The organism is Actinomadura atramentaria DSM 43919, from assembly GCF_000381885.1.
GTDB lineage: Bacteria > Actinomycetota > Actinomycetes > Streptosporangiales > Streptosporangiaceae > Spirillospora > Spirillospora atramentaria.
In genome coordinates this window covers 143,955-200,575 of record NZ_KB907220.1, presented here as the reverse complement: position 1 = coordinate 200,575, position 56,621 = coordinate 143,955, and the positions used below count along the sequence as shown (strand labels likewise).

Below are 56,621 nucleotides of genomic sequence, written 5' to 3'. Positions count from 1 at the left end.
CCGAGGTCGCCGCCGACGTACCAGCCGTCGCGCAGCACCTCGGCGGTCTTCTCCGGCAGCCCGTCGTACCCGGCCATGACGTTCGGGCCGGTCAGGTTGATCTCGCCGACCTCGCCGGTGAGCCGCGTCCCGTCCGGCCCGGTGACCCGCACCGCGCACGACATCCGCGCGCGGCCGACCGACGCGATGTCCTGGCTTCCGTCGTCCTGGCGGCCGATGCACGTGTACGGCGCCTCGGTCTGCCCGTAGTAGCTGTAGATCGCCGCGCCGGGCAGCCGCTTCATGATGCGCTCGCGCAGTCCCGGCAGCAGCGGTTCGCCGCCGAGGACGATCGCCGTCAGCGACGACAGGTCGGCGGCGGCGTGGTCGTCGGACGCCAGCAGCGCCGAGAAGAAGCTCGGGATCAGGCTGACGTGCGTGACGCGTTCGCGCGGCACGACTTTCAGGAAGTTCTCCGGTCCCCAGTCCTGTTCGAGGACCAGCGTCATGCCCGCGTAGAAGGCCGGGCCTACCAGTGCGGGGAACCCGATGCCCCAGATGATCGCACCGGTGCCCATGACGGAGTTCTCGTCGCGCTCCACGTCCAGCCAGATCTGCGCGGACGCGAGCGCGCTCGCGTGCGTGTGCGTCACCGGCTTCGGCAGGCCCGTCGTCCCGGACGTGTAGAACAGCGCGAGCGCGTCCTCGCCGCCCGCGCCGAGCGGCGGTTCGTCCTCGGCGGCGTCGGCGGCGAGCGCGTCGAGATCCACGGTGTCGGCCGCAGGTCCGCCGACGCGCAGCCACAGTTCGACGCCGGGCAGCTCCGGGCGGACGGCCGCCACCAGCTCGTCCACGCTCGCGTCGTACACGAACGCCGTGCAGCCCGACCGCGCCACGACCCGCCGCAGCGTGTCGGCCGGCCAGTACGGGTTCAGCGCCGCCACCACCGACCCGATCTTCATCTGGGCGAGGTACACCTCGGCGACGTTCAGCGTCTCGTTGAGCAGGGACGCGACGCGCGCGCCCGGCGCGACTCCGGCGGCCAGCAGCGCGTGCGCGACCTGGTTCACCCGGCGGTTCAGCCCGTCGTAGGTGAAGCCGCGGTCGCCGCAGTACGTCAGCGCTGTCTTGTTCGGGGCGCGCAGCGCGTTCGCGGTGAGGATGGCGTGGGCGTAGTTGGTGAAGGGGGACGACGGTCGCGCCATGACTCGGCTCCTGGTTCCGGCGGGACGGTGCGGCGGGGAGCGCTACGCGCGGGGCGCGTAGAGGACGAACGGGTTGCCGGCCGGGTCGCGCAGCACCGCGCGCGTCTCGTGCGGCCCGTCGGCGGGGCCGTGGACGAGCGTCGCCCCGGCGGCGGTGAGGACGGCGGCGGTCGCGGCGACGTCCTCGACCTTCCACGACACGGCGGGCACGCCGCCGGTGACGTCCTCGGCGGCCCCGGCGAGCGCGAACGTGACGCCGCCGCCGTCGAACGCGGCGAACCGGTCGCCGTCGCGGAACTTCAGCGCGAGCCCGAGGACGTCGCGGTAGAAGCGGATGGCGGCGTCGAGGTCCTCGGCGGCGTAGAGGACGTTCCCGATCCGGGTCATAGCGGTCTCCAGTGCGGCATCGGGCCGAAGCCCGGACGGTCGGTGAAGTGGACGCGGACCGGCATCCCGATGCGGACGGCCGCGGGCGGGCACCCGGTGACGTCGCCGAACACGCGCGCGCCCTCGGGCAGGTCGATCCAGGCGAGCGCGTACGGCGGCGCGAAGCCCGGCAGGAACGCGCGGTGGACGACGGTGAACGTGTGGACGACGCCGTCGCCGCGCACGGGCGTGAACGGCAGCTCGTCGCCGCCGCAGTACGGGCAGGCGGGGCGGGGGAGGTGGACGAACCGGGCGCACGCCGCGCAGCGCTGGATCGCGAGTCCGCCGCGCGCGCAGGCGGCCCAGTAGGGCGCGGTGAGGGCGCTCGGCGTCGGGGCGGGGCGTGGATCGTCCATCGCCCGCCAACCTAACAAACGCTTGGTTTAGTGGGCAAGGCCCGCCAGCGCGTCCCGCGACAGCCGGTCCGCGCGCCGCGTCGTCTCCGGCAGCCGGAACTCCGGCGTAAGAGCGAGCGTCAGCGCGCACGCGGTGTCCAGGTCCATCCGGTGCCCGACCGAGACGAACACCGGCTTCACGCCGTCGCGGGTGCGCAGGACGCGGCCGACGACCTCGCCGTCCAGCAGCAGCGGGCTCGCGTCGCCGCGCCGCTCGCCGGGCGGCTCCCACTCGCCGACGAACGCGGTCTTGGCGACGCCGAACGACGGCAGGTCCGTCAGCGCGCCCAGGTGGCAGGCCAGCCCGAACCGGCGCGGGTGGGCGAGCCCGTACCCGTCGCAGGCGAGGACGTCCGGCGCGGCGGGCAGGCCGCGCAGCGCCGCCAGCAGCGCGGGCAGCTCGCGGAACGCGAACAGGCCCGGGACGTAGGGGAACGCGGCCGTCCCGAGCGCGACCGACGTCGCGACGGTCTCCAGCGTCGCGGCCGACAGCACGACGGCCGCCGCCGCGAGCGGGGTGCCGGTCCCGCCGCCGTCGCCCGCGTACGACACGTCGAGCCCGGCGATCGTCGCGGGGTCGCGCGGGCCGGGGCCGGCGAGGTCGAGCAGCGGGCGCAGCGCGTCCTGGACGGCCTCGGCCTCGGCGGGGGTGCGGGGCGGGTCGGGGATCTCCATGCTCCGGCACGTTACCGAGGCCGCTACCCAAGCAAATGCTAGGTAGGTACAGTGGCGGGGTGGCGACCGACCTGAGAACCCTGGCCCCGCCCGGCCGCTCCGCGCTGCTCCTCATGGAGCTCCAGCGCGGCGTCGCCGGGGACCTCGCGACGTTCCCCGACCTCACCCGCACCTGCGCCGAGCGCGGCGTCGTCGGGCACGCGGCCGACGCCGCCCGCACGGCGCGCGCGGCGGGCGTCCGCGTCGTCCACTGCACGGCCGCGTTCCGCGCCGACCGCGCGGGCAGCCACACCGACAACTGCGCCTTCATCAAGGGACTGCTCCGCGACCCCGGCCACATGCTGGAGGGCAGCGGGGCCGCCGAGATCATCCCGGGCCTGTTCGAGCCCGGCGACCTGGAGTCGCGGCGCTACCACGGCTTCACGCCGTTCACCGGAACGTCGCTGGACCAGACGCTGCGGTCGCTGCGCGTCGAAACGGTCGTCGCGGCGGGGCTGTCGCTCAACCTCGGCATCCCCGGCCTGTGCCTGGAGGCCGTCGCGCTCGGGTACCGCGTCGTCGTCCTCACCGACGCCGTCGCCGGGACGCCCGCCGAGTACGGCGACGCGGTCCTCGCCCACACCGTCGCGCCGCTCGCGGCCCGCGCCACGAGCGCGGAACTGGCCGCGGCCTGGCGTCAGGAGAACGCGTGAACGGGCTCTCGCTGACCGGCCGGACCGCGCTCGTCACCGGCGGTGCGGGCGGCATCGGCCGCGCGATCTGCGCCGACCTCGCCGCGCTCGGCGCACGCGTCCTCGTCGCGGACCGGGACGCGGCCGCCGCCCGCGCCGTCGCGGACGAGCACGGCGGCGCGGCGTTCGAGGTGGACCTGGCGGACGCCGCGAGCATCGACGCGTTCACCGCCGACGTCGGCCCGGTGGACGTCCTGATCCACAACGCGGGCGTCAGCATCGTCGAGCCCTTTACCGAGAGCGACCCCGCGAACTGGGACCTGATGTGGCGCGTCAACCTGCGCGCGCCGATGCAGCTCACCCGCGCCCTGCTGCCCGGCATGACCGGGCGCGGCTGGGGCCGCCTGGTCTTCGTCTCGTCGGACGGCGCACGCGCGGGCTCCGGCGGCGAGGGCGCGTACGCCGCGACGAAGGCGGGCCTGTTCGGCCTCGCCAAGACCCTCGCCCGCGAGGCGGCGGCGGGCGGGGTGACGAGCAACGTCGTCTGCCCCGGCCCGACCGACACCCCGATGGTCCGCGCCGTCGCCGAGCGGCATCCCGGCCTGCTGGACAAGCTCGCCCGGCAGATCCCGCTGCGCCGCATCGGCCGCCCCGACGACGTCGCGGGCCTGGTCGCGTTCCTCTGCACCGACCGCGCGTCCTACATCACCGGCCAGACCCTGTCCGTCAGCGGCGGAATCACGATGCAGTGACCGCGACGTCAGCCGAGGGACGCGTAGAGCGCGTCGAGCAGCGCGCGGGCGCGGGGATCGCCGGAGAGCTGCGCGCCCATCCGGTTCGGGAGGTAGGCGAGGGCGACGTCGGCGGCCGGGTCGGCGTAGCCGAGGGAGCCGCCCGCGCCCGAGTGCCCGAACGCCGTCGCGCGCGCCGCGTCCGGGACGTCGAACATCACCGCGGGCCGCTGGAACCCGAGCCCGAACGATGTGTCCACGACGAGCGTCCGGTCCGGCCCGTACACGCGCGGGCGGACGGCCTCCGCCAGCGTCTCCGGGCGGACGATCTTCCCGGCGACCAGGTCCCGGTAGAACCCGGCCAGCCCCGCCGCCGTCGTGACCATCCCGGCGGACGGCCAGCCCGCCCGCAGCACCACCGGATTGTTGAACCCGCCCCTGCCGGGCTGCGGCCCGCCGAGCGCGCGGATGAGCGTGCTGCCCGGATCGGCCGCCGCCGCGTTCAGCCGGTCGAGAACCGCCCGGTCCGCGACCGGGACCGCGGGCCCGGCGTTCTCCGCGCCGCCCGGCGCGAGCCTGGCGGCCCGTCCGATCACGTCGTCCGGCGCACCGATCCACAGGTCCAGCCCGCCGGTGAACTCGCGCCGGACGAACTCCCCGACCGGGACGCCCGCCAGCCGCCGCACGATCTCCCCGGCCAGCCAGCCGTAGGTGAACGGGTGGTAGCCGTGCGCGGTGCCGGGCTCCCACTCCGGCTCCTGCGCGGCCAGCAGCGCGGACGTCGCGTCGGCGTCGGCGGCCTGCTCGGCGCTCACCGGCCCCGCGAACGCGGGCAGGCCCGTCTGGTGCGACAGGAAGTGCGCGGCGGTCGCGCCGTCCTTGCCGTGCGCGCCGAACTCCGGCCACCAGTCGGTGACCGGGCCGTCCACGTCGTAGACGCCGCGCTCGGCCAGCAGCAGCGCCGCCGCGGCCGTGACCGCCTTGGTGCAGGAGAACGCGAAGCACGGCGTGCCGGCATCCCACGCGCGGCCGGTGCGGCGGTCGGCCGTCCCGCCCCACAGGTCCGCGACCTTCCGGCCGCCCGCGTACACCGCGACCGCCGCGCCGAGCTCGCGGCCCGCCGCGAAGTTCGCCTCGAACGCCTCGCGCACCGCGCCGAACGCGGGATCGCACGACCCCTGGACCACACCGTCGCTCTCGGCCATCGCCGTACACGTCCTCTCTGGAGAAGGTGAAACCGAATCATGCTCGATGAACCCGGCAACTGGAACCGGTGGGGCGCCGACGACGAGCGCGGCGCGCTCAACCTGCTCACCCCCGACGCCGTCCGCGCCGCCGCCGGGTGCGTCCGGGAGGGCCGCGTCCTGGACCTCGCGCTGCCGATCCGCGGCGCGACGTCCTCGCCCGCGCCGACGACCGTCCCGCACCTGCGCGGCCGGCCGCTGCCGCAGCACTTCATGTCGGTGGACGGCGGCGACTACGCGGCCGGGACGAAACCGGTCGGCGCGGGCCTGCGGATGGCCGACGACGCCCTCGTCGTCACCCCGCACGGCACCACCACCCACATGGACGCGCTGTGCCACATGTGGACCGGCGACGTCCTCTACAACGGCCACCCCGCCGACCGCGTCCGCTCCTACGGCGCGGGCCGCTGCGGCATCGACAAGGCCGGGCCGGTCGTCGCGCGCGGCGTCCTGTTCGACGTGCCCGCCGCGCGCGGCGTCGACCGGCTCGCGGCGGACGACCGGATCGGCGCCGCGGACCTGGCGGCGTGCGGCGTCGAGCTCCGCCCCGGCGACGCGGCGGTCGTCCGCACCGGCTGGCCGACGATCTGGCGCGACGAGGGACCGGACGCCTACTGGGCGGGCCAGCCGGGCCTGTCGGCGGACGCGGGCCGCTGGCTCGCCGCCCGCGACGTGTCCGTCGTGGCCTGCGACAACGCGGCGGTCGGCGGCCTGAACGCCCGCCAGCTCGCCGACGAGGACCTGGCCGACGACCTGCACCTGATCCTGCTGTGGCGGCACGGCGTCCCGCTGCTGGAGATGCTGTGGCTGGAGGAGCTGGCCGGGGCGGGCCGCACCGACTTCCTGTTCCTCGCCGCGCCGCTGCGCATCGAGGGCGGCACGGCCAGCCCGATCACCCCGGTCGCCGTCCTGTAGGGGCCGGGTCACACGCCCGGGTACCCGCCCCCGCCGTACGCGGCGTCCAGGGCGTCGTAGTCGGGCGTGCGGCCCTTCTTCGGGATCGCGTCGGCGAAGACGACGTCGCGCGGCTTCTTGTACGACGCGATCTCGCTCCGCACGTGCTCGATGATCTGCTCCGGCGTCGCGGACGCGCCCTCGGCCAGGACGACGACCGCCTTGGGGGACTGCCCGAACCGCTCGTCCGGCGCCCCGATCACGGCGGCGTCCGCGACGGCCGGATGCGTCTTCAGCGCCCGCTCGACCTCGGCCGGGTACACGTTCTCGTTCGCCGACTTGATCATGCGCAGCCGGGGGCCGACGAACGTCAGCGTCCCGTCCGGCTCGCGGCGGCCGAGGTCGCCGGTGCGGTGCCAGCCGCCCGCCGCCTTCGCCGCGTTCAGCGCGGGCCGGTTCCAGTAGCCGGAGAACAGCGTGCGGCCGCGCGCGCAGATCTCGCCGGTCTCGCCGGGCGGGACCTCGTTCCCGTCCGGGTCCAGGATTCGGACGTGGACGAGCGGCGACGGCCGCCCCGCCGAGCCCGCGCCGCCCATCCCGAGGCCGAGGAACGTCAGCATCCCGCCGACCTCCGTCTGCCCGTATCCGCCCATTCCGGACGCGCACCACGGGCTGTCGTCCACCGTGATCATCGCGTCCCACGCGGGGGAGTGGGCGACGAACCGCAGCGACGACAGGTCGTACGCGCCGTCGGCGTTCGCCTCGACCAGCGCGTCGATCATCGGGCCGAACAGGAAAGCCTGCGTGCAGCGCTCGGCCTCGATCAACCGGCAGACCTCGGCGGGCTCGAACGCGGGCGTGACGACGAGCGTGCCGCCGAGCAGGAACGTCGCCAGCGCGAACATCACCGTCCCGACATGGAACAGCGGCCCGCACGCCAGGTAGGTGAAGCCGTCCTCCATCCGCCGGACGTGCAGCAGCGACATCGCGTGCGCGACCAGCGCGTCGTGCGACAGCAGCGCCGCGTTCGGGCGCCCCTCGAACGCGGCCGTGTAGAGCGCGAGGACGGGCACGTCCCCGGTGACCGGGCCGTCCTCCGGCAGCGGCGCGGCGGCGGCCGTCCATGCCTCGTACTCCTCGCCCGCGAGCACCCACCGCGCGTCCGGACCGGGCTTGGCCTCGGCCGGCTCCTCCCAGACGACGACGCGCGGCGCGAGGTCGTCCAGCACGAAGCCCAGCTCGTCGGCGGACTGCCGCCAGTTCGCCGGGCACAGCACCGCGCCGAGCCGACCGGCGGCCAGCAGCAGTTCGAGGACCAGGAACGAGTTGCGGCCGAGCCACAGCACCCGGTCGCCGGGCCCGACGCCCTCGGCGGCGAGCGCGGCGGCGGCGCGGTCGACGCGCGCGCCCAGCTCGGGATAGGTCAGCCGGACGCCGCCGTCCACCACGGCGGTGCCGAGCGGCCGCCCGCGCCGGTGCTCGGCCAGGACGTCGTTGAGGGTGAGCCGGTGGACGGGGGACATCGCGCCTCCTAGGGGTGGGTCAGCGGAAGGCCGGCATGACCTCCGCCGCGAAGAACCGCAGGACCCGCTTCATGTCCTCCAGCGGCAGCGGACGGGTCGAGCCGAAGTCGCACATGAGGTTCCGGAATCCCATGTCCCGGATCGCCTGCACCTGGCCGATGACCCGCTCCGGGTCGCCGATGACCTCCAGGTGGTCCCAGCGGAAGTCGTTGTCCACGGACCCGCCCTTGAGGTAGCGGTCCTGGTAGAACTCGAAGCCCTTCGCGGCGCGTCCGGTGGCGCGGTCGACGGGCGCGCTCTCGACGTTGAAGATCCGCGACCGGTCGAAGCCCGCCTCGAACCGCTCCTGGTCGGCGCGGGCCTGCTCGTTCGTCGCCGCGACGTACACCGACCGGCTCGCGACCAGCTCGATCCCGGCGGTGTCGACGCCGTTGGCCGCAGCGGTTTCGTACCAGGTCTGCGCGGCCCGGGCGATCTTGCGGAAGGGCGCGGCGGGGTCCGCGAGGATCGGCAGGCCGCGCGCCGCGTACCGTTCCACGGTCTCCGGGCTGACGGCCGCGACGTGGACGGGCGGGTGCGGGCGCTGCTCCGGGCGCGGCGTGAGCGTCAGCGGGCGGCGCGTCTCGTGGAACCGGCCCTTGTACTCGAAGGCGTCCTTCGTCCACAGGCCGAGGATGACGTCCAGGCACTCGTCGAACCGGTCGCGCGCCTCGGCCAGGTCGAGCCCGAAGTTCTCGAACTCGATGCTCTGGTAGCCGCGCCCGATGCCGAGGTCGAGCCGCCCGCCCGACAGCACGTCCACCATCGCGGCCTGCTCGGCGACGTGGATCGGGTTGTGCAGCGGCAGCACGACGATCCCGGTGCCGAGCCGCAGCCGCTCGGTGCGCGCGGCGAGGTTGGCCAGCAGCGCGAAGATGTCGGGGACCGCGCCGTAGTCGCGGAAGTGGTGCTCGGCGACCCACACCCCGTCGAAGCCCAGCTCCTCCAGCAGCTCGACGATCTCGATCTGGTAGTCGTACACCTCCCGCACGGACTGGCCGGCGAAGCGGTGGAAGAGGTGGAAGGTCGAGAACTTCATCGGGTGGTCGGCCACGGTTCGGGCTCCTTCTCCAGCGGGGCGGCGACGCCCGTCCCCAACTTTATCTACCAAGCGCTCGCTTGGGAAGCGTAACAGCTCGGGAACGCGCGAGCGCCCCGGACGAACCGTCCGGGGCGCTCGCGGAGAAAGCGCGGCTACAGGTGCTTGAGGTGCCCGGCGGGCTCGGCCTCGGCCGCCGGGACCGGCGCGACGTGCGCCGGGCGCGTCCGCCCGAACTCCAGCGTCAGCAGCGCCGCCGCCACCAGCACGATGTCCGCCCACGAGCGGAACAGCAGGCAGCGCGACCGGTACTCCGGCCGGAACTTGCGGTTGAACAGGTACAGCGACTCGACCGCGATCCACGGGTCCAGCAGGTGCAGCGCCCGGTACCCGACGCGCTCCAGCGGGTTGCGGTCCTCGGTGTCCAGCAGCTCGCGGAACGCCGCGAAGTTCAGCGACACCTCGGCCAGGCCGTGCTTCTCCGCGTACTCCACGATCGCCGCGATCAGCCGCTCGTTGACGCCGTTCGGGCCGTCCGGGAGCCGCCGCATCGCGTCCAGGCTGATCGCGTCGCCAGCCAGCGCGTACCGCTGGAAGCCGACCGGCTCCCCGTCGCGGTCGTAGGCGACCGCGACGACCGTGCCCGGGTGGCGGCCGGTCAGCAGCTCGTCCAGGTTCATCGAGAAGCCGCGCTCGGCCGCGCCCCCCAGCGACGACCGCGCCACCGCCAGCAGCTTCTCGCGCAGCGCGTCGTCCAGCTCGTGCTCGTCCATGATCTCGACGGTGACGCCCGCGTTCGCCGACCGCTGCACCGCCTGCCGGACGTTGCGCATCTTGCGCCCCGACAGCGTGAAGTCGGCCGGGCGCAGGATCACCTCGTCGCCGTAGCCGATCGAGCGCATCCCCGCCCACGCCTCGCGGTCGCCCGCGCCCAGCACCGCCGGCCGCCAGCCCGCCGTCCGGCACAGGTCCAGGAACGCCGCGACCGCCGCGCGGTGCGACGCCGGGTCGCCGATCGGGTCGCCGCCCGCCGCCGCGATGCCGAACAGCACCCGGTAGCCGATCGCGGCCCGGCCGTCCGGGCTGAACACGTACGACTTGTCGCGGCGCAGCGCGAACGGCGCGAGCGTGTCCGAGCCGGGGTGCGCGACGAGCACCGCCACCGCGCGGCGCTCGCGCTCGTCGCCCGGCGCGGGCGCCGGGTCGGGCGCGAGCAGCGTCGCGATGACCGCGAGCAGGCCCGCGCCGCCGAGCGTCCCGAGGACGCCGGGCAGCCACGCCGCGCCCTCGATGTGCGCGCCGGTCGCGCCGAGCCCGGTGGCCACGTCGCGGCCGACGCTGCCGAGCGCCACCCCGCCGACCACCACCGACCCGACCGCCGCGACGACGACCAGGCCGCCGCCGACGACCGCCGCCGCCCGCACCCGCGTGTGGTGCGGCCGGACGGGGTAGTCGCCGCGCCGCAGCCACAGCGCGACGAGGATCGCGACGAGCAGCGGCAGCCGCCACAGCGCGTCGTCCCCGGAGACCACCGCGACGATCCCGAGCCCGGTCAGCGTCATCACCCCGACCAGCGCCGCGCGCCGCCGCAGCAGCGCGCCGCGCGCGACCAGCAGCAGCGCCAGCGCGAGGACGACGGCGTGCGCGGGGCCCAGCGGCTCCCCGGTGACGAGCACGGACGCGCGCCGCAGCCACCACGGGGCGCCGGGCGCGGCCGGGACCGCGAGCAGCACCGCCACCGCGCCGGTCCCCGCTCCGACCGGCCAGACGGCCCCCGGCGGCTTCGCTTGATCCACGAGACACACCTCCGCCCGCGTCCAACCAAGATCTCTGGGAACTCATTCCCTCTTTCGCACGTTATTTCATGCCGTTCTCCTACTAAAGGCTGAAGTTGCACGCGCGGTCCGGTACGCGCGGACGACCCCCGGCTAGGGTGGCGACGGTGAAACGGCTGCTGATCGTCCACCACACCCCGTCGCCCGCGCTCCAGGCGCTGTTCGAGGCGGTCCGCGCGGGCATGGCCGCCGAGGGCGTCGAGGGCGTGGAGGTCGTCGCCCGGCCCGCGCTCACCGCGTCGCCGGTGGACGTGCTGGAGGCGGACGGCTACGTGCTCGGCACCCCGGTGAACCTCGGCTACCTCTCGGGCGCGCTCAAGCACTTCTTCGACCAGGTCTACTACCCGTGCCTGGAGGCGACGGCCCGCCGCCCGTTCGCCGCCTACCTGCACGGCAACAACGACGCGACCGGCGCGCTGCGCGCCCTGGAGTCGATCACCACCGGCCTCGGCTGGCGCGCGGCGGCGCCCCCGGCCGTCGTGACCGGCGAGCCGTCCCGCGACGACCTGGAGCGCTGCTGGGAACTCGGCGCGGTGACCGCCGCGAGCCTGGCGGACTGACCGCCCGGCCGCCCTCGCTACGGTTGCCCCCATGAGCGGATTCCGGCATGTCGTGGTGTTCAGGTGGGTCGAGGGGACGACGGTCGCCCAGCAGGAGGAGGTCGCCGCGCGGCTGCGCGCGCTGACCGGCGTCATCCCGGAGATCCGGGCGTACGCGGCGGGCCTGGACGCGGGGATCAACCCGGGCAACCACGAGTTCGCGGTCGTCGCGGACTTCGACAGCCGCGAGGACTACCTGGTGTACCGCGACCATCCGGAGCACCGCGCGGTCATCGAGGAGCTGATCACGCCGATCCTCGCGGAGCGGGCCGCCGTCCAGTACGCGATCTGAACCAACCTAGCAAGCGCTTGTCTAATACCCGGTTCCGGGTTAGCGTCGCCAGCGACGCCGGGTCCGCGCCAGGCCTCGGCGTCGCGGACGCCGCCCGCCGGGGACGGATCGCGCCCCCTCCCCGGCGGGCGGTCGGGCATCCCGGGCATCCCGGCGGAGGACGGCATGAGCGGACGGCAGGGGTTCTCCGGACGCGCGGCGGTGGCCGGGGTCGGGATGACGGTCCCGTCCCGCGAGTCCGGCCGCACGCCGCTCGCGCTCGCCGCCGAGGCGTCCCGCACCGCCCTCGCGGACGCCGGGCTCGACCGGCCCGACGCGATCCTCACCTACCACCTCGGGGACTCCGCGCCCGTCCTCTACCTCGCCCGGGAACTCGGGATGCGCGAGATCGGCTGGCACAACGAGATCCACGGCGGCGGGACGCAGAGCGCGTCGGTCCTCGCGGACGCCGCGATGCTCGTCACCGCCGGACTCGCCCGCTCCGTCCTCGTCTACCGGGCGCTCAACGGCCGCTCGGGCCGCCGCATGAACGCGCTCGGCCTCCGCCTCGGCGACGGGGCCGAGGAGCAGTTCACCCACCCGTACGGCATGGCCGGGCCCGTCCACCAGTTCGCGCTCGCCGGGCAACGCTACCTGTACGACACCGGCCTCGGGGACGCGCACACCCACGCGGTCGTCGCGCAGTCCCGCGCGCACGCCGCCGCGAACCCGCGCGCGCTGCGCCGCGACCCGCTCTCGCTCGCCGCCTACCGCGACGACGTCATGGTCGCCGAACCGCTGCGCCGCTCGGACTGCTGCCAGGAGACGGACGGCGCGTGCGCGCTCGTCGTCGTCCCCGCCGCGGACGCGCCGGACGCGCCCCGCGTCCACGCGGTCGTGCGCGGCGGCGGGCCGGGCGCGTCCACGATGGACACCGCCGACGACGTCACCCGGATCTTCTCCGGCCACCTCGCCGCGCCGCTCTACGCGGCCGCCGGCATGACGCCGCGCGACGTGGACGTGGCGCTGCTCTACGACGCCTACACCTGGCTCGTCCCGCGCCAGCTCGAGGACTTCGGCCTCGTGGACCGCCCCGACCTCGGCGGGTTCCTGCTCGACCGGGGGCACGCCGCGACGGGACCGGTGCCGGTCAACCCGCACGGCGGACTGCTCTCGGAGGGGTACGTCCACGGCCTCAACAACGTCGCCGAGGCCGTCCGCCAGCTCCGGGGGACGGGCGTCAACCAGGTGCCCGGCGCGGGCGTCGCGCTCTGCGCCGGCTTCGGCGGGAGCTACGGCAGCGCCGCCGTGCTCACCGCCGCCTGACCCCGGCCGCTAGCCGACCGCGCGCGCGTTCGCTATCGCGTCCCGCAGCGCCTGCGGCGCGGTCGCCTCCAGCAGGCGCGGCCCGCCGCCGGACGGCACCAGCGCCCACCACGAACCGGTCGCCCGGCCGTACCAGACGCGAATGCCGGGGAACTGCTCCTGCAGACCCCGGACCGCCGCCGCCGTCGCCGCCGCGGAGGGCTGCTCGCCCTGGGCCGCGGTGTCCCGCTCAGCCGTCATGTCGCCTCCCCCGTATGCCTCTTGGTAACAGCGCGTCTCGGACCGGAAACGTCACCGCTGATCGGCGAAATGTGACGAACGCCACCATCTCACTCCGAAGTCGCCCGCGCACGGCGGCTCGGGCAAAAACCCCTGCGAAACGCGGCGGACGGACCCGGGGGGAACGGGTCGGACGCGGATCAGTGCGTGTTGATCCCGTCGAACATGACCTTGATGTAGTGGTCCGCGAGGCCCTGCGCGTCGAGCCGCCCGCCCGGCCGGAACCAGCGCACCGCGACCCACACCGTGTCGCGGATCATCCGGTAGGTCAGCTTCGGCTCGATGTCGGAGCGGAACAGCCCGTCCTCCTGGCCCCGGCGGATGGTCTCGACCCACATGGCCTCGACCTCGTCCTCCGAGCGGGTCAGGTACGCGAAGCGCTCCATGCCCTTGAGGTAGCTCCAGTCGTTCTGCATCACCGTGATCGCCGCGCGGTGCGGCTCCAGCGTGCCGAACGCGACGCGCACCAGGCCCGCGATCGTCGTGCGGGGGTCCTCGCCCTCGTCGACGACCCGCCGGTAGGACGCCATGACCTCCTCGAAGAACCCCGAGAGGATCTCGTCCACGATCGACTCCTTGGAGTCGAAGTGGTGGTAGAGGCTGCCGGACAGGATGCCGGCCTCCTTGGCGATGTCGCGGACCGTCGTGGCCTGGAACCCCTTCTCGGCGAAGAGGTCGGCCGCGAGCCGCACGAGGTGCTCGCGCCGCTCGGAGGCGAGGGCCGCCCCGCCGCGCCCGCGGCGGCGCGGGGCGGTGTCCGCGGTCCCGCCGGGCTTTCCGGAGTTCGTGCTCGTCGTGGTCACCTTCTCATTATGCCGTCGCGCCGGTCGCCGCGCGCACAACCGCTTGCTCAGTCGACCCGTCCGCTCCACCGTACGCGCCGCGCGGGGATCAGTCGCCGGGCGGTTCCGGGGCCGGTCCGGGCGGCGGCAGGTCGCCGCCCGCCTCCGCCGCCGCGGCCAGCCGCTCGCGCAGCGCCCGCACCAGCGCGTCGCCCTGCTCGGTCAGCCGCTCGATCGCCGGGACGGCCAGCTCGTCGCGCGCGCTGTCGGCCAGCAGCGCGTCGTACTCGTGGGCGTCGCGCGTCAGCTCCTCCAGCCGCCGCTGCGCGCGCAGCGCCTCGTCCGCCGCGACCGCCCGCTCGGCGTACCGCTCCAGCGCCTCCACGCGCCGCGTCACCGCCCGGACCGACAGCTCCAGCTTCGCGCGCAGCGGCCGCAGCGCCGCCTCGACCTCGGGGACCTCGTCGCCGGCGCGCTCGGCGTCGCGGGCGCGCAGCCGCGACTGCCGCGCGAGGACCTGCGCGATCTCCCACTCCTGCCGGGGGAGCGTCACCGCGTTGTCGATCGAGTCCAGCAGGCCCTCGCGGTTCACCATCGACTCCTCGACGGTGTCGATCGCGCGCTGCACGCGGGCGAGCAGGTCCCGCGCGGGGGCGTCCAGGTCCTCGGGCAGGACGTACCGGTCCCGGCGGCGGCGCAGCTCGCGGGCGCGCCGCGCGTTCGGCGCGACGCCCGTCAGGACCGTCCACGCGATCACGCCGAACAGCAGGATCGGCACCACCCACAGGTGCCCGAGGACGCTGGACGCGCCGAGGCCCGCGATCAGCAGCGTCAGCGCCTCCGCCCACCGCGCCGGGCGGCGCCGCCGGACCAGCCGGTCCAGCTCGGGGCGCAGCGCCGGGTCGGCGACCGGGCGGACCTCCCCGTCGGCCGCGCGCGCCGGGGCCCCGCGCGGCGCGCCGATCCGCCGCCACTCGCTGGCGACGTGCGTCTCGAACGCGAAGTCGGTGGGGGAGATCTCCACCTCGGCGGGCCCGGCGGGCAGCGGCCACGACCCGACCGGCTCGCCGCCGCCCGCGCCCGCGAACCGCACCCACCAGCCGCCGCGCGCCTCCGCGCACCGGTACCGGCCGGGCGCGATGTCGATGCCGACGAAATAGGTCCCGACGCCCGGGACGACGTCGGCCACCGCCCCGGTCACCGCTCGGCCCCGGGCGGGAACACCTCGTCGTGCCGCCGCTTCCGCGTCATCCGCCGCCTCCTCCGGAAGGCCCGTCGTGCCGCGTTGCTCCCGACCATTGTCCACCGGGGAACGGCATGATCACCTCCCTCGGGGGTCCGAGCGCGCCGTGGCGGCCGTCACGGGGCGCGTTCCGGACGGGTGGAATACTTCCCGCGTGCGTCCCGAATACGACCCGCGCGACGATCCGCCGTGGGCGATGCAGCTCGTCGTCCGCGTAGAGAAGTCCGATCCGCCCGACCACGGCGCGGTGTGCGCCGCCGCCGCGACCGCCGTCGTCCGGCTGCTCGCCGACCCGCGCGCCGCCGCCGACGGCCCGTGGCACGACGCGGTGCGGGAGTGGGAGTCGCGGCGCATCCGCAAGGTCGCGCGGCGGGCGCGCGGCGTCCGGTGGCCGGACGTGCAGGAGCTGCCCGGCGTCACCGTGGACGAGGACGGCGCGCAGGTGCGGGCGTTCGTGCCCGGACCCGTCGCGGACGTCCCGCCGCGGATCGCCAAGCTCCAGGTCGCGGGGCTCGACCTCGCGGCGGGCGAGCCGCCTCCCGCGCCGCCGGAGCCCTACGCCGAGATCGCGCTGAACCCGGCCGTCACGATGACGACCGGCAAGGCCGCCGCGCAGTGCGGGCACGCGGCGCACCTGCTGCTGCGCGCGCTGCCGGCGCGGGCGCGCCGCCGGTGGCTCGACGCGGGCGCACGCGTCCGCGTCGTGCGCGGCGTCCCGTGGGACGAGCACGTGCGGCGCTCGACGGCGGCCGTCCGCGACGGCGGGTTCACCGAGGTGCCGCCCGGCACGATGACGGCCGTGGCGCGGCTCGTCGGCTGAGCGGGGATCAGCTCGGCTCGTCGCGCGAGGTCTCGCCGGGGAGCGGCTGCGGGACGGTCTCCTTCGGGTCCGCCGGGCGCGAGCCGAACACGGCGTCCGGCGCGCGGCCGGGGCGCTCGGGCGCCGCCGGGCGGGGCTTCTTCGGCGCGACCGGGGACTCGTCGACGATCGTCTCGTCCGCGCGCGGCTTCTTCGCCTCCGGACGGGCCGTGTCGACGATGGTCTCGTCCGTGCGGACGTCCTCCACCCGCACGTCGTCCACGATCGTCTCGTTCGCGCGCACGGGCTCAGCGCGTGCTGGCTTGGGCTGCACAGGCTCGGGCCGCGCGGGTTCCGCGCGCACCGGCTCGGGCTGCACGGGTTCCGCGCGCACGGGCTCGGGCTGCGCCTGGGGCGGGACGGGCAGTTCGTGCGGCACCGTCCGGTCCTCGGGCGCGGGCTCCGGCTCGGCGGCGCGCGGAGCGGGCACGGGTTCCGGCACGGGCTGCGGCAGCGGCTGCGGCGCGGTCGCGCGGCGGACGTGCAGCCGCTCCATCGCCGCGACGGCGATCTCCCGCGTGTTCCCGGACGGCACCGGCCGCCCGGCGGCGGCGCGCGCCTTCACGCTGAGGTTGTACGACGCCATGAGCAGCGCCGCGAACCCGGCCAGGTACACCAGCCGAACCCCGACGCCGACCCACTCCCCGCGCACGACGCCGAGCGCCGCGAACGCCAGGTACCCGACCGCCCAGCCCGCGAGGACCGGCAGCAGCCACACGTCGCGCCGCCGGGCCAGCGCGGCGGCGGTGACGACGAGCAGCGCGAACTGCACGAGCTTCACCGCGACGAGCGCGGGGAGCCCGAGCCCCGACCCGACGTAGTCCGCGAGGTCGGCGCGCCGCCCGGACACGTCCAGCGCCGTGACGGCCAGCGCGCTGACGGCGAACGCGGCGAGGAACACCGCGATCGGGTAGTGGAACCGGTGCCAGGCCGCCGGACCGCGCCCGCCCGCCGCCGCGCCGGGGGAACCGGGGGCCTCGGGATAGGCGGGCGGCTCCGGGTACGCCGGGGCGGCGGGTTCGGCGGGCGGGGGTCCCGCGGGCCTGGACGGCAGTTGCTGGTCGGGCCGGGTCCACTCCGGGTTCGCGCCTGCGCCCACGGGCATCGCGGCACCCTCCTCCCTCTGTCGGTACGCGCAACCTACCGCGAACCGCACCGAATCGAACGGATCGCCGCCGCGCGTTCCCCGATTCCGCCACAATCACCCCGCTGACCTGGCGGAAGTGCTTGCGCGCCGCCCGGCGACGGGGAAGGCTGAACCCTCGTCGGGCCATGCGGATTCCACGGGAGCGAAGGATGACGCCTGACGAAACGGGAACAGCCGCGCTGCTCAAGTCGCGGATGGAGTATCTGGAGACGCTCGGCGCCGAACTGGCCGGCCGGGGCTTCCGCGTGCGCGTCACGCTGCCCCGCGACCAGGCGCCGAGCCTGCACGTGACCAACCCGGACGCGGCCGCCCTCTCGGAGAACATCCTCGCCGAGGAGGGCGCCGACGGCTGGTGGTTCTGGTGGTCGTGGGCCGAGCGCATCGCGCCCGCGGCCGACGTCGCCGGCGCGGCGGAACGGGTCGCGCGCGTGCTCGCCGTCCAGTGAACGACGTGATCATGCGGGTCCCGTTCCGGGCCGTTCCGGGGAATCGCATGATCACCACTGGCTGACCCCTGGCCCGCCGCCGCGCGGCGTGGCGTTGCTCACATTCCGTCCCGGTCCCGCCACCCTCCGGAAGGGCCGTCCCGCGCCGCCCGCGCGCCCCGCCGTCCGGTCCGCCGCGGGCCCGGCCGCCCGGCCGCCCGCGCGCGCCGCGCGGGGCCTGGCGCACCGGGAAAAGTTGGATTCCCGAACATATGGCCGCCGTCGCGGCCTGCCGCCCGGCCGCCGCGTTCTGCCTGGCTGCGACCGCGTCCCGCTACCGGTCCCGTCCCTCGCGCAGGTGAAGCCCGCGTTACGGGATTGTTACTGCGGACAACAAATCTGCCCGGTCCGGGGCTGGCAATCCGCGTCCGGCCGACATATGTTGCCGGGTACAACATTCAGTCGTTGTGATCTCGATCACCGGCATACCCACCCTCCCGGCCGCCCTCCCGCGGCCAGCCCCTCAGAAAGGACCCGGCCTCATGCGCAAGGCCATCCTCGGTTTCGCGGCCGTCTCCGTGGCGGCGGCCATGTCCCTCACGGCGTGCGGCGGCGACGACGATTCCGGCTCCGGGTCGGGCTCGGGCGACACCGCCAAGGGCAAGATCGGCGTGATCCTCCCGGACACCAAGTCCTCGGTCCGCTACGAGAGCTTCGACCGGCCGTTCCTGGAGCAGGCCTTCAAGGCCGCGGGCGTCAAGTACGACATCCAGAACGCCGAGGGCTCCACCCAGCGGTTCCAGACCATCGCCGACCAGATGATCACCGGCGGCGTGACCGTCCTCATCGTGGACGGCCTGGACTCCAACTCGGCCGCCGCGGTCCAGCGCAAGGCGCAGACCCAGGGCGTCAAGACGATCGACTACGACCGCCTGACCCTCGGCGGCGTGTCCGACTACTACGTGTCCTTCGACAACGTGAAGGTCGGCCAGGAGCTCGGCAAGGGCCTCCAGAAGTGCCTCGGCGACAAGAAGGCCAACATCGCCTACCTGAACGGCGCGCCGACGGACAACAACGCGACGCTCTTCGCCCAGGGCGCGCACAGCGTCCTGGACAAGGTCCCGAACTACACCAAGGTCGCCGAGCAGGCCGTCCCCGACTGGGACAACCAGAAGGCCGCCACGATCTTCGAGCAGATGTGGACCCAGCAGAAGGGCAAGATCGACGGCGTGCTCGCCGCCAACGACGGCGTCGGCAACTCCGCGATCTCGATCCTGAAGAAGAACGACGAGGCGGGCAAGGTCCCGGTCACCGGCCAGGACGCCAGCCTCCAGGGCCTGCAGAACATCCTCGACGGCACCCAGTGCATGACGGTCTACAAGCCGGTCAAGCAGGAGGCCGACGCCGCCGCCAAGCTCGCGCTGTCGGTCCTGAAGGGCGAGAAGGCCGCGACCAACGGCACCACCAACGACGCGCAGGGCAAGCGCGACGTCCCCTCGGTGCTGCTCGACCCGATCGGCGTCTTCAAGGACAACGTGAAGCAGGTCGTCGACGACGGCTTCGTCAACAAGGCCGACCTCTGCAAGGGCGCGTACGCCAAGAAGTGCGCCGACGCCGGCATCCAGTGACGAACCGCCGGTGAGCGCGCCCGCCCGCGCCCACCGGCGAACGACCCCCGCCCGGCCCCGGCGGCGGCGCTCTCGGACCGCCGCCGCCGGGGCCACCGGACCGCAAGGAGGCTCCGTGGCAGAGAACGGCGAACCCGTCCTGCGCCTGGCCGGAATCAACAAGAGCTTCGGCCCCGTCCACGTCCTGCACGACGTGGACTTCACGCTGCGCAAGGGTGAGGTGATGGCCCTCGTCGGCGACAACGGCGCGGGCAAGTCCACCCTGATCAAGTGCATCGCCGGCATCCACCCGGTCGACGGCGGCCGCATCGAGTTCGACGGCCGCGCCGTCGAGATCGGCAGCCCGCGCGACGCCGCGGAGCTCGGCATCGAGGTGGTGTACCAGGACCTCGCATTGGCCGACAATCTGGACATCGTCCAGAACATGTTCCTCGGCCGCGAGCGCACCCGGGGCCTGGTCCTCGACGAGGACTCGATGGAGGAGGCCGCGCGGGAGACCCTCGCGCGCCTCTCGGTCCGGACCGTCAAGTCCGTCCGCCAGCAGGTCGCGAGCCTGTCCGGCGGGCAGCGGCAGACCGTCGCCATCGCCAAGGCCGCGCTGTGGGACTCCAAGGTCGTCATCCTGGACGAGCCCACCGCCGCGCTCGGCGTCGCCCAGACCCGGCAGGTCCTCGACCTCGTCCGGCGGCTGGCCGACACCGGCCACGCCGTCGCGCTCATCTCGCACAACATGATCGACGTGTTCGAGGTGGCCGACCGGATCACCGCGCTCTACCTCGGCCGCGTCGCGGCGGAGGTCCGGCGCGAGGACGTGACGACCGGGCAGGTCGTCGAGCTGATCACCGCCGGCCGGTCGGGCGACCTCGGGCTCGCCCCGGCCGCCGCCGCCGAGACCATCTGATGGGGGACGCGATGTCCACTGACATCCCCACGAGCAAGGAGCCCGGCGTGAAGCTCGCCGACTCCGACTTCGCCGCCGACCGGCGCGACCTGGACGTCCGCTCGGCGGTCGGGGACTACTGGCTGCGGGTGCGGTCGGGCGACCTCGGGGCGATCCCCGCGATCCTCGGGCTCGCCGGACTGGTCGTCCTGTTCACCGCGCTGCGGCCCGAGACGTTCCTGAGCAAGGGCAACATCGCCAACCTCTGCACGCAGGCACTGCCCGTCACGATCCTGGCGATGGGCCTGGTCTTCGTCCTGCTGCTCGGCGAGATCGACCTGTCCGCGGGCGTCACCAGCGGCGTGTGCGCCGCCGTGATGGCCAAGCTGATCGTCGACTCCGGGCAGCCCTGGTACGTCGCGGTCCTGGCCGCCGTCGCGATCGGGATCGTGGTCGGCGCGGTGCTCGGCTGGCTCGTCTCGGTGGTCCGCATACCGTCGTTCGTCGTCAGCCTCGCGTTCTTCCTCGGCCTCCAGGGCGTCACGCTGCGGCTGATCGGCGAGGGCGGCACCGTCCCCGTCCACGACGACGTCATCGTCGCGCTCGCCAACAAGAACATGCCGATCTGGCTGGGCTGGGCGGCGGCCGTCGTGTGCGCCCTCGGCTACGGGCTCTCCCAGTTCCTGCGCTGGCAGCGCAAGCGCTCGCGCGGCCTGACCGGCAGCCCGGTCGAACTGGTCGCGGCCCGCGTCGCCGTCGTCGCGGTCGTCCTGCTGGCCGGCACGTACCTGCTCAGCCGGGACCGCGCGCCGAGCCCGCTGGTCACCCTCGCGGGCATCCCGTGGGGCGTGCCGCTCGTCGCGGTGCTGCTGATCATCTGCACCTTCGTCCTCGGGCGGACGTCCTTCGGCCGGCACATCTACGCCGTCGGCGGCAACGCCGAGGCCGCGCGCCGCGCCGGGATCAACGTCACCCGCATCAAGGTCTCCGCGTTCATGATCTCCTCCGCGCTCGCCGCGATCAGCGGCGTCGTGGCCGCGTCCCGGCTGAACTCGGTCGCGACCGACTCCGGCGGCGGCAACACGCTGCTGTACGCGGTCGGCGCGGCGGTCATCGGCGGGACGAGCCTGTTCGGCGGCCGCGGCCGGGCGCGCGACGCGGTCCTCGGCGGCCTCGTCATCGCGATCATCGACAACGGCCTCGGCCTGCTGGGGACGAAGGCGTACCTCAACTTCCTCATCACCGGGATCGTGCTGCTGCTCGCCGCGAGCATCGACGCCACGGCGCGCCGCCGCCGCTCCGCCGCGGGCCGATGACGTGGGGCGCCCGGCCCACGGGCGGCCCGGCGGCGCGCGCCGCCGGGCCGCCCGCCGAGCGCCCTGCTGCTAGGCTCACCGGGCAGGAGCGCGCGGCGCCGGGCGCCGCGGCACGGTGGGAGCCCCTCGCAATGTCCCTCGGCACATCCTTCGGCAGGTCCGTCGGCGCGTCCGCCCGGCCCGTCCTGGACCTGCGCGGCGTCGACAAGAGCTTCGGCCCCGTCCAGGTGCTGCACGGCGTCGACCTCACCGCCTATCCCGGCGAGGTCACCGCGCTCGTCGGCGACAACGGCGCGGGCAAGACCACGCTGGTCAAGGGCATCGGCGGCGTCCACACCTTCGACTCGGGCGAGTACCTGTTCGAGGGCCGCCCGGTCCGGCCGCGCACCCCGCGCGACGCCGCCGGGCTCGGCATCGAGGTCGTCCACCAGGACCTCGCGCTCTGCGAGAACCTCGACATCGTCGAGAACATGTTCCTCGGCCGCGAGCGCAGCAACGGCATCGCGCTGGACGAGGCGGCGATGGAGGAGGCGGCGCGGCGGACGCTGACGGGCCTGTCGGTCCGCTCCGTCGGGTCGGTGCGCCGCCGCGTGTCGGAGCTGTCGGGCGGGCAGCGGCAGACCGTCGCCATCGCCCGCGCCGTCCTGTGGGACAGCCGCGTCGTCGTGCTGGACGAGCCCGCCGCCGCGCTCGGCGTCGCGCAGACCCAGCAGGTGCTGGAGCTGGTGCGGCGGCTGGCCGACAAGGGCCTGGCGGTCGTCCTGATCTCGCACAACATGAACGACGTGTTCGCCGTCTCGGACCGGATCGTCGCGCTGTACCTCGGCCGCACCGCCGCGCAGGTCCGCACGGCCGACGTCACGCACCGGCAGGTCGTCGAGCTCATCACCTCGGGGCGCACCGGGGACCTCGGGCTGCCCGCATGAAGGCGGGGCCGTCGCCGGAGGAGATCCGCCGGCACAACCTCGGCACGCTGCTGCGGTTCGTCCATCTGCGCGGTCCCGCGTCGCGGGCGACGCTCGCGGAGTCGCTCGGGCTGAACCGCAGCACGATCATGGCGCTGACCGCCGACCTCACCGCCGCCGGGCTCGTCCGCGAGGAGCTGCCGCGCCGCCCCGGCCGCCGCGCGGGTCGGCCGTCGCTGGTGGTGCGGCCGGAGAGCACCCGGGTGTACGTGCTCGCGTTCGACGTCGGCGTGGACCGGCTCGCCGTCGCGCGCGTCGGCCTCGGCGGAACGGTCCTGGACCGGCGCAGCGCCGACCTCCCGCGCGGCGCCGTCGACCCGAACGAGCTGGTCACCGCGCTGGCGGGCGCGGCGCGGACGCTGGTGCGCAAGGCGGGCCGCGACGCGGTGTGCGTCGGCGCGGGCGTGGCGTTCCCCGGCATCGTCCGGCGCGCGGACGGACGGGTGGTGTTCGGGCCGAACATCAAGATGACCGACGTCGTCCTCGGCGACCTGCTCGCGCGGCGGCTCGGCCTCGGCGTCCCGGTGACGGTCGGGAACGACGCCGACCTCGGCGCGCTCGCCGAGCACGAGCGGGGCGCGGGCGTCGGCTGCGAGAACCTGGTCTACCTGCACGGGGACGTCGGCATCGGCGGCGGGATCATCGTCGGCGGGCGGCTGCTCGGCGGCGAGGAGGGCTTCGCGGGGGAGATCGGGCACATGATCGTCAACCCGGGCGGGCGGGCGTGCGCGTGCGGGTCGCGGGGCTGCCTCGACAGCGAGGTGGGGGAGCGGACGCTGCTGGACTACGCGGGCCGCGACCAGTCCTCGGGCCAGTCCGGGCGGGACGCGGTCCGCGCCGTGGTGGACGCCGCCGACCGGGGCGACGTCGCGGCGCGCGAGGCGCTGCACCGGGTCGGGACGTGGCTGGGCTTCGCGGTCGCCAACCTCGTCAACGTGTTCAACCCCGGGATGGTGATCTTCGGGGGGACGCTGCGGGACGTCTACCTGGGCTCGGCGGCCCAGGTCCGCAGCATGGTCGCGACGGGCGCGCTGGCCGCGCCGCGCGACCGGGTGCGGCTGCGCACCGCCGAGCTGGGCGACGACGCGACGCTCACCGGCGCGGCGGAGTTCGCGTTCGCCGAGGTGCTCGCGGACCCGCTGCAGGTGCTGGCGCGGCTGCGCGAGCCGGAGGGGACGCCCGTCCCCTGACCGCGCGGGTCAGCCGTCGAAGCCGCCGTAGCCGCCGCGGTAGAAGACCAGCGGCTCGTCGTCGTGGTGGACGTCGAGGTCCAGGACGCGCGCGACGACGATGACGTGGTCGCCCGCGACGTGCTCCTGCTCGACGGCGCACTCGATCCAGGCCAGCGCGCCGTCGATGACCGGGCCGCCCGAGGGCGCGCTCGACCAGGTGAGCCCCGCGAACTTCGCCGCGCCCTTGGCGGCGAGCTGGCGGCAGACGTGCTCCTGCCGCTGGCCGAGGATGTTGACGCACACCGTCTCCGCCCGGCGCAGGACCGGCCACGTGCTGCTGGTGTGCGCGACGCAGAACGCGACGAGCGGCGGGTCCAGCGACACCGACGTGAACGAGTTCGCGGCGAGGCCGGTCGGCAGCCCGCCGACCGGGTCGATCCCGGCGACGGCGACGACGCCGGTCGCGAACCGGCCGAGGACGGACCGGAACCGCGCCTGGTCGGCGGTCGCGCCGGACGCGACGGGGGAGAGGGGGGTCGGGGCGTTGCCGTTCGGCGAGTGCATGGGGGGTCCCGTTCTGTGGGCCGTTCGCTCGGACACCGATCGGGAGGTCGCGCCGTGATCGGGGGCGGGCGCCGTCGCGGCTGTCGCTGCGGTCGCGCCGTCGGCCATGATCTGTCCTCTTTTCTTAGCCAAGCGCTTGCTTGGACGATAGGGCGGCCCCGAACGGGGTGTCAAGCCGGGGGGAACGTCCGGCTCTTTCTCGTATTGAAGCTTGCACACGTCAACCGGTGAACGGCCGGGTTCCCTTCCCGGACGGGCGCATCTCGGTCCAAGGTCCCGGTCGCGGCTCGGTCCGGGGACGGAGTGCGTTGACGGCCGCGACCCGCTCCGGTTATCTTCGGCCAAGCGCTTGCTTGCCTAGGGAGGGCCCGTGACCGGCTTCCGCGACCGGACCGCCGTCGTCGGCGTCGGCTACACGCCGTTCAGCAAGGACTCGGGCGTCTCCACGCTGACCCTCGCAGTCCAGGCGGTCCTGGCCGCGCTGGACGACGCCGGCCTCACCGTCGAGGACGTCGACGGCCTGGCCACCCACCGCGTCGGGGACTCCACGCCGCCGTGGGTCGTCGCGCCCGCGCTCGGCGTCCCCGAGGTGACCTGGTACCTCGACCAGTTCGGCGGCGGCAGCGTCTCGCACGGCGTCGTCGCGCAGGCCGCGATGGCCGTCGCGTCCGGCGCCGCGCGGACCGTCGTCTGCTACCGGGCGATCAACGCGCGGTCGGAGTTCCGGATGGGCGGCACCGGGCGCGCGCCCGCGCCCGTCTTCGACGCCCAGTACCAGGCGCCCTACGGCCACTTCGCGCCGCCGCAGCAGTTCGCGATGGCGGCGCGCGCCCACATGAACGCCTACGGGACGACGCACGAGCAGTTCGGCCGCGTCGCCGTCACCCAGCGCGCCAACGCCGCGAAGAACCCGCGCGCGCTGAAACGCGACCCGATCACGCTGGACGACTACCTGGCGTCCCGCTGGATCGCCGAACCGCTGCGGCTCCTGGACTGCTGCCTGGAGACGGACGGCGCGTGCGCGGTCGTCGTCACCTCGCGCGAACGCGCCCGGGACCTGCGCGCCGCACCGGTCCTGATCTCCGGCGCGGCGTGGGGCGGCGGCGACTCCTACTTCTCCGGCGCGGGCTCGGGCGCGGGCGGCCGGACGGACCTCACCGTCACCGAGGCCGCGCGGATGGCGCCCCGGCTGTACGCGTCGGCGGGCGTCGGCCCGGCCGACATCGACGTCGCCGAACTGTACGACTGCTTCACCTACTCGGTCGTCGTGCAGTTGGAGGACTACGGGTTCTGCGCGAAGGGGGAGGGCGGGCCGTTCGTCGAGTCCGGCGCGACCGCCCCGGGCGGCGCGCTGCCCGTCAACACCCACGGCGGATTCCTGTCCGAGGGCTACGTCCACGGCGTCAACCACATCGCGGAGGCCGTCGCGCAACTGCGCGGGACGGCCGGGAACCGCCAGGTCAGCGGCGCGGAGGTCGCGTTGTCCACAGCCCAGCCGGGATTTGTGCTCGCGGGCACGTCGGCGCTCATCCTGAGGAGGGACGCGTGAGTCTCGACGGACGGCCCCGCCCCGGGGAGGACCGCGACTCCGCGCCCTGGTGGAAGGCGGTGCGCGAACATGAGCTCCTGGTCCAGGAATGCGGTGACTGCGGTCGGCCGCGTTTTCCGGCGCGCGCGGTGTGCAACCGCTGCCGGTCGCTCGCGTGGACGTGGCGGCGGTCGCGCGGCACCGGCCGCGTCTACAGCTGGGTCGTCAACCACCGCGCGTTCCTGCCGGGCCTCGCCGACGAGGTTCCGTACACGGTGGTCCTGGTCCGGCTGGACGAGGGCGCCGAGCACGACGACGACCTGCTCTTCTACGGCGACCTCGTGGACTTCGACGCGGCGGAGCTGCGCGAGGGGCTGCCCGTGGAGGCGGTGTTCACCGACGTCCCCGGCGAGCCCGCCACCACGCTCGTGCGGTGGCGGCCCCGCCGCTGACGGGCTACGCCTGCTCGGCTCGGCGGCGCAGCGCCTGGCGGTCCACCTTGCCGTTGGCGTTCAGCGGCAGCGCGGTCAGCCCGACCACCCGGCGCGGCACCTTGTAGTTGGCCATGTTCTCGCGCGCCCACGCGGTGATCCCGGCCGCGTCCAGCTCCGTGCCCGGCGGCGGGACGACGAACGCCCAGGCGACCTCACCGGCGCGGTCGTCCGGCCGTCCGATCACGGCGACCTCGCCGACGAGCCCGCAGCGCAGCAGCAGGCTCTCGATCTCGGCGGGGTAGGCGTTGAAGCCCGAGGAGATGAACATCTCCTTCTTGCGGTCGACGATCGCGAGGTTGCCGTGCTCGTCCAGCGTGCCGATGTCGCCTGTGTGCAGCCAGCCGTCGGCGTCCACGGCCTCGGCGGTGCGCTCCGGGTCGCGCCAGTAGCCGCGCATCACGCCGTAGCCGCCGACCAGGATCTCGCCGGGCGTTCCGGGCGGCAGGTCGCGGCCGTCGTCGCCGGTGACGCGCAGCGTCACGCCGGGCATGGCGCGGCCCGTCGTCGCGGCGACGACCTCCACCGGGTCTCCGGCGCGCGTCATCGACACGACCGTGCCCTCCATCAGCCCGTACGCGTTGATCATCCGCTCCAGGCCGACCCGGTCCACCAGCCGCCGGATCAGCTCCGGCGGCACGGCGGCTGCGCCGCAGATCGCCACCCGCAGCGACGCCAGGTCCCGGTCCCCGATCTCCTCCAGGACGCGGAAGAACATCGGCGGCGCGCCCGCGAGCACGCTCACCCGGTGCCGCTCGATCAGGTCGAGCAGCGCGTCCGGCCGGAACACCGCGACCGGCGTCATCGTGGCCCGCCGCAGCACGCACGCCAGCAGCCCGGCGTTGAGCCCGAACCCGTGCGAGAACGGCGCGATCACGGGATAGCGGTCACCCGGCCCGAGCGTGACGACCTCCGCCCAGTCCCAGTAACCGCGCAGCAGTTGCTCGTGGTGGAGCATCACGCCCTTGGGATCGCCGGTGGTCCCCGACGTCGCCATGATCTCCGCGAGGTCGTCCGACCCGACCGCCAGCGCCCGCCGCTCGGCCTCGTCCACCCCCACACGCGCGCCGTCCGCGAGAAAGGAGTCCCAACCGATCACCCCGACCACGCGACCCGCACCGCCAGTGCCGTCCGCACCGCCGGTGCCGATCGCGCTGTTGGGTCGGGTTGCGCTGCCGGGTCGGGTTGCGTTGTTCAGGAGGACGACGTGTCGCAGGTCGGGGAGTTCGGGGAAGTCCGGGCCGCCGGTGGCGGCGGCGAGCATGGACAGGTAGGAGGTGTCCATGAAGCCTTCGGCGACGAGCAGTATCCGCGCGCCCGTCGCGCGGAGCTGCGCGGCCGCCTCCAGGCCGCGGAACCGGGTCGAGACCGGCGTGACGATCGCCCCGGCGTCCCAGACGCCGAACGCGGCGACCACCCAGTCCGGCGTGTTCGGGGCCCACAGCGCGACGCGGTCGCCGGGCACGGCCCCGGCCGCGAGCAGCGCCCGCGCGACGTCCCGCGCTCGCGCGCGCAGCCCGGCCAGGGTCAGCCGGACGCCGTCCGCCGCGACGACGACGGCGTCGCCGTACCGGTCGGCCCGGTCCCGGAGCATCCGCGGGATCGTCCCCCAGCCGGGGACGGGTCGCATCTCCATCTCGCCTCCTCGCGCGCACCACCACGCCCTGCGGGTGCCGTGCCGCGTCCGTGCGGCGCTCGTGCGGTGTCCGTGCGGCGCTCGTGCCGCGTCCGTGCCGCGTCCGTGCCGCGTCCGTGCCGCGTCCGTGCCGCGTCCGTGCCGCGTCCGTGCCGCGTCCGTGCGGTGTCCGGGTCGCGGGGGTGGCTCGCGGTGCGGGGATCGTCGGGCTTGTCGGGTTCGTTGGGTCAGGCGAGGGCCGCGCGGTCGCGGCCGAGGTGGTGGCCGCGTGCGTCGGTGACCGTGCCGGGGGCGCGTTCCTCGACGACCTCGTCCGCCACGACCACGTCGATCGCGACGGGCGTGAGCGCGTAGAGGGCCTGCGCGATACGCCCCTTCCACATCGGGTTGCGCACGAGCGTGTCCCGGTTGAAGGACACGTGCAGCGCCGCCGCGTCGAGCGTCCCGTCGCGGGAGATCCGCAGGTCCCACCGGGTCACGCCGTCGATCCGCGCCAGCGCGGCCTCGATCGCGGGCAGCGAGACCCACCGCCCCCGGATCAGCACGTGCTCCCCGACGGTGTGCCGCGGCACGGGCACCCCACCCCCACCCCGACCCGCAGCACCGCCCGCAGCACCGCCCGCAGCGCCGCCTGTGGCACCGCCCGCAGCGCCGCCCGCGGTGGCGCTTGCGGGGCCGCCTGCGGTGCCGCCCGTGGTCCCGTTCAGCGTGCTGCCCGTGGCACGGCCTGGATGATCGCCCGTGTCGCCGCCCGCGTCACCGGCCCGGGCGTCGCCCGCAGCGCCGCCGGTGGCACCGCTCGGGTCGCCCCCCGCGGTGCCGTTCTGGGGGTCGGCGGTGAGGCGGGTGGCGTGGCCCGTGCGGAGGGTCGAGGCGGCGTGGGTCGAGTGCCAGGTCGGCGTGAGGACCAGTTCAGCCGTGCCGTTAGGGAAGGGCGGGTCCAGGAGCGCGTCCTTGTCCGGGTGCGCGAGGGCTAGGAGGCCGTCGCGGACGGGGGTCAGCGTCGGGTCGGACGGGTCGCGCCAGGCGATCGGGACGCCGAAGAACGGGTCCGCGTACAGCTCGCGCACCCGCGCGTCGAACTCGGCGGCGAGCTGCGCCGCCGTGCCCGGCGTCGGGATCTCCCCGACGATCAGCAGGTTCTCCAGCTCCAGGTCGAGGGGGTCGAGCAGGAACTCCAGGTGCAGCCGCGCGAGGAAGTCCATCGCGCCGGTCGGCGTCGCGATCAGCGTCGTGGCCCCGACCGCCTCCAACGCCGTGTGCAGGCGCAGCCGTCCGCGCGGTCCGACCGTCGCGGCGGCCTCGGCGATGTCGGAAGCGGCCAGCGCCAGCGGCGTCCCGGCGGGCTCGCCGTCGTCGCCGAGCGCGACCACGACGCGGTCCCGCGCGCCGATCCCGGCGGCGCGCAGCGTCTCGGCCGTCAGCTCGCGCGCGGCGGCGAGGTCGGCGGCGGCGAGGGGCGCGACCAGCCCGCCCTCGGGGGAGACGCGCAGCAGCCCGGCCGCCCGGTGCCCGGCGGGGAAGCCCGCGCGGGTGAGCCAGCCGCTCACCGCGCCACCTCCCGCATGAACAGCTCCATCGCGGCGCACACCCGGTCGTGGGCGAGCCCGCCGACCTGCACCTGGAGGATCAGGTCGGTGGCCCCGGCGGCCTCGATGCGCTCGACGGCCTTGCGTGATCCGGCGACGTCGTCGATGACGACCATCGTCTCGTCGCGCAGCACGGCCATCGCCTCCTCGGGCGGCATCGCGACGGCCTGCTGGCCGAGGACGCGGTGCGTGGCGTGCCGCGCGTCGGTGTACCCGGGCGGCGCGACGAGGTTGATCTGGCGGCGCAGGTACCAGAGCACCGCGTCGGCGGCGGTCTCGACGGCCTCGTCCCGGGTCGGCGCGACGTGCCAGGGGATCATCAGCGCGATCCGCCGCGTCGCGGGGTCGAACCCGCGCTCGGCGAGGCGTTCCTTGTAGGCGGCGATGTCGGCGGCGACCTCGTCCAGGCCCTTGAGCATCGTCATGCCGAGCAGGTGGTGGCCCTGGTCGGCGGCGGCGAGGTACCCGTCCAGCGAGGTCGACGCGACCCAGACGGGCGGGTGCGGTTCCTGCACCGGGCGCGGGTACACGGACACGTCGGGGATCTCGAAGTGGTCCGCGGAGCGCGTGACCGGGCGGCCGTCCGCGTTCCAGATCGCCAGGACGGCCTCCAGCGACTCCTCCCACAGCCGCCGCGACTGCTCGAAGGGCCGCTGGAACGCCTGGTACTCCAGCGGTGACGCGCCCCGCCCGGTGCCGAACTCGACGCGGCCCCCGCTGATCACGTCGAGCGTCGCGACGCGCTCGGCCGTCCGGATCGGCGACTGGAACGGCAGCAGCACGACGCCGAGCCCCAGCCGGATGCGCTCGGTCCGCTGCGACAGCCCGGCGAGGACGAGGTCGGGCGCCGACGAGTGCGAGAACCCGCGCGTGAAGTGGTGCTCGACGAACCAGGCGGTGTCGTAGCCGAGCCGGTCCGCCCGCTCGACCTGGTCCATCACGTTCGCGAACGCCCGCCGTTCGACCTCGCGGGACCGGCCGCGCACCTCCAGTTCGTACCCCAGGCTGATCCGTAGGGACGTCATCGCGCCTCCGTGGTGCTCCGCTGCGACAATTAACCAAGCGCTCGCTTGGGAGCGTAACAGCGAGACCAGCACCGGACAACCCCGCCCGGGGCCGCCGCGGGGGGAACGTCAGGGCTGCCGGGCTTCGGCGGACGTCGGCAGCGGCGCGCCCGGATACAGCGCCCCGAACGGCGCGGTCGCCGCCAGGGTCGCGCGCCCCGCCCAGCCGAGGGCGGCCCGCGCCCGCGCGGGCACCCGCGCGCCCTCGTTCAGCACCAGCCACGCCAGCCAGCCCGCCGCGACGATCGCCCAGTAGGACGCGAGCCGGTACACCGCGACCGCCGCCGCGGCCGGCGCGAACGCCGCGCCGAGCGCGACCAGCGACGCCGCCATGCTGCTCTCGATCGCGCCGAGCCCGCCGGGCAGGATCGGCAGCGCGCTGCCCGCCGCCTGCGCCGCGAAGTACACGAGCGCCGTCGAGACCGGCGAGACGCCGACGCCGACCGCCTGTGCCGCCGCGTACAGCGCGAGGATGTCGAAGACCCAGTTCAGGACGGCCAGCACCAGCAGCGCGCCCCAGTCGCGGCGCGTCGGCCGCAGCAGCGCGAACCCGTCGCGCAACCGGATCGCCCACGGCTTGATCCTGGGGTGCCCGGCGACCGCGAGCGCCGCCCGGCGCGCGAGCCGAGCCAGCCGCACGCGGGGCCCGGGCCGCGCGAGCGCCGCGCCCGCCGCCAACGCCAGCGCGGCCGGGACGGTCAGCCCCGCCAGCGCGAACGTCCGGGCGTGCGGGTCGGCGAGCAGCGCGACGAGCCCGACGACGGTGTACGCGGTGGTCGTCACGACCCCGCCGAGGATGATCACGGCCGTCGCCAGCCGCGCGGACGCGCCCCCGCGCCGGAACTGCCGGAACGTGTAGACGACGCTGACGGCCGGCCCGGCGGGCAGCGTCGTGGACAGCGCGTTGCCCGCGAACGTGATCGCCGCCGCGCGCCGCCGCGACATCCGCAGCCCGCCGATGCGCAGCAGCCGCCGCTGGAGCCGCGCGAACATGGCCATCGACGCGACCGCTCCGGCCGCGACGACGAGCAGCCACTCGGGCCGCGCGCCGGACACCGAGTCCCACAGCGCGCCGGGTTCGGGCAGTTCCGCGTAGACGAACGGCACCGCCGCGAGCAGTCCGAGGGCCATCGCCCAGTGCAGGACGCGGCCGAGCCGGGACGTCCGCCGCGGCTCGGGAACGGGCGGCTCGGCGTCCGTCAGGGGAGGGTCGGGTGCCGTTGACGCCTCGGTCATCGTCCGGTCACCTCGCAAGCTCGCCCGAAGACGGGAACCCTTGCCAGATTCAGGTCATTCCCGTTTCCAGGCTAAGAAACCGTCACGATAAGGACGGCCGCGTGGCGGACGTGACGTTCGTTGTCATCGGGCTGACAGAGCCCGCCCGCATCTCTTGGGTTCACCGCGAGACCGGGGAAACGGCCCGCGCGTAGCGTGGAACGCCGTACCGCCCGAACGGAGCCCTGATTCCATGCCGACGAGCACCCCGACTCCCGTGCCGACGCCGACGAGCGGCAGGCTCACCCCCGCCGACCACGAGCGCATCGCCGCCGAGCTGGACGCGCTGCGCGTGGAGGTCGTCGGTTCGCTGGGCGCCCGCGACGCCGCCTACATCCGGCGGCTGATCGCGGTCCAGCGCGGCCTGGACGTATCCGGCCGCATCCTCCTGCTCGCCGGGCGCAAGCGCGCGTTCTGGCTGGCCGGGACGGCGACGCTGGCGCTGGCCAAGATCCTCGAGAACATGGAGATCGGCCACAACGTCATGCACGGCCAGTGGGACTGGATGCGCGACCCCAAGATCCACTCCACGACGTGGGAGTGGGACGCCGCGTGCCCGTCCGCCCAGTGGAAGCACTCCCACAACGTCGTCCACCACACGTACACCAACGTGCTCGGCAAGGACCGCGACGTGGGCTACAGCATCCTGCGCGTGACGCCGGAGCAGGAGTGGCACCCGATCTTCCTGGCGCAGCCGTTCTACAACGTGCTGCTCGCGCTCACCTACGAGTACGGCATCGCGGTGTACGACCTGGACCCGGTGGCCGTCCAGGAGGGCCGCAAGCCCCAGGAGGAGTTCGACCGCCAGCTCCGCGAGATCGGCCGCAAGATCGGCCGCCAGGCCGCCAAGGACTACCTGATGTTCCCGCTGCTCGCCGGGAAGGGCTTCCTGCCCGCGATGCTGGGCGCGCTGGCCGCCAACACGATCCGCAACGTGTGGGCGCACACGATCATCTTCTGCGGCCACTTCCCGTCCGACGTCGAGGTGTTCCCCGAGGAGCGCCTGGAGGGCGAGACGCGCGGTGAGTGGTACGTCCGGCAGATCACCGGCTCGGCCAACATCTCCGGCGGCAAGCTGTTCCAGATCCTCAACGGCAACCTCGGGCACCAGATCGAGCACCACGTGTTCCCGGACGTGCCCAGCAACCGGTACGCGGAGATCGCGCCGCGCATCCGCGACCTGTGCGCCCGGTACGACCTGCCGTACCGCACAGGCCGGCTGTCGCGGCAGGCCGCGAGCACGTGGGGGAAGATCCTGCGGCTGTCGCTGCCGCCGAAGGGCGCGGTGCGCGCTCGGCGGCAGCGCGCCTGATCAGGGGGTGTCGCGGATCGCGGCGATGCCGCCGACGATTCCGACGTAGCCCGTCCCGTCCGGTCCGATCGTGATCGGCGCCCAGTTGTTGTCGTACCACTTGCCGGTACCGGTGAGGACCTTGTAGACCGTCCGGCCGGTGTGGACGTCCACGGCGGTGAAGTACCAGGCGTCGATCAGGTCGTTGCGCGGTTCCTTGGTGTAGAGGTACAGCAGCCCGGCCGGGACGGACGCCTTCGCGACGGTGGACGGCGACCGCTCCGCACTCGTCCAGGCGGTCGTGCAGCCGTGCGCGGCGGCGTCAATCCGGCTGACGCCGCCGGTCGACGAGCCGCCCGGCGGCAGCTCCACGAAGTTGCGGTAGCCGTGGTTGTTCTCCACGAACAGGCTGCGCCCGTACCCGACGAGCGAGTTGTCCGTCGCGGACGCGCCGCTCCCGAACACCGGCACCGAGCACACCCGCGCCCCGTCGCGGGCGCGCAGGACGAGCACGTGCATCCGGTCGTCGGCGTTGTCGGTGATCGCGACGAGCCCGTTCCCGAAGAACGTCGGCGTCGTGCCCGACCCCTGGTCGATCTGCCCCGACTTGCGGCCGGTGCCCCGGTCGTAGGCGCGCCGCCAGGCCGTCGCGGGCGTGCCGTCCGCGCCCGCGCGCAGCAGGTACAGGGCGTGGTCGGAGACCACCGAGACGCCCTCGGCGGACGCGGCGAACGAGTTCTGGATCTGCTCGCCCGGCAGCCGCGTCGCCCGGACGCGGCCCGTCGCCGGGTCGATCGTCCCGATCCGCCCGCCCCGCGTGATCCACCAGATCAGCCCGGTCCAGTCGGGGCCGACGGCGGTGATCGGGTCGCACTCGCCCTTCGGCCACGGGTTCGTCCACGTCGCGCAGTCGTGCGGGACGTAGGAGGAGAGGTCCCAGTCGTCGGTGACGCGGAACTTCCACGCGCCGTCCGCGCCCTTCTCGTGCGCGAACCGGCGGACGTGGAACGCCGAGTCCGCCAGCACCGCGCGGTCCTGGTCGTCCAGGTAGTAGTACGCGCCGCCGGACGTGTCGGTGAGAACCTTGTCCAGGTCCAGGCCGAACACCGCCTGGACGGTCGAGGGGCGCGGCGGCAGCGGGAACGTCGCCAGATCCTTCAGCGTCGCCGGGTCCATCAGCCGCAGCTCGAAGTTCTGCCCGCGCGTGCATTGCGCGACGATCAGACCGGTGCGCTTCGCGAACGTCACCGTCGAGCACAGGCCCGGCAGCAGCCCGCCGGCCTTCGCCTCGGCCGTGACCTTCGGGTTCCGGCCGAGCGGCCCGAGGAACGGGTAAGTGTCGGACGCGTAGCTGTCGGCGTGCATCGAGGACAGCCCGACCGGCCCCTGGTGCGGGTTCGCGGGGACCGGGTCGCCCGCCAGCGGCTTCGGCGTCGCGGGGCCGCCGATGTAGGCGGGCACGAACCCGCGCCCCGGCCCGTCCGGCGGCGGCGCGGCGGACGCGGGGGAGGCGGGGGAGGCGGCGGACAGGAGCACGAGCCCGGCGGCGCACGCCGCCGCGAAGGAGCGGAGCAACGAATCTCCTACTGAATCAGTGGGGATTTATCCGGCCGATCATAGGCGGCCCGTCCGCGCCCGACACGGGTGATCCGCCCCACACCCGATCATGACGGTCCATCGCCCCGCAGACCAGGCCCCGGTGACGACGGAGCGCCGGACCCGCTCGCGTCCCGGCACCGGACGCCGACCACGGTGACCCGCTGGACCACCCCGACCGCCGGTCGTGACCCCGGCGGCGCGGACGGGCCCGGCGGCGGGACATAGTGGGAGCATGGCCGTCACGTTCCGCAGGCCCGGTTATGTCTGCACCGACCACTTCATCGACGTCCCGCTCGACCACGGCGACCCCGCCGGACCGACGATCGAGGTGTACGCCCGCGAGGTCGTCGCACCCGGACGCGAGCACGACGACCTGCCCCGGCTGCTGTTCCTCCAGGGCGGCCCCGGCCACCGCGCCGCGCGCCCCGGCGACGGCGTCGCCTGGCTCGACCGGGCGCTGCGCGACTACCGCGTCGTCCTGCTCGACCAGCGCGGCACCGGCCGCAGCACGCCCGCGACCCGGCAGACGCTCCCCGAAGACCCCGCCGAGGCCGCCGCTCACCTGGCGCACTTCCGCGCCGACTCCATCGTCCGCGACGCCGAACTGCTGCGCGCCCGCCTCAGCGGCGACCGGCCGTGGAGCGTCCTCGGCCAGAGCTTCGGCGGCTTCTGCACGGTCACGTACCTGTCGCTCGCGCCCGAGGGACTGCGCGAGGCGTTCATCACCGGCGGCCTGCCCAGCCTCACCGCCACCGCCGACGACGTGTACCGCGCCGCATACCCGCGCGTCCTGGCCGCCAACGACCGCTACTTCGCGCGCTACCCCGCCGACGCCGATCTCGCCCGCCGCGTCGCCGACCGCCTCGCCGCGCACGACGAGCGGCTGCCCGGCGGCGACCGCCTCACCGCGCGGCGCTTCCAGACGCTCGGCGCGCTGTTCGGCTCGTCCGCGAGCTTCGACGCGCTGCACTACCTGCTCGAAGAGGCGTTCCTGCCGTCCGGCGCGCTGTCGGACGCGTTCCTGCGCCGTGCGGACGCGGCCCTGTCCTACGCGACGCAGCCGCTCTACGCCGTGCTCCACGAACCGATCTACGCGCAGGGCGCGGCGACGCGCTGGGCCGCCGAGCGCGTCCGCGCCGAGTTCCCCGCCTTCGACGCGGACGCGGGCGGCCCGCTCCGCTTCACCGGCGAGATGATCTACCCCTGGCTGTTCGACGAGGACCCGGCCCTGCGCCCACTCCGCGACTGCGCCGACCTGCTCGCCGCCCGCGACGCCTGGCCCGCGCTCTACGACGCCGACCGGCTCGCGGCCAACACCGTCCCCGTCGCCGCCGCGATCTACTACGACGACCTGTACGTGGACCGCGACGACTCCGTCGAGACCGCCCGCGCGATCCGGGGCCTGCGCCCGTGGATCACCAGCGAGTACGCGCACAACGGCCTGTCCGCCGACGCCCGCGTCCTCGACCGGCTCATCGCGACGGTCCGCGGCGAGGTCTGACCCCGGCCCGGCGCGGCCCCCGGGGACCGCGCGGGGCCGGGCTCACCGCTCCTTCGCGCCCGCCCCGGCGTCGTCCGTGCGCAGCCAGCGCGGGGCCGGCGCCTCCGCGACGCGGACCAGCTCCTCGACCTTCGCCGCGACGCGCGCCAGGTCCGCCCGCGCGACCGACGCGTCCGCCTTGGCCGCCAGCGCCTGCCGCCGCGCCTCGTCCCGCTCCGACCGCAGCCGGGCGATCTGCTCCCGGTACACCGCCTGGAGCTCGTCGAGACCGCGCGCCTCTCCTACCGCCATGTGTGGTACCTCCCCCGAAGTCCCTTCCCTGGCAGGTTAACGCGGCGGACCCCCGGGAAGGTTTCCGCCCCGCCGTACCGGGCCGGTCGGCGGGACGGAAATGGGCGGCGCGCGCCCGTCCAAAGGCGGAACAGGCCGTGGACCTCCGCGTTCGCGTTCAACGTATTCGCGCGCGCCGCGATACCGAAAAGCGATTCAGCGAGTGCTCAATTCTTGCGAAAAAGGCATTCAACATTCGGTGGAAACCGCGTCAGCGCACCGATGGCGCGTCAGCCCTCGGGCTCTCCGCCCGGCTGCGGCTTCGGCCCGAGCGACGACGACGGCAGCCCCGGGAACGCCGACACCGGATCGGGGGACTCGCCCGCCCGCGCCCGCCAGTGCGCCGCGCGCCGCGCCGCCTCCTGCATCGCCCGCGCCGCGAGCGTCCGCAGCGCCGGATCGGCCGCGCCCGCGAGCCCCGCGTACCCGGCGGCGACCCCGTCCTCCAACAGCGCCGCGAGCCGCGCCGCCGACCGCGCGTCCGTCGCCCGCACCGGCAGCCGGTACACCGGAGCCGCCGCCGGGACGGGCGCGCCGAGCGCCGTCAACCGGTCCGCCAGCGCGTCCCGCGCCGCCCGGTGCGCGTTCCAGACCAGCGTCGCCGTCTCCCGCGCGGCCCCCGACAACCGCGCGCCGAGCACCCCGTAGCCGTAGACGGCCGCGTGCTCCGCCGCGACCGCCGCGCCCAGTTCCGCCGCGCCGCGCCCGCTCAAACCAGCTCCAACGCCGCCGCGTGCCCGGCCTCGCACGCCCCGATCGACGCGAGCACCTGCGCCAGCCCCGGATCGGCCTTCGCGACCTCCGCGAGCCGGTCCCGCGCGGCCTTGGCCTCCGCCGCGCGCAGCTCCGCGAGCAGCCGCGACCGCGCCGGGGCCGTGCGCGGCGTCGCGGACGGCAGGGCGCGCGCCCGCGTCCCCGAACCCGGCACGTACAGCCGCCGCAGCGCCGCCAGATGCTCCCGGTGCCGGCCGAGGATCGCCTCCAGCCGCGCCGCCGGGAGCACGCGCGCCGCCCGCGCCGCCTCGTACAGCGCGATGATGTCCTGCTCCGCCGCGACGGCCCCGACGAGCACCGCGACCTCCGCCCGCTCCGCCGCGGGACGCGCCTCGTCCGCCGGTCCGCACCCGGCGGCCAGCGGCAGCGCCAGACCCGCGCCGAGGCCCGCCCGCAGCACCGTGCGGCGGCGCGGGACGACGGGTCCGGGGGCGGGCGGCGTACTGGCTCGCGGCACGCGTTTCCCCTCGTCGCGCGGCGGATGGGAGTGGCCCGGGACGCGTCGTCCGGCGGGTTCCTCCAAGCATTCCATATCCGGCGCGCCGGTGAGCCGTCCGAACGACCGCCGGGGTCGTCGGCTGTCGATACCCTTGACGGGCCGACCGGCACGCGGTCGGCCCGATCGCGGCCCCGGCCGCGCGGCACGAAACTCTCCGAGGAGGTCCCTTGGGCGCCGAATCCGGCGACCGCGCTCAGCGGGGCCGCGCGGGCGGGCCACGCCCGTCCCGGGACGCGGCGGCGGCCGCGATCACCCGTCTGCTGGAGCCCGCGGTCACGGCCGCGGGCTTCGATCTGGAAGAGGTGGACGTCCGCCCGGCCGGGCGGCGCCGGCTGATCAGGATCGTCGTCGACGCCGACGGCGGCGTCGCCCTCGACGACGTCGCCGACCTCAGCCGGATCGCGTCCGACCTGCTCGACGGCTCCGACGTCATGGGCGCCTCGCCCTACGTCCTGGAGGTCACCTCGCCCGGCGTCGACCGCCCGCTCACCGAGCCCCGGCACTGGCGGCGCGCGGTCGGCCGCCTGGTCGTCGCCCCGCTCACCGAGGGCGGCCAGGTCGAGGGGCGCGTCGTCGCCGCGGGCGACGACGGCGTCGACCTCGACGTGGTCAGGGGCAAGGGCCGCCCGGCCGCCCGGCGGACGTTCCCGTTCGCGGCGCTCGGGCCCGGCAAAGTCCAGGTCGAGTTCCGCCGCGCGGACGAGACCCAGGACGACGCGGACGAAGCGGTCACCGACACGGACGACCCGGCGGACGACCAGCCGGACGGCGCCGGCGGCGGAGCCGCCGCACCGCGCTCTCCGGCCGAGCCGGACTAGAGGGGGGAGCCTCGTGGACATCGACATGACTGCCCTGCGCAGCCTGGAGAGCGAGAAGGACATCTCGCTCGACGTGGCCGTCAAGGCCATCGAAGACGCCCTGCTGATCGCCTACCACCGGACCGAGGGCGCGGCCCCGCGCGCCCGCGTCGAGCTGGACCGCACCACCGGCCATGTGACCGTCTGGGCGACGGAGGTCGGTGAGGAGGGCGAGTCGGTCCGGGAGTACGACGACACGCCCACCGGTTTCGGGCGCATCGCGGCGACCACCGCCAAGCAGGTCATCCTGCAGCGGCTCCGCGACGCCGAGGACGAGCTGACGTTCGGCGAGTACGCGGGCCGGGAGGGCGACATCGTCTCCGGCGTGATCCAGCAGGGCAAGGACCCCCGCAACGTGCTCGTCGACCTCGGCCGCATCGAGGCGATCCTGCAGCCGCAGGAGCAGGTGCCGGGCGAGCGCTACGAGCACGGCGAGCGGCTGCGCGCGTACGTCGTGCAGGTCCGCAAGGGTCACCGCGGCCCGTCCGTGCAGCTCTCGCGCACCCACCCCAACCTGGTGCGCAAGCTGTTCGCGCTGGAGGTCCCCGAGATCGCGGACGGCACCGTGGAGATCGCGGCCATCGCCCGCGAGGCGGGCCACCGCACCAAGATCGCGGTGCGGTCGCGCAAGCCCGGGGTGAACGCCAAGGGCGCGTGCATCGGCCCGCTCGGCAGCCGCGTCCGCAACGTCATGGCGGAGCTGCACGGCGAGAAGATCGATATCGTGGACTTCTCGGACGATCCCGCCGAGTTCGTCGGCAACGCCCTGTCGCCCGCCCGGGTCTCGGCGGTGCGCGTGGTCGACGCCGACGCCCGGGTCGCCCGGGTGATCGTGCCGGACTACCAGCTCTCCCTCGCCATCGGCAAGGAGGGGCAGAACGCCCGGCTCGCCGCCCGGCTCACCGGGTGGCGGATCGACATCCGCGCCGACACCGAGGTGCGGGAGGACGACGGTTCGACGGGGACGGAAGCGTCCGGACCTGGCGAAACCGGATCAACGACATCGGGAGACCATGCGACAGGTCCCGCCGACGCATCGGCGCGGTAGACTCGGTTCACGCGGCCGGGCGGTCCCGCAGCGCACCTGTGTGGGCTGCCGGGTTCGCGCGGCCAAATCCGACCTGCTGCGCCTGGTGGCGGTCGAGGGCGTCCTCGTCCCCGACCACCGCGGGCGGCTGCCGGGACGGGGCGCGTACCTGCACCCCGACCCGGCGTGCCTCGAACTCGCCGAGCGGCGTCGGGCGTTCCCCCGGGCACTGCGCCTGGCGGGGCCCCTCGACGCCGGTCCGATCCGGTCCGGGATCGGTTTGCGGTGACCGTCGAGCGGCAGCAGGATGGCCAAACGGTATGCTCCCCGGCGCACGGGGATGTCCGCGACGTCTAGTCGGAAGCAGGTCGAGATTGCTATGAGCGCTCGATGAGCACGCTGCTATGAGCATCGCAAGGTAACGACGGTCCGGTGGCCCCACCCCCCGGACCAGTAGGGAGTGCAGTGGCCAAGGTCCGGGTATACGAGCTCGCCAAGGAGTTCGGCGTCGAGAGCAAGGCCGTCATGGCCAAGCTCCAGGAGATGGGCGAGTTCGTCCGGTCGGCGTCCTCCACGATCGAGGCGCCGGTCGTCCGCAGACTGGAAGAAGCCTTCAACACCTCCGGGAAGTCCGGGGGCAAGTCCGCCGGGAAGCGGCCCCAGGGTCCGCGCCCGGCCGCGCCGCGTCCGGGTCCGCCCGCGGCGGACGGCGCGCGTCCCGCGCCGCCCAAGCCGGCGCCCCGTCCCGCCGGCGGCCCGAGCGCGGGCTCCGACACGGGTTCGGGCACCGGCACCGGCGCGCCCAAGCCCGGTCCCGGCGGCCCCAAGCCGGGCCCGCGTCCCGCGCCCGGTCCCGTCCCGCCCGCTCCCGGCATGCCGGCGAGCCCCGCGGCGGCGGCCGGTCCGGCCGGTCCGGCCGCGCCGTCCCGGCAGGGCGCCCCGCAGGGTGCTCCGCAGGGCGGCCAGCCCGGCGGCCCCAAGCCCGGCCCGCGCACGCCGAAGCCCGGCCCGCGGCCCGCCCCCCGGCAGGGCGGCGACCGCGGCGACCGCGGCGGCCGCGGCGCCCCGCGTCCGGGCAACAACCCCTTCAGCTCCACCAACACCGGCATGGGCCAGGCGCCCAAGCCCGGCCCGCGGCCGGGTCCGCGCCCCGGCCCGGCCGGCGGCGGCGCCGGCGCGCCCGGCGGCCCGCGTCCCGCGGGCGGTCGCGGTCCCGGCGGTCCCGGCGCGGGCGGTCCCCGTCCCGGCGGGCCCCGGCCCAGCCCCGGCGGCATGCCGCCGCGTCCGGCGGGCGGCCCCCGGCCCAGCCCGATGAACATGCCGTCCTCGCGGCCCGCGGGCGCCCCCGGGCGCGGCGGTCCCGGCGGCGGTGGCGGCCGTCCCGGCGGCGGTGGCCGGCCGGGCGGCGGCGGTCGCGGTCCGGGCGGCGGCGGCCGTCCCGGCGGTGGCGGCGGCTTCGGCGCGCCCCGCGCGGGTGCGGGCGGCGGCGGTCGTCCCGGCGGCTTCGGCCCCCGTCCCGGCGGCGGCGGTCGCGGCCGCGGCGGCACGCAGGGCGCCTTCGGCCGTCCCGGCGGACGCCCGACGCGCGGCCGCAAGTCCAAGAAGCAGCGGCGTCAAGAGTTCGACAACATGCAGGCGCCCGCCGCGGGCGGCATCCAGGCGCCGCGCGGCAACGGCAAGTCGATCCGGCTGCCGCAGGGCGCGACGCTGACCGACTTCGCCGAGCGGATCGGCGCCAACCCGGCGTCGCTCGTGGCGATCATGATGCACCTCGGCAAGATGGTCACCGCGACGCAGTCCGTCGACACCGACGACCTGCAGCTCCTCGGCGTCGAGCTGGACTTCGACATCCAGGTCGTCAGCCCCGAGGACGAGGACCGCGCGCTGCTGGAGTCCTTCGACATCGAGTACGGCGAGGACGAGGGCGGCGAGGAGAACCTGCAGCCGCGTCCGCCGGTCGTGACCGTCATGGGCCACGTCGACCACGGCAAGACGCGCCTGCTGGACGCCATCCGCAACGCCAACGTGGTCGCGGGCGAGGCCGGCGGCATCACCCAGCACATCGGCGCGTACCAGGTCGAGACCGTGGTCGACGGCGAGGACCGCAAGATCACCTTCATCGACACCCCGGGCCACGAGGCGTTCACCGCCATGCGCGCCCGCGGCGCCGACACCACCGACCTGGTGGTGCTGGTGGTCGCCGCCGACGACGGCGTCAAGCCGCAGACCACCGAGGCGATCGACCACGCCACGGCGGCCGGCGTGCCGATCGTCGTCGCGGTCAACAAGATCGACAAGGAGGGCGCGGACCCGCAGCGCGTGCGGGCCCAGCTCACCGAGTACGGGCTGGTCGCCGAGGAGTACGGCGGCGACACCCAGTTCGTCGACGTGTCCGCCCGCGAGGGCGTCAACATCGACGGGCTGCTGGAGTCGATCGTCCTGACCGCGGACGCGGCGCTGGAGCTGCGCGCCAACCCCGACATGCCCGCCCAGGGCTCCGCCATCGAGGCGCACCTGGACAAGGGTCGGGGCGCGGTGGCGACGGTGCTGGTGCAGCGCGGCACGCTGCGGGTCGGCGACTCGATCGTCTGCGGCGTGGCCCACGGCCGCGTCCGGGCGATGCTGGACGAGAACGGCAACAGCGTCGAGGAGGCCGGGCCGTCGCGTCCGGTGATGGTCCTCGGCCTGACGGCCGTGCCCGGCGCGGGCGACAACTTCCTGGTCGTCGACGACGACCGGGTGGCCCGCCAGATCGCCGACAAGCGGACGGCGCGCAAGCGCAACGCCGAACTGCTCCGCAGCCGCAAGAGCAGCTCGCTGGAGGAGCTGTTCAAGGACCTGGAGCGCGGCGAGCGGGACGAGCTGCTGCTCATCCTCAAGGGCGACGTCTCCGGTTCGGTGGAGGCCCTGGAGGACTCGCTGCTCAAGATCGACGTGGGCGACGAGGTCAGCCTGCGCGTCATCCGCCGCGGCGTCGGCGCGATCACGCAGGACGACGTCAACCTGTCGCTGGCGTCCGAGGGCGCGGTCATCATCGGCTTCAACGTCCGGCCGGAGCGCAACGCGCAGGAGCTGGCGGACCGCGAGGGCGTCGACATCCGGTTCTACTCGGTCATCTACCAGGCGATCGAGGAGGTCGAGGCGGCCCTCAAGGGCATGCTGAAGCCGGAGTTCGAGGAGGCCCAGCTCGGCACGGCGGAGATCCGCGAGATCTTCAAGGTGCCGCGGATCGGGAACGTCGCCGGTTCGATGGTCACCTCGGGCGTCATCCAGCGCAACGCCAAGGCGCGCCTGGTCCGCGACGGGGTCGTGGTGTCGGACAACCTCACGGTGTCCTCGCTGCGCCGCTTCAAGGAGGACGCCACCGAGGTCCGCGAGGGCTTCGAGTGCGGTATCGGCGTCGGCTTCAACGACATCAAGCTCGGCGATGTCATCGAGTGCTACGAGATGCGGGAGAAGCCCCGCGCCTGAGGCACGACCGGGGCGGTCCCGCACGGGGCCGCCCCGCCCGCCGGAACGCCGGCGTGCGGACGCCAGGCCCGAAACGGCCTGGCGTCCGTCATGCCGGGGCCGGGGCGCGGCCCGCGCGGGGGCGCGGGAACAGGCGGCGTCCCCGCCGTCGTTCGACCAGACGAGAGAAGAATCCCGAGGTGATCCGCCAGGTGTACGTGGGTGCGCTGACCATCGACCTGCTGCTCGGCGACGTGCGGTCGCTGAAACAGAAGCGGGCGGTGATCCGGCCCGTCATCGCGGAGGTGCGCAGGCACTTCCCGGGCGTGGCGGTCGCCGAGACCGGCGACAACGATTTGCACCGGCGGGCGGAGATCGGGATCGCGGTGGTCTCCGCCACGGCCGCCAACTGCACCGACGTGCTCGACCGGTGCGAGCGGATGGTCGCGGGCCGTCCCGAGATCGAGCTGCTGTCGGCCCGGCGGCGGCTCTACAGCGACGAGGACTAGGTCCTCGCCAGACCCGAGAGAAGGAGTGCGATCATGGTGGACGCAGCGCGGGCGCGCAAGCTCGCCGACCGCATCCAGCAGATCGTCGCCGAGATGCTGGAGCGGCGGATCAAGGACCCGCGGCTCGGCTTCGTGACCGTCACCGACGCGCGGATCACCAACGACCTGCGCGACGCCACGGTCTTCTACACCGTGTACGGGTCGGAGGCCGAGCGCGCGGACTCGGCGGCGGCGCTGGAGAGCGCGAAGGGCGTCATCCGCAGCGAGGTCGGCAGGCGGACCGGGGTCCGCCACACGCCGAGCATCACGTTCGTGCTCGACGCGGTGATGGAGAACGCCGCGCACATCGACGACCTGCTCGCGCAGGCCCGCGCCCGGGACGCCGAGGTCGCCGCGGCGGCGCGCGGCGCGCGGCCCGCGGGCGACGCGAACCCCTACCGGGTGGACGACGACGTCGAGGACGAGGAGTCCGACGACGACGATGGCGGGGACGCCGCGGACGGCCCCGCGGGACGCCGGTCCTGATGCGCCGGACGAGGCCGGGCTGCACGGCGGTCCGGGCCGCGGCCCCGGCCGCCGGCCCCCGGCCGCCCGCGCCGGACGGCTCCCGCCGTCCGGGCCTGGACTGGGGCGGCGCGGTCCGGCTGGTCCGCGCCGCCGACGAGATCGTCCTGGCCTGCCACGTCGTCCCGGACGGCGACGCGCTCGGCTCGATGCTCGCGCTCGCGCAGACGCTGCGCGGGCTCGGCAAGCGCTGCGTCGCGTCGTTCGGGGAGCCGTTCACCGTCCCGCACAGCCTGCGGTTCCTGCCCGGCCAAGAGCTGCTGCGCGCGCCCGCCGACGTCCCGGCCGCCCCGGCGCTGATGATCGCGCTGGACTCGGCGGGGCCGGAGCGGCTCGGCTCGCTGGCGGGCGTCGCGCGGTCGGCCGCCGAGCTGATCGTGGTGGACCACCACGCGACGGGCACCGGTTTCGGCACCGTCCGGCTGGTCGATCCGGGCGCGGCGGCGACGGCCGTGCTGGTGGACGAGCTGATCCGCCGCCTCGGCGCGCCGCTCACCCCGTCCGTCGCGGAGGGCCTGTACGCGGGCCTGGCCAGCGACACCGGCTCGTTCAAGTACCCCTGCACGACGCCGCAGGTCCACGACCTGGCGGGCCGGCTGCTGGCGGTCGGGGTCCGGCCGGAGGCGGTCAGCCGCGAGCTGTGGGACCGCGCGCCGTTCGGCTACCTCCAGGTCCTGGCGGGCGCGCTGACGCGGGCCCGGCTGGAGCGGGACGCGGCGGGCGGCCTCGGCCTGGTCTGGACGACGATCGGCCAGGCGGACCGGGAGGCCCCGGGCGTGCCCTACGACCAGCTCGAAGGCGTCATCGACCAGCTCCGCCGCACCGACGAGGCCGAGGTCGCCGTCGTGCTCAAGGAGGACGACGCGGGCGCCTGGTACGTCTCGACCCGGTCCAAGGGCCGGGTGGACGTCGGCCGCGCCTGCTCGCGCCTCGGCGGCGGCGGGCACCGCGACGCCGCCGCCTACACCGCCTGCGGCGAGCCCGAGGAGCTCGTCGACCAGTTGCGGGCCGCGCTGCGGCCCGACCCCGACACCGACCCCGCGGAGAACGCCCCGTGACCTCGTCCGACACCGCCCCCTCCGGACTCGTCGTCGTCGACAAGCCCGGCGGCTGGACCTCCCACGACGTCGTCGCGCGGGTCCGGCGGCTGGCGCGGACGCGCCGGGTGGGGCACGCGGGCACGCTCGACCCGATGGCGACGGGCGTGCTCGTCGTCGGCGTGGGGAAGGCGACCCGGCTGCTCGGCCACCTCGCGCTGACCGAGAAGGGCTACGACGCGACGATCCGGCTCGGCGCGTCCACGAACACCGACGACGCCGAGGGCGAGATCACCGCGACGGCGTCGGCGGCGGACGTCTCCGACGCGGCGCTGGCGGCGGGCGTCGCGGCGCTGACCGGCCGCATCGAGCAGATCCCGCCGCAGGTCAGCGCCATCAAGGTGGACGGTCAGCGCGCGTACAAGCGGGCGCGGGCGGGGGAGGACGTCGCGCTGAAGGCCCGTCCGGTGACCGTGGCGGAGTTCACGGTGACCGGCGTCCGCCGCGACGGCGACGTCGTCGACGTGGACGCCTCGATCACCTGCTCGTCGGGCACCTACATCCGCGCGCTCGCCCGCGACCTCGGCGCGTCCCTCGGCTGCGGCGGCCATCTGACCGCGCTGCGCCGCACCCGCGTCGGCCCCTACGGGCTGGATCTGGCGCGCACGCTGGAACAGCTCGCCGAGGACCTGGCCGTCCTGCCGATCGCGGACGCGGTCGCGGCGGCGTTCCCGCGCCGGGACGTCACCGAGGAGGACGCCCGCAAGGTCGTCCACGGCGGGCGGCTGCCCGCGCTCGGCCTGGGCCCTGGCCCGGTCGGCGTCTTCGGGCCGGACGGCGCGCTGCTGGCGCTCGTCGAGGAGCAGGGCCGGGGCGCCAAGCCGCTCGCGGTCTTCGCGGGCTGACCCCGGACCCCGCGCTACCGGCGAGTAGACTCCGGCGCGCGGTGCCGGTGCGGCGGCCGACCCCTCGGGAACGCCCGCCGCCGCGCGCATGGCAGTCTGGAAGACGACACACACGGCAGCAGTCCGACGCAGGGAGAGCATGGTGCGGCGCTGGCACGGCCTCGAAGAGGTTCCCGCCGACTGGGGCAGGTCGGTCGTCACCATCGGGGTGTTCGACGGCGTTCACCGCGGCCACCAGCGGATCGTCCGCAGCGCGGCCGACGAGGCGCGGCGGCGCGGGCTCAAGTCCGTCGTGATCACCTTCGACCCGCACCCCGACGAGGTGGTCCGGCCGGGCACGCACCCGCCGATCCTGGCCTCGACGGCGCGGCGCATCGAGCTGCTGGAGGGGCTGGGCACCGACGCGGTCGTCGTCGTGCCGTTCACGCACCGGCTGTCGCAGGTCCCGCCGGACGAGTTCGTCCAGTCCGTCCTGGTGGACCGGCTGCACGCCGCGCACGTCATCGTCGGCGAGGACTTCCGGTTCGGGCACAAGGCCAAGGGCGACGTCCCGCTGCTCAAGGAGCTGGGCGCCAAGTACGACTTCACCGCCGAGGGCGTGCCGCTGGTCGCCGACGGCGACACGATCTCCTCGACGTTCATCCGCGCGCGGCTCGACGCGGGCGACGTCGCGGGCGCGGCGGCGGCGCTGGGCCGCCCGCACCGCGTCGAGGGCGTCGTGGTGCGCGGCCACCAGCGCGGCCGGGCGCTGGGCTTCCCGACCGCGAACCTGGAGACGGCCCCGAACACCGCGATCCCGGCGGACGGCGTGTACGCGGGCTGGCTCGTCTGCGACTCCGAGCGCTACCCGGCCTGCCGCTGGCCCGCCGCGATCTCGATCGGCACCAACCCGACGTTCGAGGGTCAGGGGGAGCGGACGGTCGAGGCGTACGCGCTGGACCGTGACGACCTGGACCTCTACGGCGAGCACACCGCCGTGGACTTCCTCGACCGCATCCGCGACACGCTCAAGTTCGACTCGGTCGACGCGCTCGTCGCGGAGATGAACCGGGACGTGGCCCGCGCCCGCGAGCTGACCGCCTGACGGGCGTCCGGCGGCCGATCACGGTCCGTGCTGCTCCGAGTCCGGCGGGCTTCGGGGGCGTGATACGGTGGATAGTCACCGGGCAAGGGCCCGGCTGCGATGGGCTGCACCCTCATGCGGCCCGTCCGTTCCCCAACGCACCATGCGGACGCGCCTGCCGAGCGGGCCGCGATCTGCGGGTGACGATCCCATCGAAGGAGCCACGTGTCGCTCGACACCGCCACGAAGAACAAGATCATCTCCGAGTACGCGACCACTGAGGGTGACACCGGCTCCCCGGAAGTCCAGGTCGCGCTGCTCACCCGGCGGATCAACGATCTGACCGAGCACCTCAAGGAGCACAAGCACGACCACCACAGCCGCCGCGGCCTGCTGCTGCTGGTCGGCCGTCGTCGCCGGCTCCTCAAGTACCTGTCCAACAAGGACATCAACCGCTACCGCGCGCTGATCGAGCGACTCGGCCTGCGCCGCTGACGCGGTGAGGGGGGCGGCCCGCCGGGCCGCTCCCCTCTCTCTGTGCCCGGCCCCCTGACGGCGGCCGGGCGGGAGTTCGCCGTCCGGCCGGTTTCACGAGCGGCGCGGGCGGACAAGTGAAACGACCAGCCCCCGCGGACACCGTTGGTGCGGCCGGTCCTCGGTAGTGGCGTCCGGAGCCTGTGGAACCGGGTGCTTCGATCGAAGACCGGCACTGCGTGAAAGCCACGGGCAACGGCCGCGGGGACCCTATCCGGAAAGATGGAGGTCTTCCGTGACAGAAGCTCCGCGCATCGACGGCGCACTGAGCACCGAGGCCGTGATCGACAACGGTTCGTTCGGAACCCGCACGATCCGCTTCGAGACGGGCCGGCTGGCCCGCCAGGCGGCCGGTTCGGCCGTCGCCTACCTCGACGACGAGACGATGGTGCTGTCGGCCACCACCGCGTCGAAGAAGCCGAAGGACAACCTCGACTTCTTCCCGCTCACCGTCGACATCGAGGAGCGGATGTACGCCGCCGGGCGCATCCCCGGCTCGTTCTTCCGCCGCGAGGGCCGTCCCTCCGAGGACGCGATCCTCACCTGCCGGCTGATCGACCGGCCGCTGCGCCCGTCGTTCGTCAAGGGCCTGCGCAACGAGATCCAGATCGTCGGCACGATCATGGCGCTGCACCCCGACCACCTGTACGACGTGGTCGCGATCAACGCCGCGTCGATGTCGACGCAGCTCGCGGGCCTGCCGTTCTCCGGCCCGATCGGCGGCGTCCGCGTCGCGCTGATCGACGGCACGTGGGTCGGGTTCCCGACGCACCCCGAGCTGGAGCGCGCGACGTTCGACATGGTCGTCGCGGGCCGTGTCGTCGGCGACGGCGACGTCGCGATCATGATGGTCGAGGCGGAGTCCACCAAGGACACGCTGCGGCTCGTCGGCGAGGGCGCCGCCGCCCCGACCGAGGAGGCCGTGGCGGACGGCCTGGAGGCCGCCAAGCCGTTCATCAAGGCGCTGTGCGAGGCGCAGAGCGCGCTGGCCGCCGAGGCCGCCAAGGACACCGCCGAGTACCCCGTCTTCCTGGACTACCAGGACGACGTGCTGGAGGCCGTCACCGCCGCCGTCGGCAAGGACCTCGCCGAGGCGCTGACGATCGCGGGCAAGCAGGAGCGCGAGTCCCGGCTCGACGAGCTCAAGGCGGGCGCGGTCGAGCGCCTGGCGGGCGACTTCGAGGGCCGCGAGAAGGAGATCTCCGCCGCGTTCCGCGCCGTCACCAAGAAGCTCGTCCGCGAGCGCGTCGTCCGCGACGGGCTGCGCATCGACGGCCGCGGCGTGAAGGACATCCGGCAGCTCACCGCCGAGGCGCACGTGCTGCCGCGCGTCCACGGTTCGGCGATCTTCGAGCGGGGCGAGACCCAGATCCTCGGCGTGACCACGCTGAACATGCTCCGCATGGAGCAGACGATCGACACGCTCAACCCGGACAAGACCAAGCGCTACATGCACAACTACAACTTCCCGCCGTACTCCACCGGGGAGACCGGCCGCGTGGGCTCGCCCAAGCGGCGGGAGATCGGGCACGGCGCGCTCGCCGAGCGCGCCCTGATCCCGGTGCTGCCGACGCGCGAGGAGTTCCCGTACGCGATCCGGCAGGTGTCGGAGGCGCTGGGGTCCAACGGCTCCACGTCGATGGGCTCGGTCTGCGCGTCCACGATGTCGCTGCTGGACGCGGGCGTGCCGCTGAAGCAGATGGTCGCGGGCATCGCGATGGGCCTGATCCACGAGGGCGGCGAGTACGTCACCCTGACCGACATCCTCGGCGCCGAGGACGCGTTCGGCGACATGGACTTCAAGGTCGCCGGCACCCGCGACGTCATCACGGCGCTGCAGCTCGACACCAAGCTCGACGGCATCCCCGCCTCGGTGCTGGCGGCGGCGCTGCGGCAGGCCAAGGGCGCGCGGCTGGCGATCCTCGACGTGATGAACGAGGCCATCGAGGCCCCGGCGGAGATGAGCCCGTTCGCGCCGCGCATCATCACGATCAAGGTCCCGGTCGACAAGATCGGCGAGGTCATCGGCCCGAAGGGCAAGATGATCAACTCGATCCAGGACGACACCGGCGCGGACATCTCGATCGAGGACGACGGCACGATCTACGTCGGCGCGACCGACGGCCCGTCCGCCGAGGCGGCGCGGCAGGCGATCAACGCCATCGCCAACCCGCACATGCCGGAGGTCGGGGAGCGGTTCCTCGGCACGGTCGTGAAGATCGCGACGTTCGGCGCGTTCGTGTCGCTGCTGCCCGGCAAGGACGGCCTGCTGCACGTGTCGCAGCTCCGCAAGCTGCACGGCGGCGCGCGGATCGACAACGTCGAGGACGTCATCAAGGTCGGCGAGAAGATCCAGGTCGAGGTCACCGAGATCGACCAGCGCGGCAAGCTGTCGCTGGTGCCGGTCGAGGTCGTCGAGCGGGAGGCCGCGGGCAAGGAGGAGCAGGGCGGCGGCGACGCCGACGCCGCTCCGGCCGAGGCCGCCGGGGAGTCCGGCGACCGGGCGCCGCGCCGCCGGCGGACCCGCCGTCCGTCCGACGACGGCGGCCAGCGCAACTCCTGACCGCGCGGCAGTTCGCGTGACGCCGACCGGTCCGTCCGAGAGGATGGGCCGGTCGGCGGCTTTTCTCCGTTTTCCGCCGTCGACCGACCAGATTGCGAGAGCGACGTGACCCAGTCCGCGCGGGCGCAGGAGCCCGGCACCACCGTGACGCTGCAGGCCGGGGAGGACGGGTCCGGCGCGGTCCGGCGCACCGTGCTGCCCGGCGGGCTGCGGATCGTCACCGAGTCGATCCCGTCGATGCGCTCGGCGTCGTTCGGGATCTGGGCGGGCGTCGGCTCGCGCGACGAGTCCCCCGAGGACGCGGGCGCCAGCCACTACCTGGAGCACGTGCTGTTCAAGGGCACGCCGCGCCGGTCGGCGCTGGAGATCTCCGCGGCGCTCGACGCGGTCGGCGGCGACCTCAACGCGTTCACCGCCAAGGAGTACACCTGCTACTACGCGCGGGTCCTGGACGCGGACCTGCCGATCGCCGTGGACGTCGTCAGCGACATGGTCGCGGCGTCGCTGAACCGCCCCGAGGACGTCGAGGCCGAGCGCAACGTCATCCTCGAAGAGATCCACATGCGCGACGACGACCCCGGCGACCTCATCCACGACGAGTTCTCCACGGCGCTGTTCGGGGACGTGCCGATCGGGCGGCCGATCCTCGGCACCGTCGACTCGATCAACGCGCTGTCGCGGGACCGCATCCACGACTACTACCGGCGGCACTACGTGGCGCCGAACCTGGTCGTCGCGGCGGCCGGGAACGTCGACCACGAGGCCGTCGTGCGGCTGGTGGAGGCGGCGACGGCGGAGCTGCCGCTGCGCGCGGGGGACCGGCCCGCGCCGCCGCGCGTCGGCGGCCCGGAGATCGCGGCCGCGCCGACCGTCCGCGTCGTGGACAAGGACACCGAGCAGGCGCACATCGTGCTCGGCGGGCTGGGCCTGTCGCGCACCGACGACCGCCGGTTCGCGCTCGGCGTGCTGAACGCGGCGCTCGGCGGCGGCATGTCGTCGCGGCTGTTCCAGGAGATCCGCGAGAAGCGCGGCCTGGCCTACTCCGTCTACAGCTACACCGCCCAGTACGCCGACACCGGCGTGTTCGGCGTGTACGCGGGCTGCCAGCCCGGCAAGGCCGACGAGGTCCTGTCGATCTGCCGCGACGAGGTCGCCCGCGCCGCCGAGACCTCGCTGGACGAGGAGGAGCTGGAGCGCGGCAAGGGCCAGCTCCGCGGCGCGATGGTCCTCGGCCTGGAGGACAGCGGGTCGCGGATGAGCCGCATCGGCAAGAGCGAGCTGGTGTACGAGTCGCTGCTGCCGGTGGACGAGCTGCTGGCCCGCATCGACGCCGTCACGCTGGACGACGTCCGCGAGGTGGGCCGCGAGGTGCTGACCCGCCCGGCCGCGCTGACCGTCATCGGGCCGTTCGAGGACCGCGATTTCACCCTCTGACCTCGCCTGTTATCCGGGGCGGCCGCCGGGTAGGGGCCGCCGCATGAGGTTGTTGATCCGCGTCGTCGTCTCGGCGCTCGCGCTGTGGGCCGCGACCGCCGTCGTGTCCGGGGTGGACGTGACGGCGGACACGTGGTGGAAGCGGGCGCTGACGCTGCTCGTCGTGGCGGTGATCTTCGGTGTCGTCAACGGCGTGCTGAAACCCGTCATCAAGGTGCTCGGCTGCGCGTTCTACGTGCTGACGCTGGGGCTGATCGCGCTGGTCGTCAACGCGGCGCTGCTGATGCTGACGAGCGCCATCGCGGGCGGGCTGGACCTGCCGTTCCACGTCCGCTGGTTCTGGCCCGCGTTCTGGGGGGCGATCATCGTCGGCGTGGTGAGCTGGCTGCTGAACCTGCTCGTCGCCGAGGACCGGCCGGGCGCGGCCGGGCGGGAAGCGGGCCGGTAGGCTCGTCCCCGGTCGCACCGAGGAGGAGAACGTGGTCAAGGTCGGGGTGCTGGGCGCGCGCGGTCGGATGGGCGCCGAGGTCTGCCGGGCGGTCGAGGGCGCGGACGACCTGGAGCTGGTCGCCGCCGTCGACGACGGCGAACCGCTCGACGCGCTGAAGGCCGCCGAGGTCGTCGTGGACTTCACCCACCCCGGCGTGGTCATGGACAACCTCAAGTGGTGCGTCGAGCAGGGGCTGCACGCCGTCGTCGGGACGAGCGGGTTCGACCCGGCCCGGCTGGACCGCGTCCGCTCCTGGCAGACCGCGACGCCCGGCGCGAAGGTGCTGATCGCCCCGAACTTCGGGATCGGCGCGGTGCTGATGATGGACTTCGCGCGGCGCGCGGCCCCGTTCTTCGAGTCCGTCGAGATCGTCGAGCTGCACCACCCGAACAAGAAGGACGCGCCGAGCGGCACCGCGTACCGGACCGCCGAACTGGTCGCGGCCGCGCGGGCGGAGAAGGGCGTCGCGGCGTCCCCGGACGCGACCGAGCAGGAGCTGGACGGCGCGCGCGGCACGGACGTGGACGGCGTCCGCGTCCACGCGGTGCGGCTGTCGGGGGCCATCGCGCACCAGGAGGTGCTGCTCGGCGGGCACGGTGAACTGTTCAGCATCCGGCACGACTCGATGAACCGCGAGTCGTTCATGCCGGGCGTGCTGCTGGGCGTCCGCGCCGTGGCGGACCTGCCCGAGCCGCTGACCGTCGGCATCGAGTCGCTGCTCGGGCTGTGACGGTCCGGTTCGACGCCGAGCCGTGGGACTACCTCGGCGCGGACGAGGCGATCGACGTCGAGCACCCGGCCGTCCAGGCGCTGGCGTCCGCGCTGCGCACAGGCGACGACCGGGCGTACGCGGCGGCGGCGTTCACGCACGTCCGCGACGCGGTGACGCACTGCCTCGACGTCGGTGATCCGCGCGTGCCGTGGAAGGCGTCCGACGTGCTGGAACAGGGCACGGGGTTCTGCTACGCCAAGGCGCACGCGCTCGTCGCGGTGCTGCGCGCCGGGGGAGTCCAGGCGGGTCTGTGCTACCAGCGGCTCCGGGCCGACGACGGGTTCGTCGTCCACGGCCTCGCGGCGGCGCTCGTCGACGACCGGTGGGTGCGGCTCGACCCGCGCGGCGGCCCGCCCGGCGCGCACGTCGAGTTCGCCGCCGACAGCGACCGCCTGGTCTTCGCCGCGGACGGCGCGGGCGAGACCACCTACCCGACCGTGTACGCGGCCCCGCACCCGGCGGTCCTGTCCGCGCTGCGGTCCGCGACCGACGCCTTCGACCTCGCGGGGAACGGCCTGCCCGCCACCCTCTGACGACCGGTCCGCGGCGGATGGGCCACAATGCCCGGATGGACGACTCTTACGCCCGCGAGCTGTGGCACGTCATCGAACCGATCCACATCCAGTCCTACTTCACGCCCGAGACGGTGGCGGCGGCCAAGGAGGTCGGCCTTCGCGGGTACTGGATGGGCTACTTCGCGATGCGCGGCGGCCCGCTCGGGGAGGTCGGGCCCGGCGTGGTCGAGGCGGTGTTCCACGGGTTCCACCCACGGCGCGTCCGCCGGGCGATCCCGGACGCGTGGACGTTCGCGTCCCGCGCCGACATCCTCGCGGCCCGCTCGGCGGCGGCCGCGGCGGCGCTGCGGCGCGCGATGCCGGAGGTGGACGCGCTCGTCCCGTCCGCCATCGACCCGCTGCTGCGCGCGGTGGAGGCGGCGGACGGGACGGGCCGCGCGCTGTTCGCCGCCAACCGCGACCTCCCGCGCCCGCAGGACCCCGTCGAGGACCTCTGGCAGGCGGTGACCGCGCTGCGCGAGCACCGGGGCGACGGCCACGTCGCGATCCTCACCGCCGAGGGGCTGGACGGCGCGCAGTCGAACATCCTCGCGGCGGCGGTGAAGGGCTCGCCGGAGCAGTGGCTCAAGGACTCGCGCGGCTACACCGACGAGGAGTGGGAGACTGCGCGCGCCGCGCTGGTCGACCGCGGCCTGCTCGCCGCGGACGGCACCGCGACCGCCGAGGGCCGCGCGTTCCGCGACGCGATCGAGGCCCGCACCGACGCCCGCGCCGCCGGCCCCTACCGCGCCCTGCCCGACCCGACCGCCCTCTACGACGCGCTCCTGCCCCTGGCCCAGGCCGTCATCGCGACGGGCGAGATCCCGTTCCCCAACCCGGTCGGAGCCCGGCCGCCCCGCTGACCGGGATCAGTCCCAGGTGTCCCAGTCGGCGGTGGCGAACGAAAAACCGAGGGGCGCGGGCAGGTCGACGTCGTCGCCGAACTTCCACGGCGACGTCACCTCGACGGCGACCGCCAGGTGATGCGCACGGCGTACCCAGATCGCGACATCGTCCGCGGATTTCGCGGCGGGGGATCAGTCGTCGGGGCGGGTGGCGGTGCGGGGGATGCCTGCGGCCTCGTAGGCGGCTTCCTCGTCGAGGGTCTCCTCTTCGAGAAGGGTTTGGGCGAGGGATTCTAGTTTGTCGCGGTTTCCTCGGAGAAGGTTCACGGCTTCGGCGTAGCAGTCCTCGACGATGCGGCGGGTCTCCTCGTCCACGACGTCCAGGGTGCCCTGGGCGGCGTACTGGGCCATCGGCTCGGAGCCCTCGGCGGGGAGCACCGACAGCGGGCCGACGCGGTCGGACATGCCCCAGCGGCCCACCATGCCGCGCGCGATGCGGGTGACCTGCTCCAGGTCCGACTCCGCGCCCGTCGTGACGACGCCGAACACGACCTCCTCGGCCGCCATGCCGCCGAGCGCGCCGATGATCCGGCCGCGCAGGTACGTCTCGTCCCAGGCGTAGCGGTCGCCCTCGGGGGTGGAGACGGTGACGCCGAGCGCGCGGCCGTGCGGCACGATCGTGATCTTGCGGACGGGGTCGGCGCCCGGCAGCAGCATCCCCAGCAGCGCGTGCCCGGACTCGTGGTAGGACGTGCGGCGGCGCTCGTCCGGCGGCATCACCAGCGACCGCCGCGTGCCGAGCTGGATCTTCTCCAGCGCCGTGTTGAAGTCGTACATGTCCACGCGGTCCTTGCCGCGCTTCACCGCCAGCAGCGCGGCCTCGTTGACGAGGTTCGCCAGGTCCGCGCCCGTCATCCCCGGCGTGATCTTGCCGACCGCGACGAGGTCCAGCGCGGGGTCGAGGGGGACGTCGCGGGTGTGGACGCGCAGGATCGACACGCGCCCGTCCAGGTCCGGCGCGGACACCGACACCGTCCGGTCGAAGCGGCCCGGCCGCAGCAGCGCCGGGTCCAGGATGTCCGGCCGGTTCGTCGCCGCGATCACCACGACGCCCTCCGAGCCGGAGAAGCCGTCCATCTCGGTGAGGACCTGGTTCAGCGTCTGCTCGCGCTCGTCGTGGCCGCCCATCGACGCGCCGCTGCCGCGCGTCCGGCCGATCGTGTCGATCTCGTCGATGAAGATGATGGACGGCGCGGTCTTGCGGGCCTCGGTGAACAGCTCCCGGACGCGCGCCGCGCCGACGCCGACGACCATCTCGATGAACTCCGACGCCGCCGCCGAGTAGAACGGCACGTCCGCCTCGCCCGCGACGGCCCGCGCCAGCAGCGTCTTGCCGGTGCCCGGCGGGCCCGTCAGCAGGACGCCGCGCGGCACGCGCGCGCCCATGCGCCGGTACTTGCCGGGGTCGCGGAGGAAGTCGACGATCTCGCTGAGTTCCTCCTGCACCTCGTCGATGCCCGCGACGTCGGCGAACGTGGCGCGCTTCTCGTCCGGCGCGACCGGCTTCGGCGACCGGCCGAACCCGCCCATCAGGCCGCCCGCGCCGCCGCCCCGCGACATGCGCCGCTGAATCCACACGATCGCCGCGATCCACAGGCCGACGAACAGCAGCACCGGCAGCAGCGACAGCAGAAGGTTCGCCAGGAATCCGCGGTCCTCGTTGACGGGCCGCGCCTCGACCACGACGCCCTTGGCGACCATCTCGCCGTACACGTTGTCATTGGCGAACGACGGGCGCAGCGTCTCGAAACTGCGGTACGTCTTCGACCGGTCGTTCTGCCCGGGGATCTGCTGCGGATTCTTCAGCTCGCCCTGGATCTGGTAGCCCTTGGTGTAGACGTCCTTGATGTTGCCCGCGCCGAGCTGCTGCGTGAAAGCCGTGTACGGAATGCTCTCCCGCTCGTGGCGGCCCGTCAGGTGCATCGACAGATAGCTCAGCGCGAAGATCGCGACCAGCAGCACCCAGAAGAACGTGTTGCGGTTCGGCCGGAAGCCCTTTCCGCCGCCCGACCCGTCCGGCCGGTCCCCGCCCTCGCCCGGAACGCCCTCCGCGCGCCACGGGCGGTCCGGCCGGCGGTCCGGCGGCGCCGGGCGACGGCGCTCGCCCTGACCCTGCGGTGACTTCGACGGCACGTTCCGAACTCCCCCGTACCCGGCGCAACGGCCCCCCGACCGGATGATCGAAAACGTGCCCGCTGTACCACAAAGGGAAACTCGGGGGGTTTCATTGTGGGGGGACGACCCCCCACTCGTGCCGCCTGTGGGGGG

55 protein-coding genes (1 of these 55 only partly in view) are annotated in these 56,621 nt (G+C 74.5%); 33 read left to right on the top strand and 22 right to left on the bottom strand.

All coding sequences use genetic code 11. From position 1 onward, the window contains the following. The 4 genes in view from G339_RS0126395 to G339_RS0126380 are tightly spaced (at most 42 nt apart) and all read right to left on the bottom strand, a layout consistent with a single transcriptional unit that may run on beyond the window. Positions 1–1,184: the 5' portion of a class I adenylate-forming enzyme family protein gene (locus G339_RS0126395; protein ID WP_019634073.1), read on the bottom strand. It extends 385 nt beyond the left edge of the window; 1,184 of the gene's 1,569 nt are visible here — the first part of the coding sequence; its start codon is at positions 1,182–1,184; the stop codon falls past the left edge of the window. Between the two features lie 42 nt (positions 1,185–1,226). Further along, positions 1,227–1,571, bottom strand: a complete 345-nt coding sequence (locus G339_RS0126390; RefSeq protein WP_019634072.1) for a VOC family protein — start codon at positions 1,569–1,571, stop codon at positions 1,227–1,229. Next, positions 1,568–1,966: a Zn-ribbon domain-containing OB-fold protein gene (locus G339_RS0126385; protein ID WP_019634071.1), complete on the bottom strand. Its 399-nt coding sequence runs from the start codon at positions 1,964–1,966 to the stop codon at positions 1,568–1,570. The genes G339_RS0126390 and G339_RS0126385 overlap by 4 nt, the downstream gene beginning before the upstream one ends. Positions 1,967–1,993: 27 nt before the next feature. Beyond that, complete coding sequence (locus G339_RS0126380) at positions 1,994–2,680, bottom strand: endonuclease V (RefSeq protein WP_019634070.1); 687 nt, start codon at positions 2,678–2,680, stop codon at positions 1,994–1,996. 59 nt (positions 2,681–2,739) lie between these two features. Here G339_RS0126380 and G339_RS0126375 point away from each other — a divergent pair, with 59 nt between their 5' ends. Next, positions 2,740–3,372 (top strand): isochorismatase family protein, encoded by a 633-nt coding sequence (locus G339_RS0126375; RefSeq protein WP_019634069.1) that lies wholly within the window; start codon positions 2,740–2,742, stop codon positions 3,370–3,372. Next, positions 3,369–4,103 carry an SDR family NAD(P)-dependent oxidoreductase gene (locus G339_RS0126370; protein WP_019634068.1) on the top strand — a complete coding sequence of 245 codons (735 nt, stop codon included), beginning with the start codon at positions 3,369–3,371 and terminating at the stop codon, positions 4,101–4,103. Before G339_RS0126375 ends, G339_RS0126370 begins: the two co-directional genes overlap by 4 nt. An 8-nt stretch (positions 4,104–4,111) precedes the next feature. Here G339_RS0126370 and G339_RS0126365 read toward each other — a convergent pair whose 3' ends face one another. Further along, positions 4,112–5,287 (bottom strand): serine hydrolase domain-containing protein, encoded by a 1,176-nt coding sequence (locus G339_RS0126365; RefSeq protein ID WP_019634067.1) that lies wholly within the window; start codon positions 5,285–5,287, stop codon positions 4,112–4,114. 39 nt (positions 5,288–5,326) lie between these two features. Here G339_RS0126365 and G339_RS0126360 point away from each other — a divergent pair, with 39 nt between their 5' ends. Next, complete coding sequence (locus G339_RS0126360; protein ID WP_019634066.1) at positions 5,327–6,241, top strand: cyclase family protein; 915 nt, start codon at positions 5,327–5,329, stop codon at positions 6,239–6,241. 8 nt (positions 6,242–6,249) lie between these two features. On the opposite strand, the gene G339_RS0126355 is transcribed toward G339_RS0126360, so the two are convergent. The 3 genes from G339_RS0126355 to G339_RS37130 form a co-directional block, all read right to left on the bottom strand. After that, positions 6,250–7,743, bottom strand: a complete 1,494-nt coding sequence (locus G339_RS0126355; RefSeq protein WP_019634065.1) for an AMP-binding protein — start codon at positions 7,741–7,743, stop codon at positions 6,250–6,252. A gap of 19 nt (positions 7,744–7,762) precedes the next feature. Next, entirely contained in the window at positions 7,763–8,821 is a 1,059-nt protein-coding gene (locus G339_RS0126350; protein WP_026341797.1) for an LLM class flavin-dependent oxidoreductase, read from the bottom strand. A 155-nt stretch (positions 8,822–8,976) separates the two neighbouring features. Continuing rightward, entirely contained in the window at positions 8,977–10,617 is a 1,641-nt protein-coding gene (locus tag G339_RS37130) for a bifunctional lysylphosphatidylglycerol flippase/synthetase MprF (protein WP_019634063.1), read from the bottom strand. Between the two features lie 146 nt (positions 10,618–10,763). Here G339_RS37130 and G339_RS0126340 point away from each other — a divergent pair, with 146 nt between their 5' ends. From G339_RS0126340 to G339_RS0126330, 3 genes are all read left to right on the top strand, one after another. Then, entirely contained in the window at positions 10,764–11,216 is a 453-nt protein-coding gene (locus G339_RS0126340) for a flavodoxin family protein (RefSeq protein ID WP_033324403.1), read from the top strand. 31 nt (positions 11,217–11,247) lie between these two features. Further along, positions 11,248–11,547, top strand: coding sequence for a Dabb family protein (locus G339_RS0126335; protein ID WP_026341796.1), 300 nt, complete (start codon positions 11,248–11,250; stop codon positions 11,545–11,547). A gap of 165 nt (positions 11,548–11,712) precedes the next feature. Then, positions 11,713–12,852, top strand: coding sequence for a thiolase C-terminal domain-containing protein (locus G339_RS0126330; protein WP_019634060.1), 1,140 nt, complete (start codon positions 11,713–11,715; stop codon positions 12,850–12,852). A gap of 9 nt (positions 12,853–12,861) precedes the next feature. Here the strand turns inward: G339_RS0126330 and G339_RS0126325 are convergent, their stop codons facing one another. From G339_RS0126325 to G339_RS0126315, 3 genes are all read right to left on the bottom strand, one after another. Continuing rightward, the gene (locus G339_RS0126325; RefSeq protein WP_019634059.1) at positions 12,862–13,092 is read right to left on the bottom strand and encodes a hypothetical protein; all 231 of its coding nucleotides are present in this window, start codon (positions 13,090–13,092) and stop codon (positions 12,862–12,864) included. 179 nt (positions 13,093–13,271) lie between these two features. Continuing rightward, positions 13,272–13,934, bottom strand: coding sequence for a TetR/AcrR family transcriptional regulator (locus tag G339_RS0126320; protein ID WP_019634058.1), 663 nt, complete (start codon positions 13,932–13,934; stop codon positions 13,272–13,274). Between the two features lie 88 nt (positions 13,935–14,022). Then, positions 14,023–15,114 carry a hypothetical protein gene (locus G339_RS0126315; RefSeq protein ID WP_026341795.1) on the bottom strand — a complete coding sequence of 364 codons (1,092 nt, stop codon included), beginning with the start codon at positions 15,112–15,114 and terminating at the stop codon, positions 14,023–14,025. A gap of 196 nt (positions 15,115–15,310) precedes the next feature. Between G339_RS0126315 and G339_RS0126310 the strand changes: the two genes are divergently transcribed. Then, positions 15,311–15,976, top strand: coding sequence for a peptidyl-tRNA hydrolase (locus G339_RS0126310; RefSeq protein ID WP_019634057.1), 666 nt, complete (start codon positions 15,311–15,313; stop codon positions 15,974–15,976). Positions 15,977–15,983: 7 nt separating this feature from the next. On the opposite strand, the gene G339_RS0126305 is transcribed toward G339_RS0126310, so the two are convergent. Then, entirely contained in the window at positions 15,984–17,120 is a 1,137-nt protein-coding gene (locus G339_RS0126305; RefSeq protein ID WP_019634056.1) for a hypothetical protein, read from the bottom strand. Positions 17,121–17,311: 191 nt separating this feature from the next. On the opposite strand from G339_RS0126305, the gene G339_RS0126300 reads away from it, so the two are divergent. From G339_RS0126300 to G339_RS0126275, 6 genes are all read left to right on the top strand, one after another. Next, positions 17,312–17,608 carry a hypothetical protein gene (locus G339_RS0126300; RefSeq protein ID WP_169514783.1) on the top strand — a complete coding sequence of 99 codons (297 nt, stop codon included), beginning with the start codon at positions 17,312–17,314 and terminating at the stop codon, positions 17,606–17,608. A 521-nt stretch (positions 17,609–18,129) separates the two neighbouring features. Further along, positions 18,130–19,215, top strand: a complete 1,086-nt coding sequence (locus G339_RS0126295; RefSeq protein ID WP_019634054.1) for a sugar ABC transporter substrate-binding protein — start codon at positions 18,130–18,132, stop codon at positions 19,213–19,215. A 115-nt stretch (positions 19,216–19,330) separates the two neighbouring features. After that, on the top strand, positions 19,331–20,116 hold the full coding sequence (locus G339_RS0126290) for an ATP-binding cassette domain-containing protein (RefSeq protein ID WP_019634053.1): 786 nt from the start codon (positions 19,331–19,333) through the stop codon (positions 20,114–20,116). An 11-nt stretch (positions 20,117–20,127) separates the two neighbouring features. Beyond that, on the top strand, positions 20,128–21,411 hold the full coding sequence (locus tag G339_RS0126285) for a sugar ABC transporter permease (protein ID WP_026341793.1): 1,284 nt from the start codon (positions 20,128–20,130) through the stop codon (positions 21,409–21,411). A 131-nt stretch (positions 21,412–21,542) separates the two neighbouring features. After that, on the top strand, positions 21,543–22,337 hold the full coding sequence (locus G339_RS0126280; protein ID WP_019634051.1) for an ATP-binding cassette domain-containing protein: 795 nt from the start codon (positions 21,543–21,545) through the stop codon (positions 22,335–22,337). Then, positions 22,334–23,566, top strand: coding sequence for an ROK family transcriptional regulator (locus tag G339_RS0126275; RefSeq protein ID WP_019634050.1), 1,233 nt, complete (start codon positions 22,334–22,336; stop codon positions 23,564–23,566). The genes G339_RS0126280 and G339_RS0126275 overlap by 4 nt, the downstream gene beginning before the upstream one ends. Before the next feature lie 9 nt (positions 23,567–23,575). Here the strand turns inward: G339_RS0126275 and G339_RS0126270 are convergent, their stop codons facing one another. After that, positions 23,576–24,112, bottom strand: coding sequence for a flavin reductase family protein (locus G339_RS0126270; RefSeq protein ID WP_019634049.1), 537 nt, complete (start codon positions 24,110–24,112; stop codon positions 23,576–23,578). A gap of 370 nt (positions 24,113–24,482) precedes the next feature. Here G339_RS0126270 and G339_RS0126265 point away from each other — a divergent pair, with 370 nt between their 5' ends. Further along, a complete protein-coding gene (locus G339_RS0126265; protein ID WP_019634048.1) occupies positions 24,483–25,661 on the top strand; it encodes a thiolase C-terminal domain-containing protein in 1,179 nt (392 codons plus the stop codon). After that, a complete protein-coding gene (locus G339_RS0126260) occupies positions 25,658–26,092 on the top strand; it encodes a Zn-ribbon domain-containing OB-fold protein (protein WP_019634047.1) in 435 nt (144 codons plus the stop codon). Before G339_RS0126265 ends, G339_RS0126260 begins: the two co-directional genes overlap by 4 nt. A gap of 4 nt (positions 26,093–26,096) precedes the next feature. On the opposite strand, the gene G339_RS0126255 is transcribed toward G339_RS0126260, so the two are convergent. From G339_RS0126255 to G339_RS0126240, 4 genes are all read right to left on the bottom strand, one after another. After that, the gene (locus tag G339_RS0126255; protein WP_019634046.1) at positions 26,097–27,767 is read right to left on the bottom strand and encodes an AMP-binding protein; all 1,671 of its coding nucleotides are present in this window, start codon (positions 27,765–27,767) and stop codon (positions 26,097–26,099) included. Positions 27,768–27,994: 227 nt separating this feature from the next. Continuing rightward, a complete protein-coding gene (locus G339_RS40050; RefSeq protein ID WP_205625637.1) occupies positions 27,995–29,317 on the bottom strand; it encodes a hypothetical protein in 1,323 nt (440 codons plus the stop codon). Next, the gene (locus G339_RS0126245; RefSeq protein ID WP_019634045.1) at positions 29,314–30,381 is read right to left on the bottom strand and encodes an LLM class flavin-dependent oxidoreductase; all 1,068 of its coding nucleotides are present in this window, start codon (positions 30,379–30,381) and stop codon (positions 29,314–29,316) included. Before G339_RS0126245 ends, G339_RS40050 begins: the two co-directional genes overlap by 4 nt. A gap of 108 nt (positions 30,382–30,489) precedes the next feature. Beyond that, on the bottom strand, positions 30,490–31,656 hold the full coding sequence (locus G339_RS0126240; RefSeq protein ID WP_019634044.1) for a lysylphosphatidylglycerol synthase transmembrane domain-containing protein: 1,167 nt from the start codon (positions 31,654–31,656) through the stop codon (positions 30,490–30,492). Between the two features lie 232 nt (positions 31,657–31,888). Between G339_RS0126240 and G339_RS0126230 the strand changes: the two genes are divergently transcribed. Beyond that, positions 31,889–33,007 (top strand): fatty acid desaturase family protein, encoded by a 1,119-nt coding sequence (locus G339_RS0126230; RefSeq protein WP_051107966.1) that lies wholly within the window; start codon positions 31,889–31,891, stop codon positions 33,005–33,007. Here the strand turns inward: G339_RS0126230 and G339_RS0126225 are convergent, their stop codons facing one another. Beyond that, positions 33,008–34,561: a hypothetical protein gene (locus G339_RS0126225; RefSeq protein ID WP_019634042.1), complete on the bottom strand. Its 1,554-nt coding sequence runs from the start codon at positions 34,559–34,561 to the stop codon at positions 33,008–33,010. It lies immediately after the preceding gene. Between the two features lie 256 nt (positions 34,562–34,817). On the opposite strand from G339_RS0126225, the gene G339_RS0126220 reads away from it, so the two are divergent. Further along, positions 34,818–36,086 (top strand): alpha/beta fold hydrolase, encoded by a 1,269-nt coding sequence (locus G339_RS0126220; protein ID WP_019634041.1) that lies wholly within the window; start codon positions 34,818–34,820, stop codon positions 36,084–36,086. A 42-nt stretch (positions 36,087–36,128) separates the two neighbouring features. On the opposite strand, the gene G339_RS0126215 is transcribed toward G339_RS0126220, so the two are convergent. From G339_RS0126215 to G339_RS0126205, 3 genes are all read right to left on the bottom strand, one after another. Continuing rightward, a complete protein-coding gene (locus G339_RS0126215; RefSeq protein WP_019634040.1) occupies positions 36,129–36,377 on the bottom strand; it encodes a hypothetical protein in 249 nt (82 codons plus the stop codon). Between the two features lie 269 nt (positions 36,378–36,646). Beyond that, a complete protein-coding gene (locus tag G339_RS0126210; RefSeq protein ID WP_019634039.1) occupies positions 36,647–37,129 on the bottom strand; it encodes a DUF4439 domain-containing protein in 483 nt (160 codons plus the stop codon). Then, positions 37,126–37,647 carry a hypothetical protein gene (locus tag G339_RS0126205; protein ID WP_157408010.1) on the bottom strand — a complete coding sequence of 174 codons (522 nt, stop codon included), beginning with the start codon at positions 37,645–37,647 and terminating at the stop codon, positions 37,126–37,128. Before G339_RS0126205 ends, G339_RS0126210 begins: the two co-directional genes overlap by 4 nt. 290 nt (positions 37,648–37,937) lie before the next feature. Between G339_RS0126205 and rimP the strand changes: the two genes are divergently transcribed. The 16 genes from rimP to G339_RS0126125 all read left to right on the top strand — a co-directional run bounded on the left by rimP (position 37,938) and on the right by G339_RS0126125 (position 54,311). Continuing rightward, complete coding sequence (gene rimP, locus G339_RS35335) at positions 37,938–38,507, top strand: ribosome maturation factor RimP (protein WP_051107969.1); 570 nt, start codon at positions 37,938–37,940, stop codon at positions 38,505–38,507. A gap of 25 nt (positions 38,508–38,532) precedes the next feature. Next, entirely contained in the window at positions 38,533–39,594 is a 1,062-nt protein-coding gene (nusA, locus tag G339_RS0126195; RefSeq protein ID WP_033324397.1) for a transcription termination factor NusA, read from the top strand. Positions 39,595–39,634: 40 nt separating this feature from the next. Next, positions 39,635–39,862 carry a YlxR family protein gene (locus tag G339_RS0126190; protein ID WP_019634035.1) on the top strand — a complete coding sequence of 76 codons (228 nt, stop codon included), beginning with the start codon at positions 39,635–39,637 and terminating at the stop codon, positions 39,860–39,862. A 176-nt stretch (positions 39,863–40,038) separates the two neighbouring features. Then, positions 40,039–43,044, top strand: a complete 3,006-nt coding sequence (gene infB, locus G339_RS0126185; protein ID WP_019634034.1) for a translation initiation factor IF-2 — start codon at positions 40,039–40,041, stop codon at positions 43,042–43,044. 179 nt (positions 43,045–43,223) lie between these two features. Next, positions 43,224–43,532, top strand: coding sequence for a DUF503 domain-containing protein (locus G339_RS0126180; RefSeq protein WP_019634033.1), 309 nt, complete (start codon positions 43,224–43,226; stop codon positions 43,530–43,532). A 33-nt stretch (positions 43,533–43,565) separates the two neighbouring features. After that, positions 43,566–44,057, top strand: coding sequence for a 30S ribosome-binding factor RbfA (rbfA, locus tag G339_RS0126175; protein WP_019634032.1), 492 nt, complete (start codon positions 43,566–43,568; stop codon positions 44,055–44,057). After that, entirely contained in the window at positions 44,057–45,154 is a 1,098-nt protein-coding gene (locus tag G339_RS0126170) for a DHH family phosphoesterase (RefSeq protein ID WP_019634031.1), read from the top strand. The genes rbfA and G339_RS0126170 overlap by 1 nt, the downstream gene beginning before the upstream one ends. Continuing rightward, positions 45,151–46,038 carry a tRNA pseudouridine(55) synthase TruB gene (truB, locus tag G339_RS0126165; RefSeq protein WP_019634030.1) on the top strand — a complete coding sequence of 296 codons (888 nt, stop codon included), beginning with the start codon at positions 45,151–45,153 and terminating at the stop codon, positions 46,036–46,038. The genes G339_RS0126170 and truB overlap by 4 nt, the downstream gene beginning before the upstream one ends. A gap of 142 nt (positions 46,039–46,180) precedes the next feature. Beyond that, on the top strand, positions 46,181–47,122 hold the full coding sequence (locus G339_RS0126160; RefSeq protein WP_026341790.1) for a bifunctional riboflavin kinase/FAD synthetase: 942 nt from the start codon (positions 46,181–46,183) through the stop codon (positions 47,120–47,122). A 204-nt stretch (positions 47,123–47,326) separates the two neighbouring features. Next, entirely contained in the window at positions 47,327–47,596 is a 270-nt protein-coding gene (gene rpsO / locus G339_RS0126155) for a 30S ribosomal protein S15 (RefSeq protein WP_019634028.1), read from the top strand. Between the two features lie 274 nt (positions 47,597–47,870). After that, positions 47,871–50,198 carry a polyribonucleotide nucleotidyltransferase gene (locus G339_RS0126150; protein WP_019634027.1) on the top strand — a complete coding sequence of 776 codons (2,328 nt, stop codon included), beginning with the start codon at positions 47,871–47,873 and terminating at the stop codon, positions 50,196–50,198. 105 nt (positions 50,199–50,303) lie between these two features. Beyond that, positions 50,304–51,632, top strand: coding sequence for a M16 family metallopeptidase (locus G339_RS0126145; protein WP_019634026.1), 1,329 nt, complete (start codon positions 50,304–50,306; stop codon positions 51,630–51,632). A gap of 43 nt (positions 51,633–51,675) precedes the next feature. After that, complete coding sequence (locus tag G339_RS0126140; RefSeq protein WP_026341789.1) at positions 51,676–52,080, top strand: phage holin family protein; 405 nt, start codon at positions 51,676–51,678, stop codon at positions 52,078–52,080. 31 nt (positions 52,081–52,111) lie between these two features. Further along, positions 52,112–52,852 (top strand): 4-hydroxy-tetrahydrodipicolinate reductase, encoded by a 741-nt coding sequence (dapB, locus tag G339_RS0126135; RefSeq protein ID WP_019634024.1) that lies wholly within the window; start codon positions 52,112–52,114, stop codon positions 52,850–52,852. After that, positions 52,849–53,427: a transglutaminase-like domain-containing protein gene (locus G339_RS0126130; protein ID WP_019634023.1), complete on the top strand. Its 579-nt coding sequence runs from the start codon at positions 52,849–52,851 to the stop codon at positions 53,425–53,427. Before dapB ends, G339_RS0126130 begins: the two co-directional genes overlap by 4 nt. A gap of 35 nt (positions 53,428–53,462) precedes the next feature. Next, the gene (locus G339_RS0126125) at positions 53,463–54,311 is read left to right on the top strand and encodes an SCO6745 family protein (RefSeq protein WP_019634022.1); all 849 of its coding nucleotides are present in this window, start codon (positions 53,463–53,465) and stop codon (positions 54,309–54,311) included. A 174-nt stretch (positions 54,312–54,485) separates the two neighbouring features. On the opposite strand, the gene ftsH is transcribed toward G339_RS0126125, so the two are convergent. After that, positions 54,486–56,486 (bottom strand): ATP-dependent zinc metalloprotease FtsH, encoded by a 2,001-nt coding sequence (ftsH, locus tag G339_RS0126115; protein WP_019634020.1) that lies wholly within the window; start codon positions 56,484–56,486, stop codon positions 54,486–54,488. Positions 56,487–56,621: the final 135 nt, after the last annotated feature.

Coding starts and splice junctions, on each gene's coding strand:
- G339_RS0126355 (WP_019634065.1), bottom strand. CDS start 7,743: ATGTCCCCCGTCCACCGGCTCACCCTCAACGACGTCCTGGCCGAGCAC.
- nusA (WP_033324397.1), top strand. CDS start 38,533: ATGACTGCCCTGCGCAGCCTGGAGAGCGAGAAGGACATCTCGCTCGAC.
- G339_RS0126280 (WP_019634051.1), top strand. CDS start 21,543: ATGTCCCTCGGCACATCCTTCGGCAGGTCCGTCGGCGCGTCCGCCCGG.
- G339_RS0126350 (WP_026341797.1), bottom strand. CDS start 8,821: ATGAAGTTCTCGACCTTCCACCTCTTCCACCGCTTCGCCGGCCAGTCC.
- G339_RS0126335 (WP_026341796.1), top strand. CDS start 11,248: ATGAGCGGATTCCGGCATGTCGTGGTGTTCAGGTGGGTCGAGGGGACG.
- G339_RS0126300 (WP_169514783.1), top strand. CDS start 17,312: ATGACGCCTGACGAAACGGGAACAGCCGCGCTGCTCAAGTCGCGGATG.
- G339_RS0126140 (WP_026341789.1), top strand. CDS start 51,676: ATGAGGTTGTTGATCCGCGTCGTCGTCTCGGCGCTCGCGCTGTGGGCC.
- G339_RS0126305 (WP_019634056.1), bottom strand. CDS start 17,120: ATGCCCGTGGGCGCAGGCGCGAACCCGGAGTGGACCCGGCCCGACCAG.
- G339_RS0126295 (WP_019634054.1), top strand. CDS start 18,130: ATGCGCAAGGCCATCCTCGGTTTCGCGGCCGTCTCCGTGGCGGCGGCC.
- G339_RS0126230 (WP_051107966.1), top strand. CDS start 31,889: ATGCCGACGAGCACCCCGACTCCCGTGCCGACGCCGACGAGCGGCAGG.
- G339_RS0126330 (WP_019634060.1), top strand. CDS start 11,713: ATGAGCGGACGGCAGGGGTTCTCCGGACGCGCGGCGGTGGCCGGGGTC.
- G339_RS0126220 (WP_019634041.1), top strand. CDS start 34,818: ATGGCCGTCACGTTCCGCAGGCCCGGTTATGTCTGCACCGACCACTTC.
- G339_RS0126275 (WP_019634050.1), top strand. CDS start 22,334: ATGAAGGCGGGGCCGTCGCCGGAGGAGATCCGCCGGCACAACCTCGGC.
- G339_RS0126245 (WP_019634045.1), bottom strand. CDS start 30,381: ATGACGTCCCTACGGATCAGCCTGGGGTACGAACTGGAGGTGCGCGGC.
- G339_RS0126270 (WP_019634049.1), bottom strand. CDS start 24,112: ATGCACTCGCCGAACGGCAACGCCCCGACCCCCCTCTCCCCCGTCGCG.
- G339_RS0126255 (WP_019634046.1), bottom strand. CDS start 27,767: ATGGAGATGCGACCCGTCCCCGGCTGGGGGACGATCCCGCGGATGCTC.
- rbfA (WP_019634032.1), top strand. CDS start 43,566: ATGGTGGACGCAGCGCGGGCGCGCAAGCTCGCCGACCGCATCCAGCAG.
- G339_RS0126365 (WP_019634067.1), bottom strand. CDS start 5,287: ATGGCCGAGAGCGACGGTGTGGTCCAGGGGTCGTGCGATCCCGCGTTC.
- G339_RS0126240 (WP_019634044.1), bottom strand. CDS start 31,656: ATGACCGAGGCGTCAACGGCACCCGACCCTCCCCTGACGGACGCCGAG.
- G339_RS0126125 (WP_019634022.1), top strand. CDS start 53,463: ATGGACGACTCTTACGCCCGCGAGCTGTGGCACGTCATCGAACCGATC.
- G339_RS0126215 (WP_019634040.1), bottom strand. CDS start 36,377: ATGGCGGTAGGAGAGGCGCGCGGTCTCGACGAGCTCCAGGCGGTGTAC.
- G339_RS0126325 (WP_019634059.1), bottom strand. CDS start 13,092: ATGACGGCTGAGCGGGACACCGCGGCCCAGGGCGAGCAGCCCTCCGCG.
- G339_RS0126285 (WP_026341793.1), top strand. CDS start 20,128: ATGTCCACTGACATCCCCACGAGCAAGGAGCCCGGCGTGAAGCTCGCC.
- G339_RS0126170 (WP_019634031.1), top strand. CDS start 44,057: ATGCGCCGGACGAGGCCGGGCTGCACGGCGGTCCGGGCCGCGGCCCCG.
- G339_RS0126360 (WP_019634066.1), top strand. CDS start 5,327: ATGCTCGATGAACCCGGCAACTGGAACCGGTGGGGCGCCGACGACGAG.
- G339_RS0126385 (WP_019634071.1), bottom strand. CDS start 1,966: ATGGACGATCCACGCCCCGCCCCGACGCCGAGCGCCCTCACCGCGCCC.
- G339_RS0126390 (WP_019634072.1), bottom strand. CDS start 1,571: ATGACCCGGATCGGGAACGTCCTCTACGCCGCCGAGGACCTCGACGCC.
- G339_RS0126380 (WP_019634070.1), bottom strand. CDS start 2,680: ATGGAGATCCCCGACCCGCCCCGCACCCCCGCCGAGGCCGAGGCCGTC.